Source organism: Candidatus Margulisiibacteriota bacterium, assembly GCA_028715625.1.
In the GTDB taxonomy this organism is placed as follows: Bacteria; Margulisbacteria; Riflemargulisbacteria; order GWF2-35-9; family GWF2-35-9; genus JAQURL01.
The window spans coordinates 1-57,671 of sequence record JAQURL010000005.1 but is presented as its reverse complement, the minus strand read 5'-3'; the positions used below and the strand labels follow the sequence as shown (position 1 = coordinate 57,671).

General features: G+C 38.5%; 19 protein-coding genes (1 of these 19 running past the window's edge). 4 read left to right on the top strand and 15 right to left on the bottom strand.

The genetic code is table 11. The features are described from left to right. Positions 1-5,516: the 3' portion of a hypothetical protein gene (locus tag PHV30_01740; GenBank protein ID MDD5455735.1), read on the top strand. It extends 304 nt beyond the left edge of the window; only the last 5,516 of its 5,820 coding nucleotides appear in the window; its start codon lies beyond the left edge, outside the window; its stop codon occupies positions 5,514-5,516. A 155-nt stretch (positions 5,517-5,671) separates the two neighbouring features. Here the strand turns inward: PHV30_01740 and PHV30_01735 are convergent, their stop codons facing one another. Genes PHV30_01735 through metK form a run of 7 tightly spaced genes read right to left on the bottom strand, consistent with a single transcriptional unit; the run spans position 5,672 to position 12,544 of the window. Further along, entirely contained in the window at positions 5,672-6,463 is a 792-nt protein-coding gene (locus tag PHV30_01735) for a TIGR00282 family metallophosphoesterase (GenBank protein MDD5455734.1), read from the bottom strand. Next, positions 6,464-7,999, bottom strand: a complete 1,536-nt coding sequence (rny, locus tag PHV30_01730) for a ribonuclease Y (protein MDD5455733.1) — start codon at positions 7,997-7,999, stop codon at positions 6,464-6,466. 28 nt (positions 8,000-8,027) lie between these two features. Continuing rightward, entirely contained in the window at positions 8,028-9,026 is a 999-nt protein-coding gene (recA, locus tag PHV30_01725; GenBank protein MDD5455732.1) for a recombinase RecA, read from the bottom strand. A 12-nt stretch (positions 9,027-9,038) separates the two neighbouring features. After that, the gene (locus PHV30_01720; GenBank protein MDD5455731.1) at positions 9,039-9,533 is read right to left on the bottom strand and encodes a CinA family protein; all 495 of its coding nucleotides are present in this window, start codon (positions 9,531-9,533) and stop codon (positions 9,039-9,041) included. 16 nt (positions 9,534-9,549) lie between these two features. Further along, the gene (pgsA, locus tag PHV30_01715) at positions 9,550-10,071 is read right to left on the bottom strand and encodes a CDP-diacylglycerol--glycerol-3-phosphate 3-phosphatidyltransferase (GenBank protein MDD5455730.1); all 522 of its coding nucleotides are present in this window, start codon (positions 10,069-10,071) and stop codon (positions 9,550-9,552) included. After that, entirely contained in the window at positions 10,068-11,345 is a 1,278-nt protein-coding gene (rimO, locus tag PHV30_01710) for a 30S ribosomal protein S12 methylthiotransferase RimO (GenBank protein MDD5455729.1), read from the bottom strand. Before rimO ends, pgsA begins: the two co-directional genes overlap by 4 nt. An 11-nt stretch (positions 11,346-11,356) precedes the next feature. Further along, the gene (metK, locus tag PHV30_01705; protein MDD5455728.1) at positions 11,357-12,544 is read right to left on the bottom strand and encodes a methionine adenosyltransferase; all 1,188 of its coding nucleotides are present in this window, start codon (positions 12,542-12,544) and stop codon (positions 11,357-11,359) included. A 322-nt stretch (positions 12,545-12,866) separates the two neighbouring features. Between metK and PHV30_01700 the strand changes: the two genes are divergently transcribed. The 3 genes from PHV30_01700 to PHV30_01690 all read left to right on the top strand — a co-directional run bounded on the left by PHV30_01700 (position 12,867) and on the right by PHV30_01690 (position 15,460). Next, on the top strand, positions 12,867-14,642 hold the full coding sequence (locus tag PHV30_01700; protein ID MDD5455727.1) for a SpoIIE family protein phosphatase: 1,776 nt from the start codon (positions 12,867-12,869) through the stop codon (positions 14,640-14,642). Positions 14,643-14,652: 10 nt separating this feature from the next. Further along, the gene (locus PHV30_01695; protein MDD5455726.1) at positions 14,653-14,970 is read left to right on the top strand and encodes an STAS domain-containing protein; all 318 of its coding nucleotides are present in this window, start codon (positions 14,653-14,655) and stop codon (positions 14,968-14,970) included. Between the two features lie 118 nt (positions 14,971-15,088). After that, positions 15,089-15,460, top strand: coding sequence for an STAS domain-containing protein (locus tag PHV30_01690; protein MDD5455725.1), 372 nt, complete (start codon positions 15,089-15,091; stop codon positions 15,458-15,460). A 9-nt stretch (positions 15,461-15,469) separates the two neighbouring features. Here the strand turns inward: PHV30_01690 and PHV30_01685 are convergent, their stop codons facing one another. From PHV30_01685 to PHV30_01650, 8 genes are all read right to left on the bottom strand, one after another. Then, positions 15,470-16,513: a hypothetical protein gene (locus PHV30_01685; protein ID MDD5455724.1), complete on the bottom strand. Its 1,044-nt coding sequence runs from the start codon at positions 16,511-16,513 to the stop codon at positions 15,470-15,472. Positions 16,514-16,541: 28 nt separating this feature from the next. Continuing rightward, the gene (gene fliM / locus PHV30_01680) at positions 16,542-17,564 is read right to left on the bottom strand and encodes a flagellar motor switch protein FliM (GenBank protein ID MDD5455723.1); all 1,023 of its coding nucleotides are present in this window, start codon (positions 17,562-17,564) and stop codon (positions 16,542-16,544) included. Further along, positions 17,561-18,436: an HDOD domain-containing protein gene (locus tag PHV30_01675; protein ID MDD5455722.1), complete on the bottom strand. Its 876-nt coding sequence runs from the start codon at positions 18,434-18,436 to the stop codon at positions 17,561-17,563. Before PHV30_01675 ends, fliM begins: the two co-directional genes overlap by 4 nt. Before the next feature lie 11 nt (positions 18,437-18,447). After that, positions 18,448-19,251, bottom strand: coding sequence for a protein-glutamate O-methyltransferase CheR (locus PHV30_01670; GenBank protein MDD5455721.1), 804 nt, complete (start codon positions 19,249-19,251; stop codon positions 18,448-18,450). Positions 19,252-19,266: 15 nt separating this feature from the next. Next, positions 19,267-19,752 (bottom strand): chemotaxis protein CheD, encoded by a 486-nt coding sequence (locus tag PHV30_01665; protein ID MDD5455720.1) that lies wholly within the window; start codon positions 19,750-19,752, stop codon positions 19,267-19,269. 15 nt (positions 19,753-19,767) lie between these two features. Further along, positions 19,768-20,451, bottom strand: coding sequence for a DnaJ domain-containing protein (locus tag PHV30_01660; protein ID MDD5455719.1), 684 nt, complete (start codon positions 20,449-20,451; stop codon positions 19,768-19,770). A gap of 1 nt (position 20,452) precedes the next feature. Continuing rightward, the gene (gene cysE, locus PHV30_01655) at positions 20,453-21,145 is read right to left on the bottom strand and encodes a serine O-acetyltransferase (GenBank protein ID MDD5455718.1); all 693 of its coding nucleotides are present in this window, start codon (positions 21,143-21,145) and stop codon (positions 20,453-20,455) included. Positions 21,146-21,209: 64 nt separating this feature from the next. Beyond that, complete coding sequence (locus PHV30_01650; protein ID MDD5455717.1) at positions 21,210-57,653, bottom strand: hypothetical protein; 36,444 nt, start codon at positions 57,651-57,653, stop codon at positions 21,210-21,212. Between the last annotated feature and the right edge of the window lie 18 nt (positions 57,654-57,671).

Sequence of the window (57,671 nt, the reverse complement as noted above, 5' to 3'; positions counted from 1 at the left end):
AATATCTGCGTTTGCAGAAAGAGTTGCAGAATGATATTGCCAGATTACGCAATGAAAAACTATCCCTTAAGATAAACACCATTAAACAAAGCTCTCCGGCTAATGGCCAGGAAGAATCGCCAGCAACGGACAAAGTACTTCTGGTTCAAAATGATATTATAAATAAATCACAAACCTATACTCTGAAATTTATTGAAAAAGCATATGAAGAACTGGAACATTTAAAAACAAAAAAAATAGAGGAAGCCACTCAATATAAAGATCTCGTTTTAAAAGAAGCCAATGAGATCGTTGCCGAAGCCAATGAAAAAGCCCGGCTTATTACAGAACAGGCTGAAAAAGAAGCCGATACTATTTTATCCCATGTTGTGGAAGCCAAGGATAATGCTAACAAAAACATGGACCAGCTTATGCAAAACACTAATGAAATAATAAGCAAGGCCAGAGAAGAATCCGAACGAATTATTATTGAAGCTAATGAAAAAGCCCGGCTCATTACAGAACAAGCCGAAAAAGAAGCCGGCATTATTCTGGCCCATGTTGTAGAGACCAAAGATAACGCTAATAAAAACATAGATCAGGTTAAACAAAACACAAATGAAATAATCAATAAAGCCAGAGAAGAAGCAGAAAAAATTATTAAAGACGCTCATGAAAAAGCCGAATCAATAGTCAGTAATGCTGTTTCTTCCAAACAGCTAACCGAACAAAATGTGCAGGAATTAAAACAAAGTTCCATGGAAATCACAAGCAAGGCCAGGGCTACTGCGGAAGAAATATTGACCAGGGCTTCGGAACAGGCAAGAGTCATTTCCCAGCAAGCACAGCTTAAGGCGGATGAAGTACTGGAAATAGCCTCAAAATTAAAAGATGAAGCGAATATGGAAGTCCAAAAAATCAAAGAATTTGCCTTAAGCGATATCGAAGAAATTAAAAAATTAGCCCGGCAACAATCTGAAAAAACCATATCCGAAGCAGATCAGAAAGCTAAAAATATAATTCTTGAAGCCCAGAAACAGGCGGACACAGTTCTTCAAAAATTACATAAAGATAACTTGAAAGATAATTTAAGCAAAATTCAGGATGATTATAAAGATATCCTGGTGCAGGCTAAAGCCGACGCGGAACAGATTACTAACGAAGCCAAAGATAACGCCAAGAATATTTTAGCTAAAGCTATGAATGAAGCACAACAAGTTATGGCCAGGGCAGAACAAATAAAGACTGAAAACCAGACAGACATAAAACAGTTCAACAAAGTTTCACAGCAAATCATTAATAATGCCAATCAGGAAGCCGAACAAATTCTTGCTGAGGCAAGAAAAAATGCTGACAGTATTATTAATGAGGCAAAACAAATAAAGGCTAATGCGACTAATTATTTCCAGGAACAAAAAATAAAATCAGGTGAAATAACCGGCACAGCTCAAGATGCTGCCAACAGTTTGTTACAAAAAGCCAAGGATGAATCGATGGTGATTATTTCCGAAGCCAGGGATTTTCACAAGCAGGCGCAGAAAGAATTTGATCTTCGGATGCAAGATGTTGTAGTTAAAGAAAAAGAAATCCTTTCTTCGGCCAGGGTTGAAGCCGATGGACTAATCACTAATGCTCTTCATAAAGCAGAAGAATTGACAAACAAAGCCCAGCAGGACAATAAAGCTCAAGAGGCATTAGCTAAACAGGAAGCCAATAAAATTATCCAAATTGCCCATGATGAAGCCCAAAGCATACTGACTAAGGCTAATGAACAAAAAGAATTGTTGAAAACAGAACTGCAAGCTATGAAAAATGAGACAAAAGCATTGAACCGTGACGCTCAAAAGGAATATGACAATCTTCTTGCTCAGGTTGCCGAGAAAGAAAAAGTAATGCTTTCCTCTGCCAGGGCTGAGGCCGACGAACTCATTACCAGTGCTTATTGCAAAGTCGACGAACTGCTCAGCAAAGTTCAGCAGGATACTCAGGTTCAAGCCGCTTTGGCCAAAGAGGAGGCTGGAAAAATTGTTCAGGCTGCCCAGAATGAAGCTCAGAGTATTCTGGCTAAGGCACAGGAACAAAAGGAAAAGCAGGACAATCTTCTCGCCCAGGCTGCTAACAAAGAAAAAGGTATACTCTCTGCGGCTAGAGTCAAAGCTGATGAATTAATTTCCGAAACCTACAATAAAACAACTGAATTGATGAACAAAGTCCAGCAGGACAATCAAACACAAGCAGCAATGGCCAAGCAGGAAGCCGAGAAAATTGTTCAGACTGCTCAGAATGAAGCTCAAAGTATTCTTGACAAGGTTCTGGAACAAAAAGAATTATTAAAAACAGAGCTGCAAGCCATGAAAAATGAAACAAAAGCCCTGAACCGCGACGCTCAAAAAGAATATGACAGTATTCTTGCCCGGGCTACTGATAAAGAAAAGGAAATCCTCTCTGCTGCCAGAGCAGAAGCCGATGAACTTATTACCAATGCTTATAGTAAAGTGGATGAATTGTTAACCAAGGTCCAGCAGGAAAACCAGACGCAAACAGTATCAGCCAAAAAAGAAGCTGATGAAATAATCATTGAAGCCAAAACTCAGGCTGAAAACATTCTGGGATCAGCTAAAACTGACGCACAGAATATTATTGATAAAGCCGAACTGCAAAAAAACCAGTTAAAGGCAGAACTTCAGGAATTAAAACAAGAATCGAAAAATATTATTAAAACCGCTCAAAAAGAAGCTGAGGACAAAGCTAAGGAAATTCTGGAAACTGCCACGAAAAAAGCTGACTTCATAATTGATAATGCCAATCTTGTTAAGGCCGAAGCTGAGGGAAGCGCCCAGCTTCTGAAGGATGAAGCAATGCAAATCAGCGCACAGGCCAATATGAGTTCCGGCAAAATGGTAGACGATGCCTGTGCCAAGGCAGATCAGATTATTCAGGCTGCGCAAAAAGACGTACAGCTAATCAGCATGAAGGCCGAACAAGCACGACTTGATGTTGAAAAAGTTGTAAGCAAAAAACTGCTGGAAGCCGACAATATCCTGACAAAAGCCAAACAGGACGCAAAGTCTGTTCTTGAAGATGCCAATAAGGTCAAGCAACAGACAGAAGCCAACAAAAGACATTTTCAAAAAGAGTTCCAGCAAATTATTAATAGTGCCAAAGCGGAAGCGGATAGTATTTTGGCTGTGGCCCAAGGTAAATCCGCAGTGATAATCAGCAATGCCCAGAATGAAGCTGAAGCCATTATAAACAGAACTTTGAAGCAGAAAGAAGATTATAAACAGGAAGTACAAAAATGGAAAGATGACGCCAGACAGGTTAGCGCAGAAGCAAACCTTGAAGCTGACCGGATCCTGAAAAACGCCGGTATTCAGGCTAATGAACTGGTAGAACTGGCTCAGAAAAAAGCAGAGTATATACACAATAGCGCAATTCAACTCAAAGCCGGAGCAGAATCCGATGCCCAGTTCTTAAAAAATGATGCCGAACAAATTAATAAACAGGCAACACTCGATGCCGAAAGAATGCTGGCGGACGCAACCAAAAATTCTTCGGCATTAATTTATGAAGCTCAACTGGAAGCTGAGCGCATAATGGAAAAAGCAAGAATCGCGGTTAAAGAATATGAGAAAGAAGCTGAAATTACCGTTGAACAAGCTGAGCAGTTCCGGATAGAAACTGATCAAAAAATGCGGGAAGCTGAAATTAAAGCCAAAGAATTGCTGGAAAATGCTCAAGACCAGGCTGAACAGCTTCTGGTTAATGCCCATCAAAAGGCAAGCCTGATAATTTCTATTGCCGAAAAAACAAAAAAATCAGCGGAATTACAAACTCAAAAAAATATAGCTGAATCCCAGCGCAAGGCAGATAAAATCATAAATGAAGCGACACAAAAGAAAATGGAGATGGGAAAAGACGTACAGCAGATGCAGGCTGAATGCGAGCAAACAATAGATTTTGCTAACAGTGAAGCTGAACGTATTAAGCTGGAAGCAGCCGGGACGTCAAAAGTTATTTTAATAAACGCACAGAAACAGGCTGATGAAATAATAGATAACGCAGAAATTAATAGAAAAAACGGTGAAAAAGAACTGCTGCAACTTAAGGAATCTATACTTAAAGACATAGAAGAAATCAGAGAAATCTCTACAAATACTGCAGACCAGCTGATTGTCGCGGCACGGCTGGAAGCTGACCATATAAAAGCAAAAGCCCAAACACTAATTCATGAAGCTGAACTGGAATCAAATAATATTTTAAATGAAACCCGGGTAGAAGCCGATAAAATTTCCTCGGATGCCAAAGATATTGCCAGGGATTATCTGAAAGAAGCTGAAAAAGACGCTGAATCAATCATTAAAAATTCTAAAAAACATAAACAAGAAATAGAAGAAGTCCTGCGCCAGCAAAAGCAATCAGCTTTAACTGAAATTGAACAGCTTAAAAAAATGGCCATCGAACAATCGGAGCAAATTATTAATCAGGCTAAAGACAATGCAACCGGTATGGTTTCTCAGGCAAAGCAGCAGGCTAAACAAATGATAAAAGATGCTGAGAAAGAAAATGAACTGGAAAAGTCTAAGATGGAAAAGGAAGCATCGGAAATAATTACAAAAGCAGAGATTGAAGCAAAGAATATCCTGGAGAAATCCAATGTAAAGGCTTTTGCTCTCATCGAGGAAGCTCAGAACAAAGCTGAAAAAATTCAGGAAGCTTCTACGGCTATAAAAAATAACATAGAAAATAAAGCCCGCTTCGAGGCTGACAAAATTCTACAGGAAGCCCTGCAAAAGAAACAAAAATTAGAAGAAAAAGCAGAAGAAAAAGCCAAAGAAATAGAAACAAAAAGTGTAAAAAAGCTTGAAGAGATCGCTCAGCTTCAAGAAAAAAATGAATTTGACAGTAAAAAAATTATCGAAAAAGCTGAAGAGAAAGCAAAAAAAATAGAAATGGAAAATTTGGAGAAAATCGCCCAATTAAAAGAAATGTCCTTAGCTGATGTTGAAATAATAAAGAATAAAACCCAACAAGAGATAGTACAGCTAAATACTCAAAAAGAAGCTGTTATGAATGATTATAATAATACTGTAAGAAAATTGCTGATTTCCTTAAGTAAGCAAAAAATCATTTACACTCAAAAAATGGAACAGGTGAAAAAACACTTTGAAGGACAAATTTTCGAACTCCGTGAACAATATTTGGCTATTCAGAATGACTATGAAAAAAATCTGCAAACGATGAAAGAACAAAGTCAAAAAGATGTTGAAAAATTAAAGGTCGTATTTGAGCCTGATAAAGATCAAATCAAGGAAACTTATGTTCAACAACTGGCTACCATAAAAAAATCTTTTGATTCTCATTTGCAAAACAAAGATAAGGAATATAAAGTGCTTCTGGCCAGAAAACAACAAGTCTTTGAAAACAAGCAAAACCTTTTCGAGAACAAACTGGGAGACATCCAGAGTAACTTCAAAAATCAACTGGAAAATTTACAGGCACAATATCAGGTTGAAATTAATAAAATCTATAACTAAACCCAAATCTATTAATATTTTTGAAATCATACTCGACGCAAAATGGAATTTCGACGAGGCGCCAAGAAGCGAGCAGCGGAGGTGTACTTAATGGTACATTGAGCTGCGAACGACGCAGGCAACAATGCCGAAAACCATTTTGCTAAGAGTATAATTTATTCCACTTCCAGTATATTATGAAATGATTCTATATTGCAGGCCTTGCCTGAAGTGTCGAACTCCATAAACACATAATCCATAACAACTTCTTCATCAGTTTCTGGTGGAGCAATCCTCTCCGGCATATAAGTAATAAAACGGTTAATTATGGATTCCGGAGCCATACCCAGGATTGAGTGTTTAGCGCCTATCATCCCCAGGTCTGTTATATACGCCGTATGTTCACCCAGTATTTGCGCGTCAGAGGTCTGGATATGTGTGTGTGTTCCGCAAACTGCCGATAATTTCCCGGTATAATTGTAAGCAAAGGCCATTTTTTCAGAAGTAGCTTCAGCATGTATATCGGCGATAATTAACGAACTGTCTTTTAAGACAGTATTTAGCATGGACTCAAAAACATGGAAAGGATTATCAACCGGAGGCATAAAAACCTGGCCCAAAAAATTTACAACAGCAATCTTTGTACCTTTTATTACTTTTTTATAAACCACGTTCCCAGGAACGCTTACCGGATAATTTGCCGGACGGATAAGTGCTTCATACTCATCAATCAGAGGCAATATCTCCTTATTATCAAATATATGATTACCGGAAGTTACACAATCAACTCCGGCCTGTAAATAACTATGATAAATCTTGGAGGTAATGCCCTTGCCGTTAGCTGAGTTTTCTCCATTAATGATAACCAGGTCAGGTTTAAACTTTTTTTTCAATTCCGGCAATTGGGCGAAAAACATATCCCGCCCTATTTTGCCTACAATATCGCCAAAAAACAGAACCTTAATCATTTATTTAGCGACTTCCTGTACCCTGGTTTCTCTGATTACCGTAACTTTTATTGTCCCTGGATATTCCAGTTCACTTTCAATCTTTTTAACAATATCACGGGCCAGCTTGGAAGCCAGCTTGTCGTTAATAATATCCGGTTTTACCATGACCCTGATTTCTCTGCCTGATTGAATAGCAAAAGCTTTTTCTACGCCGGAGAAGGAAATTGCCAGGTTTTCCAAAGTTTCCAGACGCTTAATATAAGCTTCTATAGACTCTCTTCTGGCACCCGGTCTGGAAGCAGATATGGCATCAGCAGCCGCGACCAGGATTGCTTCAATAGTCTGCGGTTTTGTTTCTTCGTGGTGGGCCAGAATGGCGTGAATTACTTCTTCGTTTTCTCCATTTTTCACAGCGAAGTCTGCTCCCAACTGAGCATGGGTACCTTCACGTTCGAAGTCTATCGCCTTGCCGATGTCATGCAGTAAACCGGCTCTTCTGGCCAGCCTAACGTTTACATTCAGTTCCTGAGCCATAAGTGAAGCTATATGCGCAACTTCTATACTGTGCTGTAAAACATTCTGACCGTAACTAGTGCGGTAATGCAACCTGCCCAGCAAATAAATAATATTTTGTGACAGGTTCTGTACATCTGCTTCCAGGGCGGATCTTTCTCCAATGTCCATGATAATGGCTTCCAGATCCTTCTTGGCCTGATTATAGATATCTTCAATTCTTGTCGGGTGGATCCTGCCATCCTGTATCAATTTCTCCAGAGTTAATTTGGCGATCTCCCTGCGTATGGGGTCAAAACCCGATAACACAACAGTTTCCGGAGTATCATCAATAATCAGGTCTATACCTGTTAAAGTTTCAAAAGCACGAATATTTCGTCCTTCACGACCTATCAAGCGGCCCTTCATTTCATCGTTCGGTAATGCCACAACGGAAGTTGTGATTTCCACAACATTGTCTACAGCACAACGTTGGATGGCAGTAGCTATAATTTCTCTGGCTTTTCTTACCGAAGTTTTTTGCGCCAGTTCCTCTGTTTCCTTAATAATCTTGGCAGCTTCAAATTTCACTTCTCTGTCCAGATGTTCCAGCAGCATCTTTTTTGCGTCTTCACGGCCAAGCTGAGCAACCTTCTCCAGTATTTCAATCTGCTTCTGATAAACAACCTCAATATCCTGTTGCTGTTTTTCTACGGAAGCGGTCTTTTTCTGCAATTCACCTTCTTTGGTTTCCAGATGGGCCTCGCGTACATCCAGATGTTCTTCTTTCTGAATAAGACGGTTTTCCTGAAGCAACTGTTTTTCTCTTCTTTCCTTTAACTCATTCTCGGCTTCATTTCTGATTTTGAGCATTTCTTCTTTGGACTGAATTAATGCTTCGCGCCTTATATCCTCTGCAGCTCTTTCTGCTTCCTTTACCAGTTTAGCGGTCCTGGCTTCCACTTCTTTTTCTTTTTTCTGAATGATATTATTCTGAACAAATAACCAATAACTTAATCCTGCGAATAATACTACAAATACTACGATGGTAATTATCATCATCTTGAACCTCCTTTAAATTAAATTTACATTACTTAACTGGTATACCTAAAATCTCCCTAATCTTTTTTTCCAGAGTTGCCATAATCTCGGGATTATTTTCGAGGTATAGTTGAGCGTTATCCTTGCCCTGCCCTATTTTTTCATTATTGTAACTATACCAGGACCCATACTTTTCTATGAGATTATTTTCAACAGCTATATCCAGTATTTCTGCTGTTTTAGAAATTCCTTTCCCGTAAATAATTTCTACCGTAGCTTCTTTGAAAGGAATGGCTACTTTATTTTTTACAACTTTTATTTTTGTGAGTGTTCCGATAACATCCTCACCCTTTTTAATACTGTCTCTTTTTCTTACATCCAGCCTTATCGATGAATAAAATTTCAAAGCCTTGCCGCCGGGTGTAACTTCCGGATTACCGAACATAATACCGACTTTTTCACGTAACTGATTAACAAATATAACAATAGTTGATGATTTGCTAACTGACGCGGTCAGTTTGCGCAACGCCTGCGACATCAACCTGGCTTGTAGTCCTATATGGGAATCCCCCATTTCTCCATCCAGTTCCGCCTTGGGTACCAGCGCTGCTACGGAATCTACAACAATTACTTCCACAGCCCCGCTCTTCACCAGTGTTTCAGCGATTTCCAAAGCCTGTTCACCATAGTCCGGTTGGGAAATTAGAAGTTCCTTGGTATTTACTCCGATATTTTTTGCGTATGTGGGATCCAGCGCATGTTCCGCGTCAATAAAAGCACAAATACCTCCGCGCTTTTGAGCTTCTGCAATTATGTGCAAGGAAACTGTGGTTTTACCTGAACTTTCCGGCCCAAAAACTTCTACCACACGACCTTTAGGCAGTCCTCCAACACCCAAAGCCGCGTCCAGCCTGAGAGAACCGGTAGGAATATAATCCATTGCCAGTTTTTTCACATCACCCAGCTTCATTATCGCACCCTTGCCAAAATTTTTTTCAATCTGATGCATTGCTATATCCACTGCTTTACTTAAATCATTCTCAGCCATAAAAAAACCTCCTTATTTAAAATTTTCCAGATAATATCTTAGTAACTCCAGGGCAGCAAAAGATGTTTGTTTAATAATATCTGTTCTTTCTCCGCTAAATATAAAATTCTTGCTATATTCCTGTTGCTCAATAAGCAACGTTATGTAAACCAAACCCACTTTTTCCATTTCCCGTTTGGGTCCGGCAAATCCGGTAGTGGCCAACGCAATCTGCGTTTGATATTTATGCTGCACTCCTTTGGCCATTTCCATGGTAACCTGCGCACTTACAGCCCCATAACGCTGGATTGTCTGGGGATTTACCAAACATTCACGCACTTTTATCAAATTGCTGTAAGCCACAATGCCTCCGACAAAAAAATCAGAAGCACCCGGCACTCTAACTATATTAGCACTTAAATCCCCACCCGTAATAGATTCGGCAATAACCAGCTGATATTTTTTTTCTTTTATCAGGTCAGCGACCTTAAAGGGAATTGCATCCAGATTTTTTACTTCCTTCTGCATAAGAATATCCTTAAAATCAGCCACTTTTTAAAACCTCTCGGTTCTCATAAAAATAATTAAATCCCGATATCAGTGTAATAATAACCATACCGATAACCCAAAGATCAACGAAAGGTAGCTCCAGTATCAACCAGGCTAATGTTACGTATTGCCAGACTGTTTTTATTTTCCCCAGTCGGTCCGCTTTAATCACAACTTTTTGCAAAGCTGCAATAGACCTTAAGCCCAGCACAGCCATTTCCCTGAAGAGCAGGATTGCTACCCAGTAATAGGCAATTTTTTGCGCGGCTATAAACCAGAGCAATAAAGAAAATACCAACATTTTATCCGCGAGCGGGTCTAAAAGTTGCCCCATATTAGTTTCCTGCTTAAGCTTTCTGGCCAGAAATCCATCCAGATAGTCTGTAAAAGTAATCGCCAGAAAAACCAATAAATCGATTATTTTCTGAGTATCGGAAACATGCGGAACAGACAACAGGACTAGAAGGAGGGGGATCGCACAGATTCTTAAAAGCGTCAGCCCATTGGCTAAATTCAAGTGGTCCTGCCGATCAAATCATACTCTAGGGCTTTTTTTATTTTGACTTTTTTTAGCTGGCCGATATCTTGTTTCTTAAGATTTGCCACATAGACAAACCCGTCTATTTCCGGTGCGTCAAAATATCTTCGTCCACCTTCACTATTATCGATTAGCACATCCATTTCCTGCCCTATGTATTTTTTATTCAGTTTTTTACTTATCCCTTTTTGCAGGTTCATAATGGCATCAAGCCTTTTTTGTTTGACATGTTCATCAACTTGTCCCCTCATGTTAAATGAAAATGTACCCGGTTCCTGAGAATAAGCAAAAACACCCAAATGATCGAACTGAGTCTCTTCGATATAGTCATATAGTTCCCCGAAATCATTATCATCTTCTCCGGGGTAACCGACCATTACTGTGGAACGCAGTTTAATGTCAGTTATTTCTTCACGCAATGTATCGATTCTGTTCGTAATACTCTTCCTTTGACTCATTCTATTCATTTTATTTAATATTTTATCATTTATATGTTGAATTGGCATGTCAATATATCTAACAATTTTTTTCGATGCTTTTATGGTACGAATTAGATCATCGGATATTTTATCAGGATAACAGTACATAATCCTAATCCAGGCAAGTTTATCTATTCTGTCCAGTGCTCGTAAAAGACCGCTGAAACTGTATCCGTCATAGTTGTACATGGTGCTGTCCTGGCTTACAACAATAATTTCTTTCACACCGCTATCAGCCAGCTTCTCTGCCTCTTCGATTATCTGTTTTATCGGTCTGAACAAAGCCGAACCTCTGATAGAAGGAATGCGGCAATAAGCGCAGCTGTTATTGCAGCCTTCACCTATTTTTAAATAAGCGTAATGAGGAGGTGTGGAGAGTATTCTTTGCTCTTCTCCTAAAAAATTATGAATATGATTGGCGTAAATCGTTATAGCTCCGTCAAATTTGGAAATCTGTTCTAAAACTTCATTTATCCGCGATACTGCGCCCGTATTAATAATCCCATCAATAAAAGGATATTGCTTGAGCAACTTGTCCTTCTGGATTTCTACATAACATCCGGCCAGGATAATCTTGCGTTTAGAAGTTTTCTTCCACTGTTTAAGTTCCAATAGGGTATCGATGGTTTCCTGTTCCGCATCCTGTATAAAACAGCAGGAGTTCAGCACCATCACATCCGCTTTGTCCATATCTGTGACCAGCTTGTGCTGCTTAGCGACTTGCCCCATCATTGTTTCGGTATCTACCAGGTTTTTAGGACAACCCAGACTAATAAATCCGATATTTATTTTAATGCCTCTTTTTTGAGAATATCAACTTTGTCCAGTTGTTCCCAAGGGAAGATATCCCTACCAAAATGGCCATATGATGCTGTCTTTTGGTAAATTGGTTGCTTGAGTTTCAGGCTGTCGATTATATCTTTTGGTTTAATAGGAAAATATTTATAAATTATATCAACAATTTTTTCCTTATCCACTTTCTCTGTTCCGAAAGTTTCCAGAAAAATAGAAATCGGCTCTGCTACACCGATAGCGTAAGCCAGTTGTACTTCACATCTGTCCGCAAGTCCAGCTGCCACAATATTCTTAGCGATATATCTGGCTGCATACGCTGCAGAACGGTCTACCTTGGATGGGTCTTTGCCGCTAAAAGCACCGCCGCCATGACGGCTCATGCCACCGTAACTGTCCACAATAATTTTTCTGCCGGTCAGGCCGCAGTCTCCCATAGGGCCGCCTACAACGAAACGTCCCGTAGGATTAATATAAACCCTGTCATCTTCCAGTTTATTCAGCAGATTAGCGGGGATTACTTCTTTGATAACCTTTTCGATCATGTCTTTACGAATAGTTTTATGTTCAACGTCCTCACTATGCTGGGTAGAAATAACTATAGAATAAATATATTCCGGTTTGTTGTTCTTGTAAGCCACAGTTACCTGTGATTTACTATCCGGCTTAACATATGGCAACGCTCCGCTTTTTCTGAGTTCTGTCAGCTTTTCCAGCAACTGATGAGCCAGCATTATCGGTAATGGCATATATTCTTTATTCTCGTTGGTAGCGTAACCGAACATTATCCCCTGGTCTCCTGCGCCCTGTTCTTTAAATAAACCCACACCTTCGGTAACACCCTGAGAAATATCCTGGGATTGTTTGCCTATAGCTGTTATCACTCCGCAAGTTTCATAATCAAAACCGTCATCAGTATGAGCGTAGCCGATTTGTTTAACTACATCCCTGGCGATTGCTTCATAATTCACAGTGGCTTTGGATGTAATCTCTCCTGATACGATAACCAAACCTGTTTTAACCATTGTCTCGCAGGCTACACGCGAATCCGGGTCTTCCTTGAGATGCGCATCCAATATTGCATCGCTAATCTGGTCTGCCATTTTATCAGGATGTCCTTCGGACACACTTTCTGACGTAAACAGGAAGGTATCTTTATCCAGCATTATTCTTTTGCTCATTTTTGTCTCCTTTACAATATATTCGGGCTTATTATTTTATTTCTCGAAAAACTTTGCCCCAATGTTTAATGTTCTCTAAAACAGGGTATATTATAGCTGTAATTTAAAATAAAGAAAACAAGTTGTCTGCAAAATCAATGCCGACAGTCGTTACAAAGGAATAATAAGGAGCAATCATGTATAACTCCAAAGACGATGACCATAAAACTACAATCTGCTGCCTTAACCGGAATATCGATCTTGAAATCGACATTCCTATTCCGATTAATGAAATCTTGATGTAAAATAATATTCAGTCGTTTCCAGAACAATTTATAAATATATGAATAATAATTACTTAGAAAAATTATATTTTTTAAAAAAGAATTTTGAAAACGTTAAAAGCGAAGAAGACCTCGTTAGTATTGTTCTGCAATTTATTAAACAGGAGCAGTTAACATCACCATTAATTGCTCTTGTTACCAATAGCAATACCGGGAGCAGTGTTCTTTACGGTATCAGCGAATTCACGGTTAATGAACTGAATAGTGTCAAAGACCAGCTTGTTCAATATATTGAAGAGCAGTCAGGTCTGGCCCTGCGCTCCAAACAATTAACTATATTTGTGGAGGAAAGAATAACCGAGCCGAAACCTTTTCACATGAATATGTTAAAGGTTATACCCATGGTTCTGGAGAGCAAACTGCATGGGGCAATGCTGATCTATAATGAAATAGACTTTTTCCAGAATCATGATCTTTACCATCTCTACCATATACTTTTATGGTTGTTCCAGGAAAAATATTTTATCATCGCCAGAAAACATCAGGAATTATTATATAAAAAACTGGAAGTTATCAACGAAGCCCGAGAAATGATTTATTCACTTGTAAATATGGATGATATGCTTTCCATACTGGGCGATATTATTCTCAAACATGCCAAAGCTGAAATGGGATTTCTTACCCTCATGAGTACTAATACGGATAAGCTGGAAGTCAGGGCCAGTTGGCATACCAGAAATGAACAAACTGCCGAATACATGAGTAACTTTGAACGTGATTTTCCTGACAATTTAATATCTATTGAATTGGAAGACAAAGGAAATATGCTTGAATATATAAAGGATGAAATGAGAATTCTCAAGCTGGACTCGGTAAAAATAGTAAAAAATGACAATCCGGATATTGTCGATATAATAATCCCGGAATTGCTTTTTATCCCTCTTATTATCAGAGAAAATGTTATCGGCTATCTGGGACTTATCCGCAAAAACTTTTTTAAGGAAAAATTTAATGATAATGATATATCGATTATAGAAACTATAGTATCTCTTGCCGCAGCATCAATAGAAAATAATCGGCTGTATGATCAATCTCTCAAAGAACAAATGACACAAAAAGAATTACAGGTAGCCAGAAACATACAGGAGGGTTTGCAGGCCAAATTCAAGCCGGCTTTACAAAACTTTGACATCGCTGCTACATCCTTTCCTGCAAGAGTTATCGGTGGCGACTATTTCGACTTTTTTCAACTTGATGAAAATCTGTTGGGAGTTACTCTTACCGATATCGTCGGCAAAGGAATCCCTGCGGCGTTAATCATGGCCTTTTTTAAAGGCATCATGCAATCTTCGGTTTTTGATAATAAAGAAGCGCATGCAGTCTTTGAAAAAATAAGCGACAACCTGGTTAAAAATAAAAGTGTTAAAAATTATATACCTAGCGTTTACGCCATCATTGATAATGCAAACAGGACTTTGACCTACACTAACGCCGGGCACGAAAATCCGTTTTTTTACAGAAATTCAGACAATAGTTTTCATGTACTGGAAGAAGGAGGTTTCCCTCTCGGTGCTTTTTCCAATGCCAAATATGGCAAAGAAACATATGTTATGGAGCCGGGAGATATAGCAATCCTTTTTACAGATGGTATCACAGAAGCAAGGAATCGCCTGGAAGATTCCTACGGGGAAGAACGTTTCCGCGCTCTTATAACCAAGAATAAACATCTTGGCGCACAAGAAATTGTCGATAAAATTGTTGAAGATATTTTATTATTTTCTCAAGATGCCCCTTTACATGACGACTTTACTGTTATTATTATTAAAAGGGTATAGGAGGTGTTAATTGGAAGTCACTAAAGAACTTAAAGAATTTTTAATTGTTACCCTGGGTGGAAGAAAAGAAGGGAATAATGTGTCTGGTCAGATTGAAATCGACATTGATAATTATTATATTATAACCGAAACAATTGATAATGAATTGGAAAAAGGTACTATAAATTTTCTTTTAGAACTAAAAAATGTTAAATATATAGATTCCTCAGGTTTCGGTGCCATTTTAAATTGTTATCAAAAAATCGCGAGCTCCGGAGGGATTTTCAAAATTTTGAATCCCAGCGAACACGTTAAACGCATGCTGAATATATTAAAAATCGATATGTGATTTTGTTTTATTTGTTTTAAAAGTTATTGACAAATGGGTATTGTGTATTTATAGTATTTTCTAGGGTTACAGTTCATTTGTTAATACATTGGTTTAGAATTTAAAGGAGGTAACAACCTTGGAAATACATAAAGAAGTAAAAAACGGAATTCTGATCATCAGCCTGGGAGCAAAGAAAACAGAAACAGGTGTTACCGGTGATATTGAACTGGACGTTGATAACAACTATGTATTAACTGAAATTATTGAGGAAGAATTAAATAGAGGCAATAAAAATATTCTACTTGAAATGAAGAATGTGAATTATGTAGATTCGTCAGGTCTCGGTGCTATATTTGACAGTTACAAACAAATAACCGAAAAAAGCGGAGCATTCAAAATATTAAACCCTACTGTAGATGTGAAGCGAGTTCTGGATATTACAAAAATTTCTAAAAAAATTAATATCTTTGTAAACGAAGAAGAAGCATTAAAAAGTTTTAGCAGTTAAATACTTTTTTTATTTATTTTCGTCTTCCAGTTGTGCTGTTCTTTCTAATAGAGCCTGATAGGATTTCAAGAATTCATCTTTTTTTGCTGTTATCTCACTGAATAATGAATTATAGTTCTTTTTTTCCTGCTCCAGCAGCGAAGAATATTGCTGTTTAATCGCAGTCACTTCCATTTTATAATGATGAACAAGAGTCTCTCTCTGTTTGCCGACCTGCTGTAAAATTTGTTTATACTTTTCAGTCTCTTCGTTAATTAAAGGTACGAATTGCTGTTTAATCTCACCCAGCTTGACTTGATACATATCTTGATTTTCAATAAGTTTCTTTTCGAAAGATTGTTTTTCGGATCGCAGACGATACTCGTAATCCTCAAGCAGCTTTTCGTGCTGTTGTTTTTTAGCAGCGATCTGTTCTTTATACTCTTCATTAACCTCTGCCAGTTTTTTGAAATATTCGTTGCGCATATCTTTTTTTTCTTTCTCAAATTTAATTTGCAATTGCTGTTCAAATTCTTTTTTTTCTTTTTGCATAACCTGCAGATTTCCGGTTATTTCTTTTTTCCGGTCAGCGTATATGGTTATAAGTTTTTGTACACTATCCTCAAATTTACCTTTAAAGCTCTGCATTTTAGTAAGATATAATTTTTTTTGTTTATCCAGGGCAATTGCCATCTTTTTTATTTCATCGGAATATTCTCTCATAATGGATTCTTTTTGCTGTTTCAGATAAAAAATCTCGCCTTCCGCTTGTTCCTTCATTTTTTGAATATCCTGCATGACCCTGTTTTTCATGCCCTTAATTTCTTCCTGAAAATCCTGTCTGGCCTTTTGATTTTGATTATTGAGCTGATAACTCAGGTATTTCAATTCCTCAAACAACCGCTCTTTTTTATTCTCCATTTCTTCAATTTCTTCAGTTAATTGCCCCTTCTTTTTGTAGAGGTTATCCATCTCAACCGCAACCTCGGTCTTCTGATCCAAAACAATGACATCCGGGTTGCCGATATATTCGGTTGTTCTTTCTTCCGGTTTTACAAGTCTGATTTGTGCCATTTAAAAATTTTTTGCCTTTCCTGATTTTTCAAAGAAGATTATCATTAACGCCTTTTATTTTTATTGCGTAGTGATTATCAGATACGCCCAATTCCCCGGTAAACTTTTTTAACCCGCCTACCCAAAGCAGTAAATCGTTATATTTTTTGGTTTCCAGTTTTACAATATCGCCGACTTTTACAGATATCAATTCTTCAATTGTAAGATTGGTTTTTCCCAATTCTGCGGAAATATCTATTTTTGCGCCTTTTAAATTTCTTTCCATCTCTTCGGACTTTTTAACGAATTGATGCTGCATCCTCACAAACTGGCTTTGCAGCAACTGATTTAACACACGCTCAATTGCTATATAAGGTATACAAAAAGTAAAAATACCGACCCCGTCACCTATTGTAATTTCAAAAACCATTTTTAATACTATGTCATTCGGCTGGACAAGGTGAATAACTCTGGGATTATTTTCAATGGTAATAATACGAGGTAAATCCTTCATTACATCGCCCCAGCTTTCTTTCTGATGTTGAAAAAGCTTGTCCAGAATATTTTTTATAATTGTCATTTCAATTTCGGTGGGTTCCATTCTCTCGGTGTCGACTTTCTTTCCTTCGCCACCCAGTAATTTTTCCACAAGCAGCATGCCGATATTAACATCCAGGCTAAGAATGGCCTGATCATCAATAAAAGAAATTATATAAAATAGTGATTTTTCACTGGAATCTTCTATATATTCCGAATAGGTATGTTGCTCGATATAGGTTAAATGAACTTTCACATCCTGGCGGAGATAAACGGATAAAGAAGCACTGAACAAACGGGCCATGTTATCATGGAAACTTTTAAGTATTCTCAGTAAATCCTTGGAAAATTTATTAGGTCTTCGAAAATCATATTTGGTAATATGTTGAAATTCTTCAATAAAACTGGACTTTTGTTGAGTGACCGCTGTTTCTCCTTCTTCAACAGTATTTTCTACCACAGGTGTTGCAGCCCCGTCATCCATAACTCCCATCAAGAGCGCATTGATTTCCTCCTGAGATAATATGCTGCTCATTGTTCTGCCCCGGGTATTTCCAGACTATCTGTTTTTAATTCGTCCATGATCTGAATCATCAAGCTTTCCATATCAGCTCCTTCCAGGCCCAACCTGGTCATTGAATCCGGGCACAATTCATAATTAAGGCCGTCATAACCGAGCCCCAGGCCCATCATTTCAACCACCACATCAGCAATATGAACCATATGAACCGATACATTCTCGGGACTGGCATTTTGCGGATGATGATGATAACGTATTGACTCAATAAGCTCATCCGACAGGTTCCATTTTTCTGCTATCTTAGCTCCTATTTCACCATGATTAAAGCCCAGGACCTGTTCCTCAGCTGCCAGGAAAGTAATACTACCTTTGCGGAATAAACGGATAACATCAATAAATTTGTCCTTGGCATACTGGTCCAGGATTATCTTGCCTATATCATGAAGCAAGCCCATAACATATACTTCTTCAGGGTTAATATGTTTTACTTTCTTGGCAATGATACGGGAACCTATAGCCACAGCATAACTGTGTTTGAACAAAGCACCCTTTTCCAGGGCATAACTGACAATACTTTTATCAAACATGGAATAAGTGGAAACAGCCAAAGCCATATTTTTAATGGTATTATAACCCAGGCAAACAACCGCATGAGAGATCGTTTTTATTTGTTTGGAAAAACCGTAATATGAGGAATTGGCCAGCTTCAATATTTTAGAAACCATGGCCTGATCTTTTTCTAATACGACAACCAGATCTTTCAGTTCAGTGTTCGGATCTCTGGTAAGCTCTATAATCTTTTTTACCGTCACAGGCAAAGGCATAATGTCGTTGAGTTTTAAGATCAATTCTTCAAATAATTCGTTTTTTTGCTGTTCTTCTGTCATATATTTTCCCTTTACTTATAATAAAACAAATTAGTGCTATTTTTGAAGCCTATTTGTTTTGCATTTAAAATACTTTCTGTACCTCCGATAAACAAAACCCCATTGTCTACCAAAGAATCATAAAATTTTTTATATAAAATATCTTTTGCTTCCTCTGTAAAATATATAACCACATTCCGACACAATATTAAATCAAATCCTTTGGGGAATGTATCTCCCAGTAAATTACCAAGCAAAAATTTTACATTCCTTTTCAGTTTATCTTTTACTTTCCATTTTGTTTTATCTGCCTGAACATCAAAATATTTATCCAGTATATATTTGTTCAGGTTCTTAATCTCTATATCTTTATATTCTGCGGCTTTGGCGTTTCTTACAATATTCTCATCAATATCCGTCCCGATTACAGAGTAGTCTACTCCCTGGAAATGTTCTTCAAAAATAATTGCCAGTGTGTAAGCTTCAGCCCCAGTTGAACAACCTGCACTCCAAATTCTTACAGTATGTCTGCCCTGATTTCTGGAATTTTTAATTAGTTCAGGCAAAACTTTGGTCTTTAGTTCCTCGAATTTTTCAGGGTTTCTAAAAAATTCGGTTACATTAATTGTGATGTAATCTTTGAAGACTTTTAAGGCTTCGTCATTTTTTTTCAGCAATTCTGTAAAAGAAGCCAAGGTTACACATTTATATTTACTGATAAAAGACCTGATCCTTCTTTTCATTTGAGCCGGTTTGTATTGATTCAAATCAACTCCGAGGATACTTTTTACATCCTGTTTAAACTTTTCATATTCAATATCGTAAGTATCTTCCATCAATTCCCCCTAGCTCTAAATTTCTCTCTCTTTCATTCCTATCATCCTGGAAAAAACCTTGCCTGTGGCAATTTGTATCGAAAATGTGCGCCCATTGCAACCACCGACATCTTCACTCGTGGGGACAATATGATATTTGCTTAAAGTCTCCTTAACGGCTACGATATTTCTCCCCCCGATATCTAAACTGCTCATATTATTATACTGGAACATGTTGGCGCCACCGGCAATTTTTACAAAAGAAGTGGCAACCTTCCCTCCCAATAACAAAAATTTATTAAGCAGCACCGGTATACCGGTATCGGCAAAACGTTCCGGTGTGGTAGCAAAATCTTTCTGTATTGAACTGCTGGGAAGAACGACATGGATCATGCCACCCAATTTGCAGCTAGTATCATAGATGGCTACACCCACACAAGACCCCAAGCCATGTGCGATTATAATATCATCCGGATTTCTCGAGAATTTAATCTCTGCCAAACCCACGCTAATACTGGTCATATACTATATGATATGTTACTTTTTTTCTAATAACAACCTTTCTATATTTTTATAAACATCCGGTGTTATATAATAATCATTTTCTTTAAATTTAAGTTCAAGATCGTTAACTTTTTTACTCTCCATTTGCGAACAATCATTATCCAAAAGCTCAGTAACTTTTCCGCCGCTAACAAACCCTAAAGCTAATCGGTAATTGCTCACAAAAACAGGCTTAAACAATAAAACTTTATAACCATTATCAAGTTGCCTTACACCCTCACTATATATAAGTCTATTTATCAGATAATAATTAAATTCCCCAAATTTCGCCATAACAGGTTCCCGTACCCAGGTTAAATCCAGGCTGGATATTACACGGTCTATAAGACTAACATCAAAATAAACTTTCTGCTGAGTATCATTTTCAGGGACAATGGTTTCTATAAAAAAACTCTTTTTTTCTTTGAGAATTATTCTTATATGCGGTTGATAAATTATTCTCTTTTCCTGATTTTTACCATGTTCAATATCCTTAACCAGAATTTTGTAAGCCTCGAGTATCCTTTTAGTCTGAGTTTCAGCCCAGTCTTTGTGTTTGGGATGTTGATCCGGATGATATTTTTTTAGTAACTTTTTAGTTGTTTGTTTAATTATGCTGACACTGGAATCTTCAGCAACATTTAAAATCTTGAAATATTTATTTTTATTTACAATCATTTTAAGACTTTTTATTTGCAGACAGGTCTTTTACTTGTTTCTGCAAAGTTTTAATTTGTTTTTCCAATTTTATAAAGTTTTCCTGAATCGGGTCTGGTACATTTCCCAAGTCTAGTGATTCTACCATATCTTTATTTGTTCCGGAAACTATTCTTCCAGGATTTCCCACCACTGTTGAATGATCTGGAACATTCTTTAAAACTATCGTGCCCGCTCCGATTTTACAATTATTCCCTATTCTTATATTGCCCAGGATTTTAGAACCCGCTCCGATTATTACATTATTGCCTATTGTCGGATGTCTCTTGCCTTTTTCCTTGCCCGTACCGCCCAATGTAACCTGATGATACAAAATTACATTATTGCCAATTTCTGCAGTTTCGCCGATAACTACCCCGTCACCATGATCGATAAACAGAGCATCTCCTATTCTGGCAGCAGGATGAATTTCTATAAAGGTAAAAAATCTGACAATTTGTGATAATAATCTCGGAATAAAAGGAATTCTGACAGACCATAACAAATGATTGATCCTGTGCATGGAGGTGGCATAAAGGCTGGGATAGGTCAAAACTTCCAGAATATTTTTAGCTGCCGGGTCTCCAAGAAATATCGCCTGAATATCTTTATGGATGTAGGCAATAAGCACCAATAACAGGAATAAACTTGCCAAAAAAATACTGAAAATGATCATTGTTCAATATTATATCAAAGATACCCCGTTTTATGCTATCGGACTATTAGGAAATATTATTTTATTAATGCAGAACACCAACCATAAACTTCACAATATTCTGAGGACCTTCTTTGTCAGCGGAAATAACCAATATATAGCCGCCTTTGCCAACTTTTTCATTAATCGCATTGGTTCCATCCCATGCTACTTTGTTCGGTTCTTTGGAATTTCCCCCGGTTTTGCCTGAGACAAAATTCATTTCTTTAACGAAATGACCAAGCGCGTCATAAATCTTGATCGATACATTGGCGTCTTTATTCAGTTCATAAATAATTGTTCCATCTTCAATCTCAGACCGGAAAGGATTGGGATAAAAAGAAAAATTATAAATAATTTCAGCGGGTTTGATTACATCAGAATAGTCGGACTCCATCCAGTCAGTATATAAGCTGGCATTATTAAGAGCACGCATTCTGTATTGATAACGTTTATGCAGGTCCAAATCAACCATTTTAAAGTAATTCTGCGTTAATGTTGTGCTGATATCTTCCCATTTCTGGTTTGTGCCTGACCTTACCTGCAATTCATAACATTTGACTCCGGATTCGTCATCTTTGGCCGAAGGCCAGGTAATATAAAAGACATTTTGCTGATTATTATCTTTATTCCCGATAACATTCTGATTTATAAATATCTTGCTGCCGTCTGGTGTAAGTGGAGGTGTAAGATCCACTCTGAAGGTTGTAATCTTTTCATTGGAAACATAGATGTTGCCTAAGGGGTCAGTACCATATGTCCTTAAATTCAGATAGTATTCATTATTGTGTTTTAAGTTGATATTGCTAAGCAAAATTTTCTTGTCCATAATATACTGCTGTTTTTCAATATTAAACGGAGTCCATGCCAATACATCACTGGAACCTCTCTTGCTGCCAAGCGAAGCTTCAATTTTATAAATCATATTATTTTTTTCTTTTATATAAGCGTCAAAATTAAAGGTTAAAATATCTGCTTTATTTACAAATTGAGGGATGTTTACTTCGGAAATAATCGGACGACGTGTATCTATAATATTCAATTCTCCAAAGACAATATTTTCAGTATTAATTATCTGCCCGTTAACAGAAATATTGCTTTTTTCCATGATACACTGAATGCTGCCGGTGTTGGCGTTTTCTCTGATTTGCAATTCTACATAAATATAAGGTGAACCCGTAGTAACGACCAGTTGTGGTAGTAATGTTATATTCAGTTGTGATTCATTTTTGTTTATTATCGTTGATAACATCGTACTGTTGTCCGGTATCATGGATAAATCGGATACAGATGAATACAGTCTGAAATCCTGGATATCATCAATAGTTGTGTTACCGGAAACCCTGAATCCTATCTTGCTCAGGTTGGATGTATAAAAATCGGTCAGGAACCTGAATGATGCATAACCACGGACCACGTCACCCTGGAATACGTCGCCATAGTATAAGTTCCTGTTACTGATAGATACTTTGGGAATATAATTGGCAACCATAAGAGTGGAAGATGATAAAGGCATATAACTGTCATTTACGATATCTTCTTTATTGATCAATCCTACATTTTTATTATTGAGGATAACCATTCTGATGCTGCTGCTTACCGGTGTATCTATGGCCAGATTGCCTACAATAAAATACTTCTGACTTACATTACTGATAGAAGCTCCGATATTCTTTAAGATTATCTTGTCGCTCAATATATTTATGTCCGTGTTATCAAAACAATAATCGTCATTTTTATTAAATATCCCGTCATAATTTGTATCCTGATACATTTTAAAATTATTTATATAATTAAGCGGCAGGTCACCCAGGATATTGAGTGTTAAGGAGTTAACCTTAACACTGTAAGGATAACCTTTCATTAAAAACTCAAAAAACACTACGTTCTGATCATATTGTCTGACCTGCACTGTTCTGGAGGGCATCGCCGTATCTTCATTGTAGATTTGCAGCATATTAAAACCGTTCCTGATGTCTATGGTCGGAGTTGTATAAGGCAAATTATCGTTTTTAACAATATTATACGAACTGACGCCGAAATAGCTCTGAACCATCTTTAGTCTAAACGGCTCCATGGCTGAATTTTCAATATCTCCATAGACATAAAAAGTTCTGGGGTCTTTGATTTCCAGGCCGTTGAAAAGGAATTCGACCGTGGAGCTGTCATTTTCATATAAGGTTGTATTTAATAACTGGCCGTCTGCGGATACCAGTTTGAGAGTGCGTAAAGACTTATGCAGCTCATCATTGATTTTTTCCACTTTCAAAGAATTCAATATAACTTTGGCAGATGGAGAAACCCCGATCATCATTAAGGGCACGTTAGTACTCCAGCGGCCGACATTCCTGGTTAAAACATTAATGCTGATCACCTGCAAATAGGGCTGAAGTTGAACGTGGATATCGGTGGTATTTCCAGCCAGGTCTTGTACTGTTCCGATGAATGATGATTGTTTTTGCTTGTTGGGAATAATGCTTGCATACCAGCACTTATCTGTCAGTTCTGTAAAAGTAAGGCTTGTGTACGTATCGTCATTATAAACTATATCCGAACTTAATATTTGTATCTTTTCCTGACAGTTAATGGTCATATTTATCAATTGACCGGGCAAACTATTAAATGGCGTATAATTTAAGGTTACTACCGGCGCGTCAAAATCCACTGTAATACTTTGCACAGCCGGAGTTATATTAACATAACCGTTAACGTTCTTTACCCAGGCATAGAAAGTTTTATTCAGATAACCCTTACTATGGTCATAACCACTGTAGTCGAAATTAATCAGTTTCCCGTCTATGTTCCAACTGGTTAGGACCAGATTGAAATTCATGGAGGACCAACGCGGATCCGTTGTTTTAGGTACGGTTCCGAATGTATCATCAACTATATACCAGACGGATTCGTTATCGGTTACTGCCAGCCATAAACGTACTTTGTCATCATTTGCATACTGGGTCTGATCATAATTGTTTCTGTCTGAAATCTTCAATCTCGGTTTTTCCGGATAGAGCATCTTCAGGTAAACGCTCTGCATTCCTGTATTAAGCGTCGATACGTTACCGGCCCTGTCTGTCATCAGAATAGAGACTGACACCATACCTTCTCCGAAATCCTCAGTAAAATAAAATTCAGCGCTGTATTTCTTGCCTGAACCTGAAATACTCATGTAGCGAGTATTGGATAAAGAATTAAAATATAAGGAAACCGTAGGCTGCAAATCCAACTCCTCGGAAATATCAATAAAAAATGTTTGCCGGCCATATCCCATTTTATCTTTTCCGAAAATAATATTAGCAATGGGTAGTGTTTTATCCAGAGTAATTGAGGCCGTTGTCGGTTTAAGGCTAATATTGTTAATATTTTTTACCCAGGCGTACAAAACTTTGGTACCTTCTGTTTCATCATTGATATAATACTGCGGATTAAATGTGGCCCATCCCGGATCTGCCGCATCAGGTTTTGTGGAATTAAGTGTAATGATCCACCTGTAGTCCGGGAAATTCAACCCGTATGAAGATGAAACTATAACGTTGCATGTGTTGGTCCAGTATCGGCTGCCGTTTTTGGGATTATAAACCTTAAAATCAGGTTCAAGAGGTGTATGAAGGCGTATATAAATCTCATTTATACTGTTAATCGGTTTTGTTACTACCAGACCAGCTTTATCAACAACTCTGCAAATAATTTCAGCTATGCCGTCACTTACTACATCCGCGACATTAAGCGTAGCCACAAAACAATTACTGCTGGGCATATTAATATTAAAAGGATAAATATTATCAGCCACCTTGAATCTGATATTTGTATCGTTTATCTTGATATCCCTGTTAACATTAAACGTCAGCCGTAATTCAGCCGCAGAATTAAAATTTGTCTGATTAACCGTAAGTGTAAATTGTGGCTTGGTAGTAAACATATTTACCGTTATTTTTTGCATAGAATAATTGCCTGCATGGTCAACAGCTACGACCGATATTGTATTTAAACCCTCATGGTCAACGTTTATGACAGCACTTAACTGGTCCGTAAAATCAAATATTTGATAGGTCGGAATACTCTCCAGGTTTTGAGTGAGAATAACGTAAGGTTTGGCCTTTAATCCCAGGTTATCTATTGACTCCGAAAACGTGATCTGTATCTCCTTATTATCATAATATCCGGGGACAGGGTCATAATTATCTCCTGCGCTGTCCAGGTCTGGCAACAGGCTTATACTAACCGGCGAAGGAGAAGTTGTGTCTACTGTTACGCCTGCAAAAAATGTTGCGCTGTTCCCGGCCTTGTCAATAGCCATTACCTGAATATCCTGTATGCCTTCAGTTGTCATAAACCCGTAATAAAATGCAGAATCCTGAGAAGTCGTCCAGCTATCATACGGCGCCAAACTGCTGCGAACACTGTATGGTTTGTCGCGCAGCCCTCCACCAACCGGTTCGGCCCAATGGAAGTCAACTGTAACACGTCCGTAATTTCCTGCTTCCGGTGAGAACCAGGGTGTATGGCGCTCATCATTATGAATAATTACATAGCTATTGCCCGGGGGATTATTGTCCACATAAACTTTCTGAATGCATGTGGTTACATTACCGGCATCATCAACAATCCGAACTTCAATATTTATCGGCAAGAGGTCCGCAGGAATCAATTTTACATTAAATGTATTGGAACTGAATTTCCCATAATCGTCCGAGCTGTTCCCTTTGACGAACAAATAATCTTGTCTTAAATTTTCAGTCGCCATGGAATTCCAGGTTATACTTCCATAAATAATATCCTTCTTATGCCAGCCGTTCAAAGGAGCTATTTCGTTTTCACTCACAGCATCCGGAGAAATTATTATGCTCATATTATTTATAGAAGGTACCTGTGTGTCTATACTTACGGAAACTTCTGCGGTGGCCATATTCCCCGCTTTATCAAATGCTATTATTTCCAGAGTATATTTGCCGTCAAAGGATACAGCTACATTTTCCAGTTTTTCCGATGAAAAATAATCGCTCCATGGATTTACAGTAACACTTCTTATCCTGAACCTATATGGATTCGCTCGTAATAATCCGTCATCCTTGGGTGGAGATAGATCAACATCAAAAGTTTTTCGGTCATACCAGCCGGGCAGAGGGTCGATCCCGTCTCCACTGCTGTCTTTGCACGCGCGTAATGTAGCTTTCAAATTTTCCGGTTGTTTAGTATCGATATAGACAAGTTTTTTACCTTCAATTTTTAAGCCGTTTACCAATTGTATGCCATATATAATATATAATCCTGATTTCCCGGTTTCACCGCAGTAAATGTCGTTGAATGTAGGTGAAGCTTGATAAATTACATTAGTTTGACCGTTAGTATTATATAAATAGTACTGCATATTTTTAGTCATATTTTGCTGTTCTACCAGACTAATATAATTTGTTGTAACAACTATGTTCAGTGTGTGTGTGTCGTACCAGTTCTCTTCAGGAATAATATTCTGGGCCTGGTGAGTTACTCCGGTTTCTTTGATGTCTATGGATATAAAATAAATATCCTGCGTAATAACAAAGGAAGCCACATTTACAAATCCTGACTTGACCGTAGAATTACCTGCTTTGTCTTTCACTTCCACAACAAACTCCTGCGGAATACCCCAGGTTGTAACAATGGCTGTCTGGACATCTGTGCTCCATGGAGACCACTGGGCGTTTGGAGAATTCACATTATGATAGCGGTAAGGCATATTGGACAGACCGGCAGAGTCCATACCCAACCATTCCCAGTGTATTAGCTGATGACTGTACCAGCCGTTAATAAGTTGATGGCCTAAATCATCCTTGTCCGGAAGCAGGACAAATTTGCTGAATGTTGGCGCACCCAGATCAACTCTGTAAGTATTACTTTCCATTTCTTTATAATTTCCGGCTTTATCATAAATTCTCATAATCAATTTTCTGGTATTATAATCTTCAGATACAACAAAATTTTCATATTCATTTATACTGGGCAACATATTCAGGCTGACCCAGTCAGACTTATTATTTACACGTACCTGGCAGGAAGAAGAATATCTTAAGCCGCCGAAATCAAGGGGTGAAGCCCATTCCAGCTGCAAGGTATTATCGTTATACCAGTCATCTTCGGGTACGTAGGCAGGATTTTCCTGAGTGTCAGGTTTAATTTTAAATAAAAAGTCATCCGGAGGAGTAAGGTCTATATTTATGCTAGCTTTGACTTCGGTGATATTCCCTGCTCTGTCTACTGCCCTGACCCAAATATATGATGGTTCTCTGTCCGAATACGAAGTATATTTCTCCTTGGCTTCAAAATTGCTGGCTTGATTTATCGAAACAAATCCGCCATAAGCTTTGACTTCACTCATATATTGATATGGCAACAAACGCAATCCGCTTTGCGTATCATTCGGTGTAGTCCATACAAAGTTGAGATAACGACTATGTGTCCAGTCTTTTTCAGGTAATATCCCGCTACTGTTCACATCTGAGGTATCAGGTATTATATTGATGTTAAACGTGGATGGCGAAATGAAGTCCAGACAAACTGTAGCCGATGCCGTAAGGACGTTGCCGGATTTATCTGCTGCAAGCAGGGTGACATTGATAGTTGTTTCAGTGGAGTTTGTTTTAAAATCTTCAATGTGCAAAGCGTTAGAAAAATCAGACCAGGGTAAATTATTGATCTTCAATCTGAACGGTTTGTCTTTTAGTAATAAATTATCTATAGGTAATTTCCAGACAAGGTCCAGAGTATCGTCATTATACCAGCCGTCTTCGGGCTGTAGTTGATCCGGGCGATTGTTTATATCTGGCTTTATCGTAAACGTCATGTTCCCGGTTGGTGGGGTAATGTCAACATGAACATCATGGTAGGTATTTAATACATTCCCTGCTTTGTCCACAACCGCTACAATAATTCTGCTGTTCCTGGTAACGCTCTCATCTTCCGGAACAAAAATATTGTTAAAAGTCGGAGAACTCTGCATCACATTCCAGATTATCTGTGTTGTACCCGAAGTGACTACTCTGGCGAAGTAAGCGTTCCCTCGTAATCCTGCCAAATTATCATAAAGTACGTTACCACTTGTGCTCTCTAATATAAAATCAACCGTATTATCGTCATACCAGCCGTAATCAGGGTCAGCTCCGTCATCCCTGTCGGATTTGTCCGCAACCAGATTAATATTAATATTACCTAATGGTGGAGTGTAATCTATGGTTACTTTAATTTCTTTGGTAACAAGGTTACCTGCCTTATCGGCTATACCGGCATAAATAGTATAAACACCCTCATTATTAAAACCAATTTGGTCAATCTGATTTCTGGTCGTACCGATATGAGCATAAACAATATTGTCCAGTCCTTCCTGATAATAACCCAGCCCTGTATAATTAAACGAACTGAAACCAGGCAAAGAATATTGCGGGTCTGTTTTTACAAAATACCGGTTATTTCTCAGGCCCTTGCTATCATGGACATTCTCGGAAATAATAATGGCGATAGTTGGACTATCATAATAACCATATAAAGGATCTATCCCGTCACCTTTGCTGTCTTTATCCGGAACAAGAAATAATTGGAAATCACCTGTAGGCGGTGTAAAATCAATAAACACCTGTTTGGTGGCAACCTTCACATTCCCTGCCTTATCGGCGATCAAGCCATAAATGATTATGCTGTTTACTTCATTATCTGTTGGTTTAAATGCATAAATATAATTTATAGTCTGGCCAAAGTTCTGTCCGAGATTGATTTCGTCAATATTTTGAACGGTTAAGGTCACGCCGCTTTCATTTTTATATTTGTGAGCTGTATAACCCAGGACATCGTCAGCATCAGACTTAACCAGATATTTGTTAATTCTGAAGGTACCTGCGTCTGTACAATTATTGGAAATAATAAAATTTACTTCAGGATTATCAAAATAATCCAGCAAAGGATCAACTCCGTCATCATGACTATCCTTGCCTTTATCCATAACAATTTCTATCTGGCCCTGAGGTACTTGCGTATCCACTGTGACCAGAATAGTACGGGAAACTACATTGCCGGCAAGATCAGCCAGATAAATAGTGATTGCATGATTTCCTTCCAATGTATTGATATTCATAAATATATTGGCTGTTTGCCCAAGTTGATTTTCAGTTACTGTTAATATACTGCCTCCATAGTTATGAGTTGTCGGAACAAACAAATATGTATAATCGGCAGTTAGTGAGCCGGCTGAGGATTTAACCAGGAGATGATTTACTCTTGGAAAATCATCCGTATAATTCAGTGTTGTAACATCTATATCTACACCGGGATCATCAAAGTAACCGTAATAAGGATGTATTCCGTCAATTCCGCTATCCGAGTCACCTCGTCTGCCGATAGTTGGATTAAACACAAAATCAACGCCCATGGTATTAATTTTTGGCGGATCAACATCAACAACAACAGACTGTGAAATAAACCCTACATTACCAGCCCTGTCTACCAAGCCAACCCAAATAGTAACAGGACCGGTCGGTAACAGAACCGAACCAAAGCTGGGCAGTTCATTGCCCGGTTCATTTTTCTCATCATCTATAGAGTCGTTATGATATTGATAAATATAATTCTTCCAATTTTTTACGCCGTTGATATAAACTGATTCTCCTATATTAGCGGTTGTAATAATATAGCTGTTAACACGTAAACCGGAAACATTATCTGCAGGATTCGCCGAAACTGAAAAGGTAATAATCGCTTGATCAAAAAAGCCTCTGGCTGGCAAAATACCATCTCCGCCATTATCTGTATCATCATATATGTCCATAGAAATCCCGGTGGGTGCTTTGATATCAACAGTAATTCTGTAGGATTTGTTATTGATTTGTCCGTTACCGAGATTATTGATCTGGGTCAAATTGCCTGCTTTGTCCGCGATATAAAACATAACATTGCCATAACCTTCAATCAGTGGGATCTGAACAATTTCAGTGCCACCGCTAACAGGGGCACCATATTTGTTATCAGGATATTTGGCCAGGGCATAAATATTTTTTGATACCTGAACATCAATCGGTTCAAACCGGACATATATTGGTGTATCCCTAAATCCTGAGCCATGTATATCTGTGGCCACGTAATCGTGATAAAGTCCGCTATTAAGTCCTGTTGCCCATTTTGTTGCATCCCACTGTATACTTAGCGTTGCTATAAAACTGTCAAAATAGCCGGGAAGAGGATCTATGCCATCGCCGAAGCTATCTTTGTCCTGCTCAATATCCATTTTGAAAAAGAAATCCCGATCAGTCAGATAAGGCTTGGTTTTATCATAAATTATCGAGAATGATCTCCGTAATATATGGCCCGCTCTATCTCTAACATATGCTTCCAGAACGTACTGATCTTCAACTGCGCAGGTAGCGATTCCAGAATCTGCTAACAGATAAGATGCCATATTCACCTGACCTATCTGCATGGTGATAATCGCGGAATTGTAAGCATCTTTTATAAATTCTTTTGTAAAAGCAGTAGCAACGATATTCTGACTTAGATTTATAAACCTGAAATATATTTTCGGATCCAGATCCGCGAAACCGTTTGAGGTAATAATATTATTTATTGTGACCAGAAAATCAAAAGTAGGTATATCATAATAACCAGGCATCGGAGCAATTCCGTCTCTGCCATGATCTTCACAGGGTATTAAGGAAATATTGAAGGTGCCTCCGTCATCTAGTTCCGGTTCATTCATATCTACCGTAACCCTGCATCCGAACTTGGCGGCATTTTGTGGCAAATTACCTGCCCTATCCAGGACTGTAATATTTAGTGATAATGACCCGCCTTTTGACTGATAACCGCTGAAGCTGTTTACGGTTATCAAATACCTTTCCAGATTAATATCAATAGAGACCACAAATCCACCGGAAAACATATCAATGCTATACTGATAGTCCGTCTGACTGATCAAAGGCATATTTCCCAAACTGGTCAGATTATTCGTCGAATAATTTATTTTCAAATTTTTCGTTGATAGTCCACTGAGCTCGCTAACATTATTTAGAGTAATAACTATAGTCATAGTAGGTTGATCGAAATATCCGTAATCTGGAACAATACGGTCAGGTATGGGTGAGTTATCGGTCATATCCGGAATAAAAGAAAATTCCGAATTTCCGTCAGACATATTGTGCCAGTCAAAAAGCAGCCTCATCGTTTGTGTCGAAACATTTCCTGCCAGATCAACGGCAGTCAGATTAAAAGTAACATTACCTTCCTTTATATCATTTGATATGGAGATATCATAGGTAACACCATTGATTTTCTCGACATCGGCAGTGGGCAGGAACCACTTATCGGTTGTTACCTGCATTTCCCTTGTAAAAATATCACCTGACGAAACAAAATTACCCTGTTTATCGCTACATATCCAGGAGAGAGTGTAATAATACAGTCCATTACCGGATACATAACCATAACCTCCGTTTTCTTCGCCCAAATTATCCCAGGCTGACCAGGTTAACCAAACTGCCTGTTTATTGTACATATAGTCTTCTTCGGGAGGATATCCATCGTTATCTACGTCAAAGTGCGGTGTTCGGTTAAATGTAGTAATTACCGGATTAATAACATCAACATACAATTTGAACAAATTATGCGTAACGTTACCGGCATTATTTCTTACCTTTAATAAAATATCATGATAACTTTGCGTCGGTATTATGTAGGACGTATGGTTCATAATATCTTTACCACTGAATTCGTTGAAATCCTGCCACGTCATAACGGTACTTCCTAAGGTTATGTTCTCGGTGAAGGTTTTACCGCTAATATTTAGCATGTAAGAATCGGTTGGCATTCCCGATTCATAATCTGTGAAAGACTCCAGTCTTACAAAGAAATTAATCGTATTTGTATACAAATATCCGTTATATCCATCCACCGGTTGTATGAAATTCCTGCTGCAGCCGATGTTTTGATAGAAATTGAAAGGTACAGATGACGATGATGTAGGCGGTGTATAATCAACAGTAATACATAGTCCGTAATTATCGAAATCACTTAAATTACCCACTCCATCTATAAATTTAAATAATATCTGCGCAGGACCCAAATATTTTGTCGTACCTATAAATTCGGAAAGATTAACTGTAACATATAGATTTTTACTGCTTAGATTATTAACCTCATCCATATAATTGATCGGATCGTGAGTAACCCAAACCAAATTAGCTGAAATTTTTGAACAGGTGTTGTTAAAACTGATCCAGGCTTCCAGTGGAATAAAATCATACTGTAGCGTACTCAAACCTGTGGCATCGGATACGTTGGAGGTCAAAGCTATTTTTATCGAAACTGTCGGCTGGTCATAAATTCCGGGCACTTTTCTTACATCAAAAGGAGATATTTCATCAGCAGGATCATCGCTATTATCGTTTGTCCGGTCCACAGTAGTTGTTATGGAACTTACCATCATATTGATAGTATTACTCCAGTCAAACCACAACAGTTTAATAGTGTTTGATTTGTTGCCGGCAAAATCATAAGCATTTATTCCTATCGTTACCTTCCCTTCATTAATTTGGTTTAATAAATAACCCGGTGTTATAATAAACTCTTGCGTTCCATCCGGAATAATATTTTTCGATATATAGTTTATTGTCCCGAACTTTTCATAGTACATCTCACAGAATTTAATTCCATTATGATGCGCACTACCTCCGAATATAATTGCGTCCAGTGGGATTGTATAAACCGCGTCTGATGCACCCCAGTTTATCGTTACTACTTGCAGTGTATAGAAATTATGGCTGGAAGCGCTGTAAATGCCACCTGTTGATTCGGAAATATCAAAAGTAGACAATACCGGAGGAAGAGTATCCAGAATAATTTTGTTTACCATTACCTGGCTCAGTCCCGATCTGTTGCGCACCTGTGTTTCCAGAGTATAGATCATGTTATCATCGGTTAATAAATCCTTAATATTAAAATTGCTTGTACTTACAAAATTTCTGGTGATCGTTGAAGGGACATAATTTGTGCTAAGAGGATAACTTTCATAAGGATATTTAGTCGCGATAAACTGATACGGTTTATCGGCCAGGCCCGATTCAGGATCATCACAATTAACTGTTAAGCGTAAATTTTCATTATTACTGCTGAAAAGAACTCCTAATGTTATCCCATAATTCTGGTAAGTAAAATCACTTCCTATAGTTCCGTAATCAATTGTATTCCAGCTAATAGCCCCTCGTGGAGGAGTAATATCGACAGTAACCGGGAATGGTCTGCTATAAGTATCCAGTTGATTTCCGGCTCCGTCTATAAGGTTTATTCCCAGTTGCAATGCGCCCATGTTCATTCCGAGACCGATACAGTCCTCCAGATTAACGGTTACATCTATGGTTACATTTCGTAAGTTGGGCACATCGATAATATTTGGCAAACTGTCTCGGTCATAATGACTATAAATATTAATAGAAGAAATGGGGTAGACATTATTTAACGCATCTATTACATGCATATCCAGGGGTATATGATGCATCGGCAAATAACTGAATTGAGTTAAATCCTGAGCGTTGGAAGACATGACAAAAGATATAAAAATGTTCAGCTCATCAAAATAATTCGGACCACCCACGTCCATAGGCGAACCGCCCAGTCCGTCTGCATCTGTGTTATCCATAGCCAGCATGCGATCAACCTGATTATTCAGATCATTGTCCCCGTCGAAAAATACCGGACCGAAACTTCTCGTAGCCACATTTCCCGCAAAATCAAAGGCTTCCAGCTTAATATAAATCGTACCATTGGAAAAATTAGTTCGCACATAGTCATAGCCGAGTATATAGCTGTTTTGAGCTGTCGGAAAAATATTGTCGCTTATAGTTAACCAGTCTGTCCAGTCTAGAGAACCTACTTTTTTCTTATAAAATAAAGAATACTTGTAAATACCTTGATGTTTTTGCTGGCTAAAATTTGGGGGCAGTTCGGAAAACCAGCAATTATCTGTGGCTATCCAGGTTATGTTAAAAGTTTGTACCTGACAGAAGTTGGCGCTGCTGGATTCATATTTTGCGACATTTTTAGCCAGATTAACTTCAAACGCACCGATACTTGGTGGCATTTGGTCCATAATAATATTCAACGTATTAAGCTTCTCCACAATACCAGTACCATTTGCCCCAAACAGGATCACCTTATAAATATAATTGTTAACACTTGTAATACCGCTCTCAAAAATATCCAGTGTCGGACAAGCGCTCCATCCCCTGCTCCAGGTTGCGGGCTGCCCGCCTCCCGAAAATCTGCTTACATTAATATCATACCAGTTCCAGCTGATGGCCAAGCCGCTTTCATTGTCCCAAAAGTTAGCGGACAAGACTATTTGGTTGTCACGGCTGGAATAAGCGTAATCCCTGCTGATCCCATATTGGGTAAGACCTTCGGGGCTACCGATATAACCAAGCCCTTTCACATAATCAATTTCACCCATCGGAGCAGTCAAGTCTATAGTTACCGAGAAAGGCATGAATATTGAATTCGTTGTATCGGAAAGGTTACCGGCGCCATCTATAAATTTTACAAAAAACTTCAAGCTACCGGTGAAGAAAGAATTATCCACGAAATTAGCAAAGTCAACATGTACCTGAACGGAATATGATGCCAGATTTGGTGTGTCATCAAGCAATTTCTTGTGATTATATGTTACTGACAGGGCGGAAATTGGCACGCTGAGAAGGGAATAATCATTAGTACCAACATAAACTTCCAGTGGGATATTGGGAGAATTCAAATAACTCAGCTGAGTAAAATCATTAGCTGTAGTTTGCAGGAGTATTTTAAAATCGATCGTTACCTGATCAAAATAACCCTGCTGTCGTATTGCTTCATAAGGAGTCAAATCATCATCGCTGTTATCGGAATTATCCGATACGGCTATGCAGGCAGATACCTGCAGATTTATTGTATTGATCAAATCCATATAAAAAGGACCGATATCTGATGTCGACAAATTGCCCGCAAAATCAAAAGCAAACAAACGGAACATGATTTTGCCTTCTTTTACAACATTCAACAGGTAACCCTCTGTAACTATAAGTTCATTATCCAGCGTAGGCTCTATCGAAGCGCTGATTGAGTTCCATAAAGTGTTTTCCTGGGGTTTATTATAATATAGCTGATAATAATGTATCCCCTGATGATTTTTATTATTAAAAAGTTGCGGGTCAATGTTGAAAACATTATCCGAGGCTGTCCAGACCAACCCCAAGTCCTGATATTGGATAAAATTGCGGCTGGATGGTTTATAATTTTTAAAATTGTTAGACTCATTAATATCAAACTTGGTGATATTCGGTTTAATATTATCTATAACCACATATCTGGGACTGTCCTGATAAACTATTCCCGTATTGTTGGCCACAGCGCATGTTATTCTGTATTTTTTATTAACAGTGTTTGTGGAATCTTCATTTGTATTTAACTGAGGATTGTTCCTCCAGTGCCTGTCCCAGGTTGCTGTAGTTTCCGTACCAAAGTCAACATTAAAGTCTGCCCTATTAACTATAAAATCATTCCAGCTCACAGCCAGACCGCTTTCACTATCAGAAAAATTAGCCGAAAGTATGCAATTATTTACGCTGCTAAATGCCGTATTAATACTTATTCCTGTAAAATTGTACAGGTTATCCTGGCCGATAAAATTGAATCCGGGCGCGAAAACAGTCTGTCCGACCGGAGCTGTGAAGTCAATTGTAACCGGCACTCCCGAACTGGTAGTAGGTGACAGATTGCCGGCACCATCAACAAACTTGAAATACAGGTTCATTCCACCCAAATAATTATTGGTACCGACATACTCTTTTAAATCGACAGTAACCTGGAGTAAATAATTTGCCAGGTTCGGATATTGATCGATTGATTTAGCGTTATTAAATGTGACCAGCACACAATCATTATTTACTCTGTTTTGGACAGAAGCAGTCTGCACAAAAACTTCCAGAGGTAAATAGCTGAACGGTAAGGTGTTGAACTGTGTAAAATCATGAGCATCGGGTTTCATTAGGATTGTTAAATTCAATGTTGTCTGGTCATAATAACCGTTCTTACGGCTGGCATCATAAGGAGTTACATTAAAGCCATCTGACACATCATCAACGTTATCGGTGGCAGGATGTATATCGGCGACTTTTTCATTAATGGTATTTGACCAGTCATAATAAAGTGGTCCGATATCAAATGTTGAGACATTATTTACAAAATCAAAAGCATAAAGTCTGAAAACGGATTTACCTTCACCTACTGTATTAAGTATATAATTTTTAGATATGCTATATTGCAGAATAGTCGGGAATACACTGCCGCTGATATTTATTTCGCTGCTCTTAATAAACGTCAGTCGATAGTATTGTTCACCATTATGAGGCATATCATTGAATATTGCGGATTTCCCACCTTCAAAATAAACATTATCGGATACCTTCCAGTTAAGGGTGATATCCCTGGCCCCGATAAAATTGGCGCTACATGGCGCGTAATCCAGTTGGCTCATAACCTGTTGAGAAATAATTATCGAGTTTATTGTTGGTGGAACAGTATCATAGATAAAGTTTAATGACCGGGTGACCAGAATACCTACATTGTTTTTATTATAAAGCAATACTTCATACCAGCAATTAGGAGAAATTATGTCAAACTTGTCATCACCCAGATTTACAAGATTATGAGTGGCGGCTTCCCAATCTCTCGTGATTGTAGCTAAAAGATTATGACCGAAATTATATTTTTTTATTACAAATTTATAAGGAAGATAGGCCAAATCAGATTCAGGATCATTATAATTCGCTTCGGTATAAACATTTTTGTCTTTATGAAAGGCAAAATTTAAGGTAATTCCATAATTTGTAAAATCTGGAAGTGTGCTGATACGTATTATATTCCCATTATCATTCTTATAGTTATAAGTTCCCACAGGCGCAGTTAAATCCACTGTTATTCTGTTACTCAGGTTACTTGTTAGAGAAAGATATCCGGCCCCGTCGATTAGTTTGTTCTTAATCGTAAACCCACCCATATATTTGCCCACTCCCAGATATTCCCCCATATCAGCTGTTATTTTTATCACATAACCACCGATATTATTATTATCGGCTATGTTGTGTATATTATTAAAAGTTGCCCAGGTCATATTCGGACTGATCAGAAGTTGTTTGTCCTGCGTAATTATCCATATCTCTATAGGTATATTCTCGGTATTTAATGTGTTCAACTGAGTCAGGTCAAAAGCGCTGTCGGTTAAAACAATCTCATAATTAATTGTTGTTTGATCAAAATAACCGGGTGCGAATGCCGAATTTGAAGGAGTTTCCCCATCATTCTGATTATCCGCGTCACTTCTGACATTATTAAAGCTGCTAATCATTGTGTCGATTACGTTCCCTGTATCAAAATAAACGATCTGCGTAGCGGACTGCATATTTAAAGCATAATCCCAGGCATTTAACGTAAATTTGACTTGCCCCGGGTGAATAACATTGACAATCGTATCCCAATCAAGCACCAGGTCCTCATATAAAGTCGGAACAAAAGCGCTACCCAGCTCGGAATCCCGAGCAATGGTCGTATTTACAGAACTGAAAACATATCCTTTTCTCGACGGCTGACTTAAATTCTCAAAACGCAATTCGTAAAACCAGATACCGCGGGCATCACCGCCGGTAAGATATCCGTTGGAGCCTGCCCCCAGATTATCTACTGCGCTCCAGGATACCACCACGTTCTGACTACCGTAATAATAATCATTAGCAGCAGGGTAATTTTGACTTACAGATTTGCTGAAGGCAAACTTGTTAATATCCGGAACCACGCTATCCAGCACAACGGCGTAGCTTGACCTGGTTGTCAGGGCAGCCTTGTCGCTGTAATAAAGATCAATTTTATACAGACCTGTTCCCTGGCTAAGATTGTTGCTTATTATTCTGTTACTCTGATTGTACAAACTGTTTTCTACGGGCGTACCGAAATTATAGTTAATATTTGTGGTTAACGGTGTAAAATAAATTTTCTTTCTTAAAAATTTGTCGTTTTCAGCCATTCCGCTTTCCGGATCGAAATAATCACCATAAGCGAAACTTACTGTTTGGCTCTTTAATCCGCTTAAATAAATTATGTCTCTAACATCTGTGAAATTATTCAAAGAAACATAATTGAAACTGCTTATTCCAAAAGAAACATAAGAACCTGTCGGTGTGTTGTTAATTATGGATAACCCCGCTTTTGCATTTAATCTCTGGTTATTATATGTGATCAAATAAAACTCCGAGTATCCTGGTTGCAGCTGAGGTTCGGTAATATCAATCGTACATTTTACCCAATAGCCGTCATCAAGTCCGAATGGAGTTCCGGAAGAACCGACCGGGGCCACAAATACATTAATGGTTATGCTCTTTGTGGTTATCGAAAGATCAGGATTATGATAAGTTTGATAATAACCTGTATTCAATATATCCTTGCCTTCAGCTGGGACAGGGCTGAAGAAATTAAAATTGAAAGTCGTCTGACAGGTATATAATCCTGCTGTTTTTACCCAGGGCAGATAATTATAATTATAATAAACATAACTGTTCTTTGTTATATTACTGGTAGGTTCTTTGGTCCATAATACGCCAAAATACGCTCCTCCCAGCTCATTCATGGTGGCAAAAATATTAAAACTTACCACTCCCTTGTTATAAATACATTCCCTGGGATCGAATGTGCTGGTCTGTAAAGGTGAATAAAGTTCACTTTGTTCCAGATAAGTATTTCGCAAGTTGCGGGTTAAGGCCCTGGCATTATCCGGATTATATGTGTTATCCGGAATTATATTTAAAGTGATGTATTTGTTAACTACTGTGTTTTCTATATTCAATTTGTTGTTTACCAGGGTCCACGATTTATTCCCGGCATAATCCACAGCATCCAGTTTTACAAGATAACTGATATTTTGTGTGTTTAGTCCCGATATTCCGGATCCGAATAAGGGGTTATCCGAGACAATCAGGTCCCTGCTGATATACAGACAAAAATTAAAATTTCTGGTTAAAATACCTGAGGAATCGACTGTTGGCGAACGCTCGGGGATATTATAACTTGGCCATTTTGCGTCGAATAAACCATAACTGTTATTAATTAAAGCATTAAAACTTACAGCAGGTATGGTTAAGGTGGTAAAATTTACTGACGTCACACTCACATAATTTCTGGAAACAGATATTCTTACACCAGCGATGGCATAAGCATTGTTGCTTAAATACCCCTGTTCCTTAAAATTATCAGTAACAATAAAGTACAATCTGATCCCGTCATGACCATCATAAAAAAATGATTTATCCACATTATAAGGATCATTGGGCATGATAGGGGCCAGGCCATAACCGCTCAAATATGGTTTCTCAAAAATTGCTGCTGCCGGGCTGACTGCCGAATACCAGTTTGTAGACAGATTCAAGGGAACAAAGCTTGGGGCCAATGTGTCATAATAAATCACCAGATTTCTGGTGCCGTAATAATTAAAGGCATTATCCATCCAGATCAGGTCCATTATATTTACGCCTTGCTCGATATTGTCTGAGACCAGATCAAAATCCTGTTCCCAATTTTTTGTCAAACCGTTGTCAATTATCCTGTAACGGAATGGAGTGCTCGAAAGGCCAGCGCCAGAGACCGGGTTGTCATTCATGGTCACACCCGCGGCATTCTTGGAAATCCAGTTGGCTTTTGTTAAAAGATCTTTAACGCCTACCCAAAGTATTTCCTTGTACCTTTGCATTTCTGATGGTATAACACTTCTGACAAAAGATGACGGCATATTTACTTCCATGACAGGGGAATCAATATCTTCGATATACAGGATGTTGCTTGTAAGCGTTAAAGCTCCAAGTTTTTTCCGGTTAGATGTGGTGAAGTCTGGATACTGATATATTGAATTGTATGTGATACTCGGATATTGATCATCAAAACAGTATTGAATACGCAGCGATACATAATTATCTCCATAAATATTCGGCATATTTACAGAAACAAACGAATTCGTGCTTTTTTCCAGTGGCGTATAATAGTTGCCGGCTTCTCCGGACAAATTCAGGTTCTGTATAAAAAATTTACCGCTGTATTTGTAATTAACGGTTGTTACATTAATTGTCAGAGGATTATTCTGATTAATGGCGTTCAAGCCCGCAAGAACATTTATGGTAGAATTAGCCGTGGATAAAAAGATAGGTCTCTGGTTCCAGTCGCGCAGACTGTGTACATCACCGCTCAAAATAACATCTAGGTCTACATTAATATTTACGGTGTCGATCTGATAGATACCATTAACGCTTACAGGTTTATAGGAATAATCTCCCCAATCCTGTTGGGAGTTGATGTTTCTTAAATTGTAGTTATGTGATGACTCATATGTTAAACCCACTCGCTGAGCACTATACAAATTAATTGGCTTGGAAAAATATACGTTCTGAAAACTGATCGTAGCCACATTGTTGCCCAGATCCATCGCGGCCAATTGCAAAGGGGCCCCCTCAACAACCGCATTTATGGATATTTCTACCAATTCTCTGGTATCATCCCACATTCTATCTCTTAGATTTTTACTTCTATAAAGATGGAACAATGTTGAATCAATAACATCAGCGGGAACAGCGTTAATAAATCTATAACTGGATCCCTGTAAAGCTATCCCGTTAAATTTGAGCTTGTTTGTAGTTTGCTCATTAGCTGTTAGGGTCATAGTGGAGTAATCCCAAGACTCGGCAAAACGAGCATTAATAGTGTTAGACTGTTGGAAATAACCCATTTCAGTGGTTTTTTGATCAAAAACTTTAATATAAAATTTCTGGTTAGCCGAAATTACAATAAAATCAGACCCCCAATTATTAGTACTCGTTTCCACATAAGGATAGAAAAGGCCTTTTTTGAGTGTTAATAAATTTTGAGTATCACTGTACTGGTTATTGCCAATAGGGAATAGCGGTATGCGGTTGGTTTCGTCGGCGAACCAGCTGTAGTTTGTATCATTTTCCGGATTGAATACTGTTGGGAATGTTCCAATGGGAATGATACTGCCGGTAACTCCGGACGGTGTTTTAATATAAACCTTAAAGTCTTTACCTAAATACAGTATCCCTGAAAAAGACGCGTCTATGCTGGGTGGGTTAATGTCTTCGTAAATATAAACAGCTTTTGTGGTAATATTCCCCGCCCAGTCGGCAACGGTCATTAGCAGACAGTAAAACCCCGTATAATTTTCCGATAGTGCAAAGTTTATTGCATTGTCGGGCAGAATATTTGTCGAATCAACTACTCCCCGAAAGTTGAGATAATTATCGGAACAAACAATATCTGCGCTGATCATACTGAACTGAGCTAATCCGATATTCTGCGAAATATGTATGGCATTGTTTGTTAATGTCGCATTAATTGCCTGCGTTATCGGTATACCGAAATTAAAGGTTATGCCATTGATACTAAAGGAGGGAACATATGGATTAGATGTTATAAAATATCCCGATTCATTATTGGTAGACTGTAGTTCAAACAGATCAAATTGTATCTTGGCGATACCTGAACCGATATTGCCAGTTTGAGTTGATGAATAATCCTTCAGATATATGGAACAGGTAACCTGGTTACCGTCTATCAAATAGTATTGTTTACCCTTAAAAGGTCGTGAATAATTATATGCATTGGAGCTGCTTCGTAAAAGCAAATTCAGGCTCGGTTTGGTCGTATCAACCAAAAATAACTGTCCCTCGGAAGGTGTAGATATATTCCCTGCCCTGTCAACTGCCGAGACGTAAAAAGCATATACGTCATCCTTGAAAGTTAGTGAAAAATTATAAGAATTTACCGCGGCAGTCGGTACAAGATTATTACTGGCGATATTAACCTGTGAATAATAATTTTTTGACACATAATAATTCAGGGAAACATTATAGGAACAGACACCGCTTCCTCCTAAATCTCCCGGTTCCTGCCAGTTCCATGTTACCCCTGTATTTATAGAAGTAACGAACACATTCAGTCCGCTACTGTCTATGGTCGGTCTTTGTATGTATTCCGGAGCCTGAAAATCCAGCCAGACGTATTCCGACTGATTTCCGTACATTGATCTGTTGGTCTCTCCATCTTCCATTGCCACCATGATGTAATAGTCTCTGCTGGAACAATACGTGGGATTGAAATAAAGGTTGTATGTAATCTGCGCTCCGTCATTTGGTATCGGCACCCAGTAACTAAGAGATACAATTTTTAACACATCCGGCTTGCCATAAGCGTTAGAACTTAATATGACATTTGAAGAAAAAACCTGTATTACAAACGCTGAAACCCCGGACGAATCAAATTCCTTTGTCCAGGTATAAGACTGAGTAGGAATATTCATGTAACGACGATCGGTAGAAATACGTGTCTGGTTATGTACATCTTCCGGACCCAAAGCATTACCATCATAAACGGTTGTATGCAATATATTCATGCTGCTCCAGTTGCCGGCGTTATCCTGAGCCCTTACCTTAAAGTAATATGCCACTTCAGCGCCCAAAGGAATTTCCGCATCCGGTGTGACTCGTCTGTCAGAGGCTTTTAATTCTTTGCCGCTTTGTTTGGCCGCGTCCGGTCCCCAATAATATTCCAAGCGCGCTATACCGCTACCCGAATCTGTATATAAATCGCTGGTCCAGTAAAAAACAAGTTTTGTGCAATAATTCTGTGCTGTCTTGTCATAAATATATACAGAACCTGTTGGCTGTTCATCAGGCCCGAAATATTTGGATGTAATAGGATAGCCATTCACGGCCTGTAGCCCTGGATCAGCAGCTTTTGCTGGTGCCAGTGTATCTATTTTTAAATTATTGACTGCGCCAAGCACATCGCTGGTATTTCCCGCGTTATCATAAACAACTAAACTCCCCTGTATAATATTATTTTCCGCATAAGTATTTACATTGTCCGTACAACGTATATTATTCGAAATATTGCTCCACAAAGGGGGTTTTGGTACGCCCTGAACTGTTATGTCCACTCGATATTTCAATACTCCGCTGTTTCCAGGGTCATCGGGTTTTGTCCAGTACCATAAATTATTATTGTTTTTGTTGCTCCAAATATAGTCACCCGATTGTTTTCCGGAGCTGGGCCAGAACCTTGATGGCTTTTTGGGAGATTCTTTATCAAAAAATAATCTACCGGATTGGTCCTCACCGCTTTCCAGCAGCGCGTTATCCCTGGCCCGAAGTTCAATCTGGTACTGATCGCCGCTTTTACCTATATCCGAATTAATAATGACAGAACGATTCGTTAAATATCTCTCATCTACTACAGTTCCATCTTTATTAATAATCTTCACATGGTAGTCTCTTAAACCTGATCCCGTACCGGGATCACTTGCTATATTCCAAAGAAATGAATAATTAGTACTTGTATAAGCAACATCTGTCAGATTGGGTAAAGATGTTATATTCGGTGTATTTGGTGGTGTAGCGTCATAATAAAGATAAAATAAATTCCACCAGCTGCCCCAATACAGTTCATCTCTGGCCTGTACCTGAAAACGCGTAAGACCTTCTTGGGGATATTGAAATTTCCCATTTTTATTATTGGTTACTCCCAGGTACCCACCGCGATCATTCCAGGGATTATATTGCAAGTCCGGCCCCCAGGTAAATGAACCGCTCCAAATCATGTTCAGTTTGTTATTGCCTATCCAGGTGCTATCCTGCATTATGTCCGGGGCTATTACCCAGCGGGCGAATTGAGCTGGAGCGTAATAGTCCGTAGCCCAGGGAATCCTTGTTTGTGAACCTGTGCCGGCATCTAAAGTGGTTCCCCTGTTACCTGCATTATCAACAGCCTGAAGTTTGATTTTATCCTGTCCGGCTGTAACGTTATCCATTGAGCCTGAGTAATAATAATTTTTGTTATAAGTATTGGTTGCGAGCACGGAACCGCTGTTATTGTATACATTCCAGGAACTGATACCGCTGCCTAAAACATTATAGTTATTATAAGCAGTCCAGTCTCCATCCGGAGCTCCCCGCCAGAACCATACATAATTCGAACTACGATTTTTCAGGTCGTCTATAGTTGTAGAAAAGCTAAGATAACTTCTCTTTTCTCTGCCGTTGGTACCATCTATAAAATCCTTTAAACGCTGTTTTATTAAAGCTTTTTCTGTGGAACTATATCTGTAATAGTATGGCCAGCCCCCTCTTAACTGAAATTCATAATTACTATGATAGTAATAGTAATAAAGAAATTGGTCAGTTATAGCCCTCTTCGATCCCTGAACCGGTTCCTGTCCACCAATATCTCCATAACTTGTTAAAGCGTTTATTAAATATGCGCCGGCATAGTTACTGGAAATACCAAGACCGTTGAAATCCGAGCCGTCATCCCAGACATATCCGTTTTTATAAAGCTTGCTTAGAGAATCAAAACGGTCGGAGCCACCCGGCAAACTGTTAATAAAAGTGCTAAGTGGTGATGTCCCATAATAAAAGTAACCGCGTAAATTACCATCCACACCATAGCCGTTAATCGAATACATTACGTTATCACGGTCAGCTACGCGATCACCCAGCATCTCTCCGATTATATTCCAGACAATATTTCCTTCTGTATTATATGGCGCTACCCAGGTGTTTCTCACTACCGGAGATAAAGGCTGTCCGGGATTTCTGCTATCTATTATCCACCAGTTGGTGTATAAATCAGCATCCAGCCTTTTACTGGAATTATTATTAAAATACTCATTCTGAGCTGATTCATGCCCGAATTCATCTTTAGCAAGTACTTTAGCATAAAAATATTGTTCCAGACCACCATTCATATTTGATGTAAGGTCAAAAGTTTTTTGGGTTTGTGCTGACCAGGTTGATTCATCGTTATATTTTGCCACACCATCCCGATCATACAAAATTACACGGTAAACGATATTGCTGGTACTACCTATATCGGTTGCTGCCTGCCACGAAATTGCGAAGTTCATATTTTTTGTAATTACGTTGCTTACCGGACTTACAATAAGCGGATTAGTCGGCGCGAAATAATCGACTTTGGTAATATATGGGTCACTCCAGACAGACCAGTTGCCTGCCCAGTCCTGGACCCTTACTTTGAAATATTTTATATCGCCCGGATAACCTCCACTGGTAGTATTTATTCGCCAGCCGTTAATATTATTATTGGTCTTATGGAACATATTATACCCGGCCCACTCAACTCTCAGATTGCCTACCTGGGTTGCCAATATATCATTTGGACCTAAATTGGACGGATCGTTAGTATATCCATAGTAAACCTGATATTGTTGTATACCGCTGTTGAATGTGGCCGGGGCAGGTGGATTCCCGTCCCCCTTATCCCCCCACGACCACATATACATATATTTATCGGTATAAAAATCATGCGCTACATTTTGCTGGTTTGAGATGTTAATCATGCTACGATCTATTTTGGGTGGAGGGGTTTTATCAATTATCACCCAGTTGCTGGTATTGCTCCAGTCACCATAATTTCCTGCCCTGTCCACTGCTCTTACTCTAACTTCATATTTATATCCGTCCTTTAAGACACCGCCTCCGGGATGGCTTAAAGTCAATACTATTCCTTTATTTTTAATATAACTGGGATTTGTTAGAATACTTGTACTTGTGGTACCGGGATCATTTGGCCCGGTATAATAATATACCCTGGCTTCATAATGATCTATACCACTACCGGCGTAACTGTCATTATCATCTTTAGCGTCTCTGACCGGATAAAAACAGACCTGCGCGGTATCTTGAGTTACATAATCTTCACCGTCAGCGATCATTATATCCTGCACAGCGGAAGGTGTAAGAGTATCTATAAACAGGTACTCTGTCCCGTTACTAAAAGCAGAATACGATCCGTCACCGTTTTTTATCCTGTATTTAACGAAATATTGATAATTAGGTTCAAGATTATTTAAAGTAATTACTGCTTGTTTGGTAGCTAAAATCTCCAGACTTTCTCCATTTGCATTTATTGTTATAAGAGCATTTAAGTAAGCCTTATAGATACGAACGTTAAAATTCTCTGAACTTGCCAGATTAACCCCATTATTTATACTAACCTTGGCCTGATATCCGGTTTGTGTAACGTAATCCTGGTTTATAAAAAGAGGTGTAACAAACTTAGGGTCTGCCGGTCGAATATCTTTTAGCTCCGTAGGAGGTCCCTGATAACCATAAACAAAGCTAAGCTGCCAATTGGCTGTATTATTGTAATAATCTGATGCTCTTAGCCATAAATTATAGGTCACAATCGGTGGTGCAGAATTTACAGGTATGCTGAATGAGGTGACCCTGTTGGTTGTAAATGTATAACCGGAATCAGGAGATTGACCTGCTTGTTTCCAAGCTACATCATAGCCTTTAATCCCGATAGTATCATCCTGTCCGGGCATCCAGATAAAATGAAATTTGTTCACATTTCCCTGGGTATACGGTTTAACTTTAACATATGATCCGATACCATCGTTAGCAAAAACGGAGTATAAAGTAATATTGGAACTATTAGCCAAGGGCGGGTTCTCAGGAGGAGTGTCATCTATTATCTGGTCCCTTATCTTTTTCCAGTCTCCGGCATTGCCAACCTTGTCTATTGCCCGCACATAGGCGATAAACGTAAAATCCCCGGGTAATGGATAAACAAATGTCGGTTCGGTCATACTAATGGTACTGCCTATGGCCTCAGCGTCAATTGGCAACATGTCTTCCGGCGCTGGCCCATTAGTATCCGGATCCCACCAATATGTTACTACTTCGTAATTGGCAATGCCTGAACCGGCTGTTTTTCCGGCTACATTATCTTTAGGCATACCCCAGGACCAGGTTGCGTCAGTACCGGTTTTGGTAAGCACTCTCGGATTTCTGGGTTGGTCGGGTTTAAAATTGTCCATTAATACAGTATTACTCATCAATCCGTAAGACATAAAATCCGATGTATACTTCTTGGTGCTATTCCAGCCTACATTATCTTCAGCTGCTATCACTCCATAATAAGTATATTCATTAGCCAGGCCTGCGCTTACATTAATTACATACGTATAAACCATAGAACCAGGCACTCCTGTTCCGTTAGTTGTCGGGATCACTATAGTCCCTGAAGATGTTACCACCGCTCCTGTAGCGTCAACTCCAAAATATTTGAACAGGTACCGTTTTATACCTGATCCACCTCTGTCTAGTGCTTCTACCCAGGAAAAAGTAAGCACGTTCGAACTGGAATAACCGACACCATCATTCAGCCTGAAGTCTCTGGGATTGCCAGGCTCAAACCCGTCATAATAAAAATTAACGACAGGTTGCCAATTAGTAGTGTTCCCGACAGTGTCTTTGGCCCTGAGAGCCAGGTAATATTGTATTCCTGTTTCTTTTTTTTCTAGTACAGGTGTACTGAAATACATGTTGCGGCTGTTCGTCAGGTTCATGCCGCTTAAGTAACTGCCTTCCCAAAAATTATTTGTAGATGCGTCAGGATTACTGTTTTGTCCAAAACTGGCACCAAAATAGGCGAATCCCGCGGAATAAGGTTCTTCCTGGTCCTGTACGTTAGTATGGGCTATAAAACTAAATTGATTTTTCGACGTCCATTGGCCATTAATATTGCTTACATTATAGGGAACGCTATTAATTACATATTCCGAATAGGAATAATTCAAATTCGGTGGCAATTTATCAATTCTGAAACTATCCAGCTTTCTATAATCTGTTGTTGTATTACCTGCCCTGTCATAGGCTCTATACATCCAGTAGAACATGTTGGCGTTTCGATCGTCATTATCGGAAATACCCCATTCTGTACTGCCCCCTGTATCCTTATCCCAGGAGAAACGGGATATATTGGTAGTGATATGCGTATGTGAATCCCCAATCGGATCTTGCCAGTCTCCTTTATTTAATAAAACCATGTTATAGCTGATCCCGGCGCGGCCCACATCATAAAGTCCTGTTATGCCCATATTAAGGCCATCATCCAGCTTGGCTATGTTATTATTCATACCATAACCTATATCACTATTTGATATATGCAAGGCAGGAGCCCTGGTGTCGTATATATAGGTCATGGCGATAACCCAATTACCGGTATTTCCTGCTTTATCCATGGCGCATACTTTAAAGTAATACAAATCCTCAGGTAATCCGATTGCGCTGGCGATATATTGTCGTCCCGCCTCAGTATTCGGCAGTCTGTTATCAATACCATAATTTGTAGAAGTTGGATCATTGGTCCAGACATAACAAAAATAAGACACTCCGGCTATTCCCACATCACCCGGGTCATCCCAGGTAATTACAACCGAATCGGCCTGACGGCTGGTAATAACCTGTTTATAACCGTTTGGAAAAACCAGCGCTTTAGGTGGCATAGTATCCCTGCCTACTAAAATAGCGATAGGTTGCGAAGCATTAATGGGTTGGGCATGATCTTCTGTATAAATACATATGTAGTTCCAGGTTTCCTTCAAATCATCCCAACTGATATTTATTGTGGGGCGAAAAATAGCTTTGCTAATATTGTCGGTCAACGGCCTCCAGTTTATAGATGTTCCCATTTCCTCAGAGTAGTCATCGTCATACATAATTCCGTATCGTACTGTTTTTACGAGAGAATAATTGTCGCTGACTACCGTAAACGTGTATGGTTGCAGCCACATCGGCAGGGCGTTGTAAACATTTACCGAATCTATCATCACGCCTTCTAATGCAGGGGGTTGTGTATCTTTTTTGATCACCATATAGGTACTGGAAACCAGCTTGTTGAAACTCGGGTCCGTATTATTGTTATTAAAAGATACCCAGATTTCATTATAACCCTCATATAATGTCTGGAAATCTATTGCCCAGGGCTGATTATATTCTCTAAGACGCTGCGATGACAAATCTGCTATTTGATGCCAATCCATATGCGGATTATTGCTAACGCCATAATATATCTGCTGTAGTTCATATACTCCGGACAAATCATAAAAACGCAAATCTATTTGCGACATCCAGGCCGGAGCCTGGCTGTACCAGGGAGTTGTCTCGGAAAATCTGTTTTCCCAGACCGGACATTCACCTTCCACATAGTTATAGCTTAAAGTATCTCCTGTAAGTATTTTTTCCACAGCGCACAAAAATCCGCTGTCCACTGTGTTGCCTGCCCGGTCAGATACCACTATTGATAGGGTATTTATACCGCTGTATAAATCCTGCAGACGTATAGACCATTTCTTGGTATATACGCTTTCCCCTACACCGAATATTACATTCAGCCAGGTCTTTTTTACACTTCCATCCTGAGCATTATAGGTTATACCCACACAAATCGTAGCCAGGCCTGAACCTCCGTCATCGTTGAAGGTTACAGGTATACTTTTCAAAAAATCAATAACATTCGGACTGGTAGCCGCTGTATATAACGGTAATAGAGACTCTGTTATGTGAAACTCTGGTTTTATCACATCTTTAAGCACATAAAAAGCGTTGTTAGCGGTCACGTTAGTGGCATGATCATTAGCGCTTATCAGAATATTGTTAGTGCCATTGCTCAGATCTGCCCAGTCAAAATTTAAATATGTGGTATAGTTGCTTGCGTTATTATCATTACTTATTATACGGTCAATATGTCCTTCAGGAGTGACAATCTTGTACACAAGTTTCATCAACTGGGAACCGCCCAGGTCTGAAAAATTTGTTTGAATACTGCTCATCCAGGCCGGTTTTTCATTATACCAGCGATTATAATTAACCGGACTGACAGCAACAGAGAATGAAGGTATTATGGTATCTTTAAGCACCCGAAATAGAACAGGGCTCTGAACCTGCCAGCGCGCATTGTCGCTTATTTTGACCAAAATATCGTTAAACCCGTCTGTAAGCATATTCCAACTCACTGCCCAGCCTGACTTGTAGGTGACCACATTATTGTCTTTTGTCAGCCAATTCCAATTGACAATATTATTTATACTTATACCATACTGAATACCGTTAATATTGGAACTTCCCGAATCGCTAAAGGATACGGCCACACTAATTAATTGCGCAGGAGGAGCATTATACCATTGGCCGCTTTGAAAGGCTGAAATATTTCCCACAGCGTAAGTTGGAGCAATAGTATCTTTTAAAAACGAAAAAACAAAATTTTGTGTGGAATTTTTTGCCCGGTCATCAATGTATATATACACGTCGTTGCTGCCATTATGCAGGGCATTCCAGTCAATTGAAACCCCGGACAGATAGCTGGCCTTCAAATAATTGCTGGTCACACCCAACCAGCCTGAACTGCTGTTGTTATCAAGGTGAACAACATTATATGAAACATTGTTTATGTTTGAAGACCCTGTGTCATAACAATTTATACTTACATGGGTCAGCCAGGCCGGTGCTACTTTGTGCCAGTCGTTCAGGCCCAGCTCATATCCGGCATTTTCTACCGCTACAAATGATGGGGAAGTGATATCTTTTAAAACCGAAAATAAAGACAAAGAAACTACAGATCCGGCATTATCCGAAATAATAACTCTTATATCATTGGTACCCTCTTTTAAATTGTTCCAGGGAAGAGTCCAATAGCCAAAAGTTAGTATGGAAGCATCTCTGGTTAGATTAAACCATTGCTGCGACGCTTTGTTTAACACACCATAAGCTATGGCATTTATATTGGAACTTCCGACATCGTTAAATGAAACATTTATATTTTGCAGGAAACCAGGGCCTGTCCTGTACCAGGTCTGTGTATCATAGCTGTCGATATCACCTATATTAATTGAGGGCGGGATGTCATCCTTCAGTACCTTGAAAGCAAAACCAGCTGTTTGATTGGTAGCAGCATCAAGAACTTTTACATAAATGTTATTTGTTCCGCACATCAAAGAACTCCAGCCCACAGGAAGGCCTGTTGTCCAGTCAGGACTATTATAGCCGCTAACAACTGTTACCCAGCTGCCGGTTGAATGATCCTGTTCGCTATATATCTGATAATAAATTTGATTGAGATTAGAGTATCCTTCATCATGTGCAGTGAGATTCCCCTGGTTCAACCATGAAGGTGTTACTCTATGCCAGTCATTGAACCCCTTAATACCGAAACCGGGAGTGACAACTGTATATGAGGGCGATATGGTGTCAACCTTAATTTGTAAATATACCGGGCTTTCCGTAACCCAGCCCGCGTTATCACTAGCCCTGAAATATATATAATTTACTCCGTTGGTTAAAGTCTCCCAGGGTATCGTTACCTGATTAACCAGACTTGTGTTAAGCTGAGAAGCTAAAATTGAAGAGGTTGTTTGTCCGTTAGTCAATACAAACATCTCCAGATCATCCAATAAAGAATAACCGGTATCCCCCACAATTATATTTAAATCCTGATAATAATAATCTCCTGGTGTACCGGATGTAAAAGGTTTCTGATTATGCCAAATTGTATATTTTTCATCATACCAGGAATGCTGCATATCAGTGTAATTTTCACTGCTTTTTATTGTTGGTGTATAGATATCTTTTTTAATATACAACGCCAAATTTGTTGTTAAATTTCCAGCCCTGTCCCAAACTGAAACATAAATATTATTTGTTCCGCAGGGCAGGTTTGACCAGTTCAGATAATTGTTGTAATTGATTGTCGGATTAATTGTAGACTGGTAATTGGTTGTATTCAGGAACCAGGATGTTGTAACAGTTGAATTAAAGGTAACCAGTGATATCTGAATTGTTGCCAGATTGGAGTATCCCGTATCATAAAAACTGATAAATTTTGTGGATAACCAACCGGGGTCTTTTGTAAGCCACTGCTGGAAATATATTGCAGAAGTGACCACAAAAGAAGGCGTAATATCATCTTTATAAATGTGAAAAACATTTAAGGTTACTTTATTTGTAGCATGATCGCTCATCGAAATAAAAATATTATTGGTGCCGTTGACCAGAAGATTAAAATCAACATCAAAAGTTGTGGAGTATGACGATTGATTAATATTGTTTGCCAGAAAATATGTGTTGGATGTTACAGAATTCAGAAAACTCCAGGACAGTGTGTCCAGATTGGAGTACCCGTTATCGGTAACTTCCAGGTCCTTTATTGTTAGCAATGCAGTGGGAGGACGATTATACCAGCGATCATAGTCGCTGCCATTGGAACCGTTATAATGATAATTCGGGGGAGTTATATCTTTATAAATGGACCTGGCCAATTTATTGGTAGTATTGTTTGCGTTATCCGTAGCCAGTATGCAAATATCGTTTGTGCCGTTGATCAGGTCCGCCCAAAAATCTATTTTCCAGTTTATATCATAGGTAGTAACATTAATATTCTGTGATATCAGCACAGCTTTATAATATCCGTTATTGGAAACCAGATAAGACACTGCTTTAAGTTGTGAACCACCGTAGTCAATAAAATCAATATCCATCGGCAAAAATGAGGGGGTAGTATTGTACCATTTGATAAAATCACTGTCATGGGCAGACATGTTGTCCACAAAATCCGGTAAAATAATGTCTTTCAGAATATGACAGACATAAGAACTGGAGGCGTTACCGGCGTTATCAGTAACAATAATATAAATATCGTTTGTTCCGTTATCAAGATCTAACCAATCAATTTGCCAGCCGCCTGGATAGCTTGGATCACCAGAAGTAAGTCCCGTAATAGCGGTTGTTGCCCAAATCTTACCGTTTACTGATACTGAATATGCGGCAACATTTAAATGTGAATAAAGGTAATCACTAAAAGGTACCGGAATGTCATTATATACAACCTCGGGATGATTTCTCCATGTTGAAAAATAAGTACCTGTAAAATTACTTGAATCCACATTAATTGTGGGAATAATTGTATCTTTCTTTACATAATATATCGGCCCGGTTACCAGCTGATTACCGGCAATATCGTTTACGGACAAATAAATCTCGTTCACTCCATTTGTCAGTATGTTCCAGGAAATAGCCCAGATATTCTGATAATCATTCTGATCAAGCGGAATAACATTGCCTGTTATGGTTACGGTCTTTTTATAAGCGCCGTTCTGAACAATGTATTGTACAACACCCAGATTGGAACTGCCCACATCAAAGAAATCTATATCCATATTATTAAATGTAGCCGACGCCTGAGAGTGCCATTCTATAAAAGCAGTATCGGTCGGAGACAAATTTAACTTCATATTCGGGGTCAAGCTGTCCCTTTTTATATTAAAAAGATAATAGTTGGCAGAATTATTTACCATATCGTTTATTGAGATATAAATTTCATTTATACCGTTAGTTATCAACGTCCAGTCAATAGACCAATTCCGGGTAAATGTAAGCTGATTAACGTTCAGGGAAATAGCTCTCCAGACTGTTTTATTATTAAAAGAAACACCGTAATAAATATCTTTTACACCAGAAGCTTGCATATCATCGAACCAGACATTGACCGAGTTCATCCACGCAGCCGGGGCTTTGTACCATTTACTGCATAAATCAGGAGTTACCAGATTGTTTACTGTAGGAGGCACAGTATCCTTTCGAATTGAAAATAACTTCACAGATACGGTTTTATTAGTAGCATTATCAATCGCCTGCACATAGATATCATTTGTAGCGTCATATAGTTGGCTCCAGTCTATGCTGAAAGGTTTGGTGTAATTGTCACTGATGATATTTATCGATATAGGAATTTCTCTTACGCCGGTATCTGAAGATATAAGATAATAAACTTTATCCAGATGCGAGCCTCCCTGATCGTAAAAATTTACTGTTAACGCATCGAAAACATAAGGTTCCGGACGCAATCCGTACCATGGTTTAAATATTGCGTCTGTAGAATTAATTAAAGAAACAATCGTGGGATAAATAATATCTTTTTTTATTGACAGTATTTTGGGGCTGATAATTTTGTTCTCCGCATAGTCATTAAAAGAGAGAAAAATCTCGTTAATACCATTTGTCAGAGCCGTCCAATCTATGCTCCAGAGATTGGTATAAGTGTCACTATTAACATCGTTAATTACTATGGGGCATTCGGTTAACGTTTGATTATTTGAGACAACATAATGCAGTGCTTTCAATCTTGCCCCTCCACTGTCCGAAAAGTCTATGTCAATATTGTTGAGATTGTCCGGAGCTGTATTGTGCCAGTTATGTGTGTCCACATTAACTTCATTGATCTGATACGATGGAGAAACAATATCTTTCCTGATTGAAAATAATACACTGGTGGTAGTGACATTAGTAGCCCTGTCCATTATCACAGCTACTATATCGTTCACGTTATTGGTAAGCAGGCCCCAATTAACAGCCCAGGGTATATTATACGTTGGTTTTAAGAAATTAGTGGTAATAACTGATGTATTTATCAGGTTCTGGGTTACATATATTAAGTAACTAATCGTGGTGATATTTGAATAACCATAGTCGTTAAAAATCACATTCGTAAAATTAAATGTTGTGGGGTTTAGATTAAACCAGGTATTATTGTGCCAGGAAGAATATTTTGTATGAGCCAAGTCTTCCAGGTCCATGAACACTGGGTTCTCAGTATCTTTCAGTACATAAAAGACAAACCCGCTGACTTCATTTTGCGCCCAGTCATAAGCTTTCACATAGATATTATTGGTTCCTTCATATAGTGAGTCCCAACTAATCTTCCAGGTGTCATTGTATGAAACAGTACATAAATCCTGAGTTATCACATACCATGCTTTAAGTTCACCATTATTGGCTACTCCATAATATAAAGTCCTTAAGTTCGAACTGCCTTCATCGCTGAACCGGACATCAATATGCTGCAGCCAGGGAACCCTGCTTTCTTTGTTATACCAGATTGGATAAACCGACATATCGGAGGTTTCACGGTTTTCAAAACGTGGAGCTATATCATCTTTTTTAACATAAAAAACCTCGGAAAATACGTTATTATTGGCAAAATCGTTAAATGATACAAATACGCTGTTGGTCCCGCAACTTAAGGTATCCCAATAGAGTTGCCAGGTCTTCTGAAAATTTGATCCTCCGTAATTTTTGGTAATTGATGTCCAGTTTATTGTTGACAACGTATGATTATAAATACCGTAATTCATATCTTTCAAATTGGAACTTCCTGTATCGGAAAATTTGATATTCACCGCGGCAAGCCAGGATGGTGTTGTTGGATACCACTGCGTAAAATCTGCCGATACAGAGCTATTATATGAAGGATAAACATTATCCTTATATATACTAAACAACACGGAAGATTTTGTTCTATTGAGGGCATGATCATTCATGGAAATAATAATATCGTTAGTGCCGCAGATGAGGTTATTCCAGCTTAATGTCCATGGTGAATAATAATTTGCCGTATCTATATTGCTCACAATGTCATACCAGACAACCGGCTGATTGTTCCATGATACACCATACTGGATAATATTCAGATTGGAGCTGCCCAGATCTTCAAATCCGATATTGATTGTATTGATGGCTTCTAGCCAGGATTGTGTTGTGTTGTACCATATTTTAAATTTGGGATCATCCGGGTTTTCATTTATTTTAAGAGTAGGAGCAATTTCATCTTTCTTGATATAAAACAGTCTGCTGGTTGTTACATTCGTGGCCAAGTCATTTAGATTTAAATAAATATCATTTGTGCCGTTACTCAGCATAGACCAGCTTATAACCCAGTTATTCCTGTAGCTGTCCAGCCCTAATCCGGTCCCGTTTGAGATCACAACCTGATTATAAGTGCTATTACCGTTCCAGCTGACGATATAAGTCATCATGGCTAAATGAGAGCCGCCCTGATCAAAGAAATCCACGTTTACTGTAGCCATCCAGCTTGGGTCAAATTGTTTATACCATTTGGTAAACTTGGTCGAATTCAAGTCCTGCCCTTCAACATTGGAAAATGTAGGGACAATTGTATCTTTTCTTATAGAAAATGCCGGGCTTATTCTGGTGACGTTATTTGCCCTGTCATTAACAGAAATATATATCTCATTCAGACAATCTCCCAGATAATTCCAGGAAATAGGCCAATTGTTAAGAAAATCCGACATCCCCAGGCTTTTATTATCAGTTATGTCATACCAGTGCATCAAATTGTTATAACTTACACCGAACTGTAGTTCCTGCAGATCAGAGTATCCGCTATCATGAAAATGGATGTCTATCGTTGTCAGCCAATCAGGGGGCATCCTGTACCATATTAAAAACTTCGAATCATCGCTTTGGAAAGCCGAACTCACAATAATGGATGGAGAAATAATATCTTTTTTCAAAACAAATGACTGTTCAACCGTATTGTTATTGTCGGTATTAATCGTCTGATCAATTAATACCGAAGCATTATCTCTTACTCTTACATAAATATTGCTGGTACCGTTCCATATATTATCCCAGGCCATATTCAAAGAGATCGACAGACCTGCTACCTCATGTAAATCCCTGGAAATAGCTTCGGGAGACAAGTATTCGGTCTGATTATTTAATTTCGCTTTGTAAAATAAATCTTTAAGCCCTGAATTTCCTATATCAAAAATATTCGCGGTTAATCCTGTGAACCACGGGGGTGGTGTATTATACCAGATATCGATGGTTTGCGTTGACACATAAAAATTCAATGACGGCGGATAAGTATCCCGCTTAATCATAAAAATCGGCCCGACTGTAACAACATTTTCCGCGTTGTCACTAAAATTAATAAAAACGTTGTTTGTACCCTCCTGCATACTGTTCCAGGCTACACTTTTTCTTTTTGTGTAATTCGAAGTCGTAACATTGAATATATTATTCTTAATCGGGTCCGAACCATCCTTAATAATTACATAATCCGCATATTTTAATAGAGAATAGTTATAATCATAAAAACTTGTATCAAGTTGAACGGTCAGATTTATAGGCTGCTCCCTATACCAGTATGTATAGAGCACATCATTGCTATTAATATTGTTATTATATGTAGGATATTCTGTGTCCTTTTTTATTGTGTAAAGTTTTCCTGTGGTTTGGTTTAACGCATGATCATTCATGGAAATAATAATATCGTTATAACCGTTGGTCAGTGCTTCCCAGTTTATTATTAATGGAGCATTGAAGGTTACTACCCTTGCGTTTTTTGTAACCAGAAACCAGTTGGTTTGGCCTGTAATTCCATTATTATTATAGGAAACCATATAATATATATCATTCAGTAAAGATCCGCCCCAGTCATAAAGTACTACTGGAAAATTATCGAACCAATCCTGTTTTTTACCATACCAGCGTTCTGTATCTATTGTTTCTAATAAATTATAGGAAGGAGGTACATCATCTTTTAAAACCTGGAATAATACAGGACTCGTTATAACCCAGTTGGCGAAATCCTCAACCTTTACATAAATATCATTTGTGGCGCTTACTAATGCATCATACGATATAAACCAGTCTACATTATAAGCATCAGCACTGATATAATTCGAAGTTATTGGATACCACTGTATATCTCCATTGCAGGATATTCCGTACCAGGCCATTTTTAAATGCGAAAAACC

Excerpts from the sequence above, each read along its gene's own strand:
- PHV30_01735 (MDD5455734.1), bottom strand. The coding sequence starts at position 6,463 with ATGATTAAGGTTCTGTTTTTTGGCGATATTGTAGGCAAAATAGGGCGG.
- rny (MDD5455733.1), bottom strand. The coding sequence starts at position 7,999 with ATGATGATAATTACCATCGTAGTATTTGTAGTATTATTCGCAGGATTA.
- recA (MDD5455732.1), bottom strand. The coding sequence starts at position 9,026 with ATGGCTGAGAATGATTTAAGTAAAGCAGTGGATATAGCAATGCATCAG.
- PHV30_01720 (MDD5455731.1), bottom strand. The coding sequence starts at position 9,533 with ATGCAGAAGGAAGTAAAAAATCTGGATGCAATTCCCTTTAAGGTCGCT.
- metK (MDD5455728.1), bottom strand. The coding sequence starts at position 12,544 with ATGAGCAAAAGAATAATGCTGGATAAAGATACCTTCCTGTTTACGTCA.
- PHV30_01700 (MDD5455727.1), top strand. The coding sequence starts at position 12,867 with ATGAATAATAATTACTTAGAAAAATTATATTTTTTAAAAAAGAATTTT.
- PHV30_01685 (MDD5455724.1), bottom strand. The coding sequence starts at position 16,513 with ATGGCACAAATCAGACTTGTAAAACCGGAAGAAAGAACAACCGAATAT.
- fliM (MDD5455723.1), bottom strand. The coding sequence starts at position 17,564 with ATGAGCAGCATATTATCTCAGGAGGAAATCAATGCGCTCTTGATGGGA.
- PHV30_01675 (MDD5455722.1), bottom strand. The coding sequence starts at position 18,436 with ATGACAGAAGAACAGCAAAAAAACGAATTATTTGAAGAATTGATCTTA.
- PHV30_01670 (MDD5455721.1), bottom strand. The coding sequence starts at position 19,251 with ATGGAAGATACTTACGATATTGAATATGAAAAGTTTAAACAGGATGTA.
- PHV30_01665 (MDD5455720.1), bottom strand. The coding sequence starts at position 19,752 with ATGACCAGTATTAGCGTGGGTTTGGCAGAGATTAAATTCTCGAGAAAT.
- PHV30_01660 (MDD5455719.1), bottom strand. The coding sequence starts at position 20,451 with ATGATTGTAAATAAAAATAAATATTTCAAGATTTTAAATGTTGCTGAA.
- cysE (MDD5455718.1), bottom strand. The coding sequence starts at position 21,145 with ATGATCATTTTCAGTATTTTTTTGGCAAGTTTATTCCTGTTATTGGTG.
- PHV30_01650 (MDD5455717.1), bottom strand. The coding sequence starts at position 57,653 with ATGGCCTGGTACGGAATATCCTGCAATGGAGATATACAGTGGTATCCA.